Raw genomic sequence first — 57,671 nt, forward strand, 5'->3', positions numbered from 1 at the left:
GAGGGTACATGGATGTACCCGGCTTTGAGGAGCGAGGAAGGCAGACTGGCTGTCTGTCGAGACGACGGGCCGCACGCGGGGAGAGTGCATGGATGCACTCGGCTTTGAGGAGCGAGGAAGGGATGCGGACAGACAGAGCTGGCCCCAACATGTTGAATTTAAAGCGATGGGGTGATGACCAGAAGGCTCGCAGAGTGCGCCGCGCGACTTGGCAAGACGGCCAGTCTTCCCGGCGCCGCACAACACACTCTGCGAGCCTTCTGGACATCATGCCGCCTGCGTAGCATTGATCAGAGCATCCCTAGGTGCTGGCCGCATGCGGTCTAGATAACGGCGTGCGTGCGGCGACGAGCGCAGGCCACGGGCGGCGGGCAGCGTTATCCGGCTGGCCGAGTTCGGCAGTCCGCGGAACGCGAGCATCGCCATCATCAGCGGAACACCCAGGCAATCCATGCAGACAGAGCAACCGCGCATGGTCAACGCGCTGCGTTCGCCTTTCGGCGAGCCCGCCACCGTTCTCCATCGCGCCAGCGGCCCGGCGTGCCGAATACGATGGCCACATCCCGTTGCATCCAGGTAAAGCCGGAATTGCCGCCCTGGTGATCCGTGCCATGCACGACGGGTTCAGTGCTGGCCCAGGCCCTGCGTGCGATGGCTAAAGCCGATGGCACGGCAAAACGGACATTTCGTTGCTCGACGAACATCGATAGGCCGCGTCGCGTATAAGAAAGCCCCTGGCGATAGCATCGCCAGGGGCAAGATGAAACACCCGTGCCAAAAAGCTTATGGTGCGTTTACGAACGATTTCCACGCGGCGTACAAGTTCTTCGCGTTCACCGTGCCCAATCCATTGGCGAAGCTCCAGCCCGCCTGTGCGGCATAGGCGGCGGTGTTGCTGTTGTACTTGGTAGTGCTGGTGGCGGTGAGGCCGACCTTGGTCGGCCCATAGGTTTGCAGATAGTTCTGGATGGTTCCGTAGAAATAGCAATCCGGCGTCGTCTGCGACAGCTCGGCAACCTGGATGCACTGGGTGGAATTGCCGCCTTCGGTGATGTTGTAGAACACGCAATTGCTGGTGCCCTTGGTGCCGTTGTTCGAATCGCATTGCGAGAGCGTGGCAGGGGTCGAACCGGTCGGGCCGCCGTACTCGCTTCTGGCCAGCTCATACAAGGTCGGTGCGGCGTTGCCCTGGTTCGGCGACAGACCCGCCTTGGACAGGCCCTGGTCGATCAAGGCCTGGATGCCGGCGAACATCGGCGATGACAGTGACGTACCAGCCACGAGTTCCACTGGCGTGGCGAAGTTCGCCGTACACGGATACGAACCGGTGCACAGGATCACCCACGAGTAGCCGCCATACGATCCGCCGAACAGCGATACATCCGGCAAATCGCGCGACTGGTCTTTCGCCGCGCCATGCACGATCCGTTGCCAGGATGGCTTGATATCCACCGACGAAGGACCGCCGCTGCCGCTTTCCGAGGTGACGTAGAAGCCGTAGGGATCGTAGATCAGCGCGTTCTTGCAGAATTGCAGCGCCGACAGGTTGACCAGTTTCTGCGCCGCGACAGTATTGCCGCAAGACGTATTCCAGGTAATTTCCGGCACATACGACTTTGCCGTGCCGTACACCGCATTGAACTTGCTGTTGAAATACTTGCTGGTGGTGCCGTCAAGGATATCGGCCGTATCCGAACCACCCACGCCGGTATCGTTGGGCGAGGTGGCGAATGAATTGGCGTCCACGCCCACATCGTTGATCACGCCGCCGTTGAAGCTGGGATTGGAGCCGGAATCGCCGCTGGATACGAATACCGAAATACCTTCGGCATCGGCCTGCGCCCACATCAGATCGATCGCGCTCTTGCTGGCTGCATCGGTGAAGCCTTCACCATAGCCATAGCTGGCACTGATGACGTTCGGGCGGTCGGCGGCTTTGCTGTTGTTGATCAGGTTGTCCGCGGCCGTGTACACGCCACCGAAGAAATTGGCCGTATCCGAATCCGCGCAAGTCGCCACCCAGATATGGGCGCCCGGGGCGATCGCGGTGCTGTATTCCGAATCCAGCACCGTCTCGATGCTTTCCCCAGCGGCATTGGCGCCGCCTGGATCGGTGCAATTGCCGGTGGATGGCGTCAGCTGCGGCTGGTACTGCTTGAAGGTACCGCCGTATTGGCCCAGGCCAAATTGCTTGACGAAGTTGGGCCAGTCCGACGGATCCATGTCCTGGTCCTCGACCACCGCGATACTGATGCCCGCGCCGGTCAGGCTCTTGCCATACAGCGGACTGACGTTATAGATCGTCTGCATGTCGTAAGGTACGAAACCGCGCACGCCGCCGCTGAAATTCACCATTGGATTGCCGGGCTTGCCTGCCGTGGAGGCGTTAGCCTGCTTGAGCGTGAAGTTGTTCTTGGATTTGTCGAACTGCGCCACCTGCGGCGGCACGTGCAACGGTTGCGGCCGGAAGTCGTTGAGGCCGGCCACGCCCACCACCACGTTGCGCAGCGCCGTCGGCACGCTGATATCGCTCGCGTTGGCGATGTGCGTGACGTTGTTGACGACGTAGCGGTTTTCCTGCGTGCGGAACGCCTGGCGAACCAGCCCCGCGTTGCCGCTGAAATCGATCTGCATCTTGTTCGGATACACGCCGTTGACGGTGAAGCCCTGTGTTGCCAACCAGGATTTCACCGCCTGGATGTCCGCGTCGGCGACGCCGAAAGTGGCGCCAAAATCATCCGGACTGAGCCACTGGTGGAATTTGGGCGACGAAGGATCGTGCTGTGCGTTGATCAACGATTGCAGCGCCGACGAACGCAGTGCACTGCGTTGCAGGATCAGCTGCATATGGTTCATTGGCAGGGAATCCTCGACCTGGCCGGCGGGTGCGGCATTGGTGAGGAACGCCAGGTGCGTATTGTTCAAGGTCGACACCACGCTGCTGTTCACAGCCTGGGTAACACGGGGCGCCTCGGCCGTATTAAGGTCGGCAAGCGCGGCATTCGAAGTCGAAGCCAGGGCGATCGAAGGCAGCGTTGCGAGGGCTGCAGCGATCGATATGCTTATCATCACATGCTCGGTTTTCACGTCTTTTCTCCCCAACGGATAAAAAAGCGAGTCCCCCTGTGATGGATCTGCCAGTCAAAGCATGATTCGTCGTTATGACCTCCCTTGTGTAGGGGTGGACGAAGTCATCGGACCGCTGCGTGGGCCGACGCAGCCCGTCAGGCTGCGGTCGCGTCGACTTGCTTGATTTCCCATTGCCAAGCCGGCACGTGTGCCGGACTGTCGATGGTGCGCCCCGCTTTTGGGATCGTCCAGTGCTTGGCGAAATTTAGGTGTTACATCTGATTTACAGTTTGGCTGCTTTACAGTTCATCCGAACCGCAGCCCTCGATTCGGCGCGTTGCAGCGGGTGCGTATCCGCTGCGTGCCAAGCATTCAAAGGCACGCCTGAGTGCTTTGGTGGATGTTCTCGTTCGATGTCGATGCATATGTGCCGGAATGATCGCGGCGCGGATGCGGTGCCGCCTGTCCAGGACAGGATGGCCGTCACGAAGCCGATCTTTCCCGTGCCGGATCGGCGGCAGCCACCAGCTGGTTCCTGCCCTGCGCCTTGGCCCGGTAAAGCGCCGCGTCGGCCGCATTGAGCAGGTCCAGCCAGGTCAGTACGTCGGCATTGCCCTTGGCTACGCCGAAGCTGGCGGTCACGGTGAACTTCGAAATGCCTGGCACGACCACTTCATCGCACCAGATCGCATGGCGGATCGCTTCGGCAAACTGGCACAGCGCATCCATCGACAAGCCATTGGTAAGCACGGCGAATTCTTCGCCGCCATAACGAAACGCCATATGCGGCTCGCTGACCAGGTGCCGGATGCGCCCGGCCACTTCGCGCAGCACCAGATCGCCGACGATATGGCCATGCTCATCGTTGATGGACTTGAAGTAATCCACGTCGATCAATATCAGGCCGCGTCCTTTGGACAGGCGCACGGGATCGGCCGACAGGTCGCCGGTGATTTCCTCCAGCGCATGGCGGTTGAGCAGGCTCGTCAGCGCATCGGTGTGAGCCTGGCGGCGCAACGCCTTGCTCAATTCGTCGCGCTCGATCGCCAGCTGCATGCTATGGATATGCTGCCGGCGCAGGGTGTCGATGGCATCGTGCAGCGCGCGTACTTCCGCGCTGCTGCCGGCGCGCTGTGAGCGGCGCAGATCGCCGTTGGCCAGATCGATGATTTCCTTGCGCGCCAGCCACAGCGGCCGGATCACCAGCCGTTCGGCCGCGCGCAATACGGCGAGCAGGAAAAAGAAAAACGTCAGCAGATAAGCGCCGATCAGCAGCATGTGCCGGCGGTCGTCCCGTTGCACTTGCGTCACTTCGGCCACGGCGCGTTGCATGAACAGGTTTTCCAGGCTTTCCAGGCTCATCAGGTCGGGCGTTACCGCGTTGGTAAAGGCCGCGGCGCGCATCGGATAATTCGCGCCGGAGCAGGCGACCAAGGTATCGATGAGTGACAGCGTGTGATCGAAAAAGTCACGTTCCGCGCGCGTGCGCAAATTATCGATAGCATCGCCATGCGCATCATCCGGCCCGCTGGCGTTGGGCATCAGGCGATGAAGCTGGTCGATATGTCCGCGCAAGGTCGCGATCACCAGGCGGCGGGCGGGACTGATCGGTTGCGGCGTCGACAGCGGCACGACCAGCATCGCACCGATCCGTCCGCCGTATTCGTGCAGGTCGCTGAGGATGCGCGCCATCTGCATGATGCCGGCCTGGTCCGGCGCATCTTTCACGGCCTTGCTGTAGAAGTCGTTGATCAGCGGATCGAGCTTCACGCGCGCGGCCACCATCTGGTCGATGGCCTGTTGCAGGTCTTGCGGTGAACGACTCGCCGGCGGGCGTGCGGCCAGCATGTCGATGTCGGCCCGGCCCCGCGCCAGCCAAGCCTGCGTCTGCGCCAGTCCGGTTCGTCGCGCAGATCCTTGCGCTTGTTCCCGCACCAGCTGGTCGAGCTGGTCGAGCGCCAGGTCCGTGCGGTGGCGCGCCTGGGCAACCTCAGCCCGGGTGGATTCGTAGGCCTGCCCGGCATCCTGGTCCAGGCTGAGCAGGATGTTGGCCGGCGCGCGCTCGGCGGAGACCGCGTCCCCCGCCTTCAGCACCAACTCGTAGGAGGTCAACGTGCGCAGGTTGCGGATACTTTGCCGATAGGCCTGTGCGTAGCCCAGCAACACATACGTAGATATGCCCGCGGCCACGCCCAGCAAAAGTGCCGCTCCCACTCTAAGCTGTGCCTGAAGCTGCATCGATATCCGTTCCATACCACGGTTGATGGCCTGACCGTTCATCGGTCAAGGCGGGCGCCGCCGCCGGGACGGCGCCCGCAGGGAACCGATCTGACCGGAGACCGGCTGAGAAATCACTGAACTCTTCCGCCCCGCGCCAAATGGCTCGCGGGCAGGACGGCTATATCGGCAGGTATTGAAAAAGCCAAAGGTGACGTGCAAGGGCGCCCGGCAGCCGCACGCGGGAACACTGGTGGCGTACTGCCGCTGGCTGAACGCCGTCGGACGCGCCGTGTCCGCGCAGCACCAGCGTCGGTGGGCACGCTACCTTCCCGGCCCGCCCTGGCAGGTCGCATGCGCGATAAGCACGGCGTGCCGCCGCACTTCAATTATTGCTGTCGTCCCCGCTGAGCGCGTCGATCTCGGCCTCGTGCCTGCGGTACAGGGCGATGTTGGCCGGATTTGCCATGCTGGCGTCGAAGCCAGGCTGGCCGGCGTATTTCACCGCGAATTCCGCGCCAAGCAACGCATATTCGCCAAGCAGGAAGTCGCGCGCGGTGAGTCCATGCCGGTCCAGCAGCGCATGCACGCCCGGGTCGGCATTCAGATGCGCAGCGGTTTCGTCCAGCGAATGCGCGCCGGGATCGAGAATATCGATTTTCACCTTATTCGCCTTCGCATCCCTGGCCGTGTCCAGCAACTTGCGGTATGCAGCGTCGGTAAGCGTGTAGTCGTGCACGGCGGCGCGGTCCGCGGGCGTCAATGCATGCTGGACAGTGCTTTGCTGCGCATGCATGCCAGAGGCGGCAATGGCGCAAGCGAGCCCAAGGGCAAGGCTCTTTCCACGATGCGGCTGATTCGAACCCATATTTATGAATACCTCCTTTCAGGTTGCGGCACGGTCGCGCGGGAACATGCAAGGGCGGCGCCGTCCTGGCACATCCACGAGCTCGCGATCGAACCAGTCGCGCGATATCCCGCCGGCAGCTGACGCAGCGTGATTGCCTGCATTCGCGGAGCCGCCTGCTTCACCGATCAGGCGATACCGCGCCATCGCGCCGCCATGCCGACCGAGGCAATCAGTGCCCGCGACAGCATGCGCATGTCCGCTGGCATGTGATGCCGGCGCACATCCAGCAGCAGGGCGATACGCACCTCGTCACTGCGATTCCACACTTCATGCGGATACGTGTCGTCCCACAACAAACATTCGCCATTGCCGATGCGGTGTTCCTGGTGGTCCAGCGACAACACCGCGGCAGGTCGCCCTTCGGCATCGACCGGTACCGAAATGCCGAGCTGGAAACGCAACACGCCGCGAAACGGACCGCGATGACGCGGGATGTGCTTGTGCGGTGCCAGAAACGACAGCGTGGCCGAGAGCACGTCCGGCGCCGACGATACGATCCGCGCGAGCGTCGGACAAGCCGCCATGTTTTCTTCGACGTTCACGCCATAAACCTTCAACACGAACAGGCGCCAATCCTTGCCGTCATTCGCCGAGATCGGGGCCTGCGCCGGCATGATCTCGTGGAAGCGCGGTATGTGTTGCATGCGCGCGGCCACGGCAAGCGCCTCGTCGCGCAGTTGTGGCCAGGCATCGACGAAGGTGCGGGCGTCCGGGAAATAGGCATCGGCATCCAGCACGGGAGGCGTATCGATGCGCGCGTCATACAGGCGGCGCATCGCATTGGCTGAAAGATCGTACAAAAAACTCATGCGTGACTGGCCTTGTCGCGATGGTTCGAAGAGTTCGACTGCCTTTCCATGCAGGGTAGCTCGCAGGCACATGACGTGGATCAGGTTGCCCGGATGCCGAAAAAGACCTTGTGAAGACCTTCATCACCATCTGCGTGCCGCCCCCCGTCAGCTCGCCATGGCCCGCAGGCAGGAATGCGGCAACGCGCTGTGCCTGCTGATGCAGCAGGCCTGGGTACCGCGCTCGGACAAGCCGGGTCAGGACGCCGAAATCATCACGCAGTTGCGTCCGGCCCGCTTCGCTTCATAGAGCGCGGTATCGGCGCGGCGCCGCGCCGCCATCATGTCCGGTTCGCTGGCGTCGGCAATGGCGGCACCGATCGATACGGTCAGGGCGTAGGTTTCGCCTGCCACCGGGAAGCTGGAACCTTCGATCGCCGCACGGATGCGTTCGGCAAGCGCAAGCAGATCCGCTTCCTGCACCGATGGCGACAGCACCAGGAACTCTTCGCCGCCGACGCGCCCGACCAGATCGCCGGTACGCAGCATACGCCGGATGTTGGCAACCAGTTCCAGCAGCACCTGGTCGCCATGGTCGTGGCCGAAGCGATCGTTGATGCTCTTGAAATGATCGGCGTCGATCAGCAGCACGCCGATCGATTCACGCTTCGAACGCGCCCTGGCAAGCAGGGTTTCCGACGCTTCCAGCAAGCCGAGCCGATTGGTGACGCCGGTAAGTGGATCGATGCGCGCCAGGTTGTACAGTTCGCGCTGCAGGATTTCGTTGTACAACAGCAGGAAGCCCACGCTCGCCAGCAGCGGCTGCATGCCCAGCAGGAAGACATAGATGACATTGATGGGCGAGGGCGAGCCGATGCCCTGCAGTGGCGTGGGCAGTGTCCACAGGGAAATGTTGCGCCATGCCAGCAAGGCGATAGCCAGCATGTACGCCCATATCAATACGCATTGCGCGCGCGTTTCGCGCTTGCGGCAGCCGCCCCATAGCGCCGCGATATTGAGCGATGCATTGCAGACCAGAATGATCGAGCCCCATAGCACCCGCAACAGGTAATTGGGGTCCACCGTGCTCAGGTAGGTCACGCCCAGCCAGCCGGCAATGCCCAGCAGCACGGCCTCGCGCCAGCGCCGCTGCCGTCCCAGCACCATGCGCAACGCAACGATGGTCAGCGCCTGCGCGGTAAGGTTGAACGTATTGCCGACCAACAACAGCGTCAGCTGCGAAAACTTGAAATCGAACGCCAGCATGAAGTCGCCGCACGCTTCCAGCAGCAAGGCGCCAGCGCGCAGGCGCAGCCCGTTCAGCGCATGGTTGCTACCGCCGTGCGTGCCGAACCAAAGCATCAACGCCAGTACCAGAGCCTGGCCGCCGTTGATCAGCGATAGTGTCTCGACATTCAAGTGCATCGTGAGGTCCCGTCACCGAATGCCCCATCGCGCTTGCCCGGGAACCGCAAGCCGCCGTGGAGACCTCGGGCGAAATGGACTAGCGCCAATCGGTTCTTATCGCCGTCATCATCATAGTTCGCTGCCTCCGACAGACGCTTGTTCACATAATCGGCATGGTCAAGTGAACGCTGAAGTTCAGGATGCCGCGCCGGGCTTGGGAAACCTTAGGCAAGGAGCGTGCCACGGAGCGTGAATGTCACACGGTCCGCCGCGCCCTGGCGTGGCCGGATAGGTGCGTGCCGGACAGGTTCCCGGCGCGTGTACAGCTACGCCTGCTGGCATCGCCCTGGTCTGGACGCAGTCGAGTGCAAGGAATCGGTTGCCTGTCATGCGTCGCTGACCTATGGTCACAAAGCTCGACGTTCCGGATCCCGCCATCCCACCGCAGCTAGAGGAATCGCCATGGCCAAAGCAGACAAAGCCAGTAAAGCCAACAAAGCCAAGCAACAGCGCAAGGCGCCGCTGAGAACGCCCAGTGCGCTGGGCGAGGATGCCCGTCGCGATATCTCTGCCGAAATGAACGCCTTGCTGGCGGATACGTTCGCGCTATACCTGAAAACCAAGAATTTCCATTGGCACATGTCCGGCGCGCATTTTCGCGATTACCACCTGCTGCTCGACGAGCACGCGGACCAGATCTATGCCACCACCGATCCGATTGCCGAGCGCGTGCGCAAGCTCGGCGGTACCACCTTGCGCTCCATCGGCGATATCGCCAGGCACCAGCGGTTGGCCGACAACGATGCGGAATTTGTCGCCCCGGCGGACATGCTGGCCGAACTGCGCGACGATAACGAACGGCTGGCCGACGCCATGCGGCGCACGCATGAGCTGTGCGACGAATACAAAGATGTCGCCACGGCGAGCCTGTTGGAAAACTGGATCGACGAGGCGGAGCGGCGCGTGTGGTTCCTGTTCGAGATCAGCCGGTCGGTTTGAACTCGCCGACTTCGCTGGCGCCGTGGCTTGATCGGCGTTGCAGCCGGCCATGCCTCGCATGGGTCGTCATGTCCCGCGTTCGCGGGAATGGCGATGCGCGCATCAGTCCGTGCTCGTTCCAAGTGGAGAAGAGACCGGTTGCCAGGAAGCCTCGCGATACGACTCCGCCACGATCCAGGCCGCCGCGGTGAGCGCCGCTGAAATCAGCAAGCCGGTCCAGGCGAAACGCTGCATTGGCGCGGCGACCACGGAGGGAATCCACACCAGCACGGTGAAGGTGCCCATCATCCACGCCTCGAGCGCCGCGGCCAGGCGCGGCAGTACGGCCACTCCAATCGCGAGGCCGGCGGCGATGTGCGCCATGCCGGTGAGATAAGCCCAATCGATGCGATCGGGCAACCAGGCCGGCACCATGGCGGCGGTCGGCTGGGCATAGATGAGATGTTCCAGGCCGAGCAGCGGCAATGCCGCCGCGAACAGCAGCTGCGCCATGCGCAGTGCCTTGCTGCCAGTCAGCGCGGCGCAGTACGGCTTATCCGGTGGCGTTACCGCCGATGCATGCAGCATCCAGCTTGCAGCGACCAGGATCGCGATCTCCGCGCAGGCGCCCCAGCTCGCTTCCTGGCCAGGCGCGGCGATGACGCGGGGCGCCTGCAGCACCAGCAGCCACACGAGCGTGTAAGCCGTCAGCACGCACGCTGCCGTTGCCAGCGTGCGCCGGAACAGCAGTCCCGCACCGGCCAGCGCCATCAATGTGCCGGAACCACAGGCCAGGTAAGTCCGTCCGGGCATGTCCGCGGGAACGGGTTGCCACACCGAGGCGAAGTCGCCCGAGAACAGGCATAGCAGGCCCAGCGCGAGCATAGCCAGGGCGAAGGTCACGCGGCCGTCAGGGAGGATGCGCATGTACGACTCCGGTGGGTGATCGAAGGGGTCCGTCAACGTACTCAAGCACGGTTTGGCACGTGCGGTTCGGCTGCGACATTCAGATCTTCTTGCGCAGTCGCCCGCAAGAGCCAATCGCGTCGCCAACGGCCATGCCAAAAGCAAACGCAGGGCGAACCGTGTGCGATCTGCTGTTGGTACGTCACCGGCTTGCGCATCCTCGTCATGCGCGCGCTTCGCACCGTCGTGTCTGGCGCCTGCCTTTGTTTCGCCCCGGCTTCCGCCCTCAAACGTCCGAGCGGATCGTTAGCATGGTCCGATCGCGCAGCAGCGCATCGTCTGAAGGTGACATATGGATCGTCGGCATCTTTTGAAAAACGCCATGATCGGTGCGGTCGCGCTGGCCCTGCGTCCCACATTCCTGCTTGCCGCCGATAGCAAGGAAACCATGGCCAAGCTCGCCGCGCTGGAACGACAGCACGGTGGACGGCTGGGCGTCGCCATGCTGGATACCGGCGACGGACGCCGTGTCGGCTATCGTGCGGACGAACGCTTCCTGCTATGCAGTACCTTCAAGTTACTGCTGGTGGCGGCGGTGCTGGCGCGGGTCGATCGGGGCGTGGCGCGGCTGGACCAGCGGTTCGTATTCAACCAGGACGCGGTACTGGAATACGCGCCGATCACCCGCCTGCGCGTCGGAGCCCCGGGCATGACCATCGCCGAGCTATGCGCCGCGGCGATCACCGTCAGCGACAACACCGCCGCCAATGTGCTGATGGCGAACCTGGGCGGGCCTGCCATGGTCACCGCCTATGCGCGGCAGCTCGGCGATCCCATTACCCGGCTCGACCGGATCGAGCCCGCGCTGAACCGGCCCAGCCCCGATCACGTCAGCGACACCACGACGCCCGACGCGATGCTGGGTGACATGCGCGCGCTGCTGCTTGGCCATGCCCTGTCCGAGGGTTCGCGCGCGCAGCTGCTCGCCTGGTTGCGCGGCACCACCACCGGCAAAAAACTCCTGCGCGCCGGCCTGCCGGCGGCGTGGCGCATCGGCGAGAAAACCGGCAGCGGCGATACGCAGACCAACGATGTCGCGATCGTGTGGCCGCCCCGGCGCAAGCCATGGCTGGTGACGGCGTACTACGAAAATGCGACGACGGACTACGACGGCCGCAGTGCGGTGCTGGCGCAGGTCGGTCGTCTCATCGCCGCATGGTAAAACCATGCGGCAGGCAGCGGCTTGCTCAACGCACCGTTTCGGCGTCGGCGGGCTGCTTGCCCAGCAGGTAATACAGGCGGCCCATGTAGAACAGGGCAAGGCTGCGCCAGACGATGTGCACGAGCAACGCCTTGTCCGCAGCACCGGCCAGGTCCGCGTGCGCGAACGTGTAGACGTTGTAGGGCAGCGACAGTACCTGGTAAATCGCCAGGAACCACAGCGGCGCCCTGCCGGGTTTGGCCAGCAACCACGCCAGCCCGATCGTGTACCACGCAACATCGATCGCCGCCGGCGCCAGCTGCCGGGTGATCAACATACCCGCGGCAAACCAGATCAGGTGTCCGCCCTGCACGCAGAACGCGCCGAGTATGTTTCTTCTTTGCGCATCGAAAAGCCGCTTGCCGAGCGCCCATACCACCGCGGTCGCCAGCAGCGGTATCAGCAGGTTGGCGCCGGCATACATGCCAAGGGCCCAGCCGCCGATGGCAGCCAGGCCGCCGCCGACTTTCACGGCGATACTGGCGGACTCGTCGCGCGGCTGGTCTGTCGGCGCGGACGGCTTGGTGCGCGCGAATTCTTCAGGACTCATGGGCTTCCCCCTGGAAGCGCAGCGTTACCAAACCGGACGGTGCGGGATCGTGCGCAACTATGAAGGCGAAAGCTTAATGCCATGGGCTGCTAAATAGCCATCCAGGCCCTGTGGCGAGGCGGAGGCATCCACCAGGGCGATATAGGTATCGGGCCGCAGCAGATAAAGGGCATCGCGCGTGAGGCCGGCGGCGCCGCAAGGGGCTTGCCAGTCGAAGACGTGCAGCGCCAGCCCCCGCCCGGCGCAGTATTCCACCAGTTCCGCGCTGGCGTTGCCGTAGATATGCGCCTGCCAATTCACGGATGTGAAGACCGCGAAATTGTCCGTCTCGCCCATTCGCACCCAGGGCAGGCGATCGCCGCCATGCAGCTTTCCGGCCGAACCTGCGCTCAGCGGGCCCTCGCGGTAATCCAGGGTAATCTGCGAAACCGTGCGGAACAGGAACTCGCGCGCCGCTTCGAAATGGGTAAGCGCCGGGATCAGGATCGGCGCCAGGCGCGTGCGCACGATGTCGGCCAAGTGCCCATCCATGGTGGCAAACGTGAAGACACGATCGGTAGTGGCAACCAGCCGGCGTGCAAAGCCGATGCGCTCGGCTTCGTAGCTGTCGAGCAAGCGCTCGGGCGCCCGTCCGGCGAGTACGGCGGCAAGCTTCCAGGCCAGGTTGATGGCGTCGCCGATGCCCGTGTTCATGCCTTGCCCGCCAGCGGGGCTATGGATATGCGCGGCATCGCCCAGCAGGAATGCCCGGCCATGTCGGAAATGCTCGGTCACCCGATGGTGCACGTGGTAAGTGGAAAACCAGTGCACCGCCCTGACGGTCAATTGCAGATGCTGGATGGCACGATCGCTCACGTCTTCGAACTTGAGCGTTTCGGCATGCTCCGCGCGCTCGTCACGCACGGTGCCGATGAAGCGTGCGCAGTGGGCGCCGGCCAGCGGAAACACGGCGAGGAAGTCGGCCTCGTCCAGGTCGATATGCAACTGGCCGTCGATCGATGGGCCCTCGGCTTCCACGTCGGCCACATAGAACACTTGCTTGTAGGTGCCGCCCGGAAAGTCGGCGCCAATCGTTTCGCGCACCAGCGAACGAGCGCCATCGCAGCCAGCGATATAGCTCGCCTGCCAGGGCTGCTCACTGCCATCGGGACCGCGCAGGTAACCGGTGACATGATCGCCTTCGTCGCAGAAACGCAGCAGTTCGGTATCGCGCTGGACGAAAACGCCGGCAGCTTCGAGCCGCTCGATCAACAGGCGCTCGTGCTGGCCTTGCGGAAAGACATGCAGGAACGGATACGGCGTCAGGCCAACGCCGACGGTATCGAACTCGACTTGCGCCGCGCGCTCGCCTTTTACCCACAGGTTGACGGCAGGAACCTTATGGCCGCGTTCGACCACCGCGTCGGCCAGGTCCAGCTGCCGATAAAACTCGAGCGTGCGCGCCTGCACGGCCAGCGCGCGCGAAGTAGTGCCCGGTGCGGACGTTTTGTCGATGATGCGCACGCCCACGCCCAGCCGCGTCAACCACAAGGCCAGCACCAAGCCAGTAGGGCCCGCACCCACGATCAGCACTTCGCTACGCATGACGCCTACCTCGCGATGAGAACGGCGGATTCGCCGGATGCCGGGTCCGATGCGGAATAACGCACGTGCCATCGACAAGGGATGAAGGAAAGATGGCGCGGTCGACATCGCGCTATCCATCAGGGCCGCAGTGGTCGGTACTCGCTCCGTGCCCGCAGCGCCTGGTCGATGCGGGTCAAAGAAAAGGCCCGGTGCAACCGCGAATCGCACCGGGCCAGCCATGTCACGGGTTTTCCGGTTCGCCTGGTGCTCAGCTTGCGTGGATGGCAACCGCCGCGCCGGCCGGGTTGCCGAACGACGGCGGCCGGTCTTCCTGGGCGGCGCCGAATTGCAGGTTCGGCGTGTCCGACATATGGAACTCCAGCGTACCGCCTGCCACCAGCTCGGCATGGCTGATCCAGCTGCGCGTCCATGGTTTGCCGTTCCATTGCACGGACTGGATATAGGGACGCTCCGGTCCGTTGCCGATTGTGCGGACGATCAAGGTACGCCCGCCGGCAAGCGCTATCTCGGCGTGGTCGAGCAGCGGGCTGCCGAACACATAGTGGGTACTGACCGGATCGACCGCATACAGGCCAAGCGCACTCATCACGTACCACGCGCTCATCTGGCCGCAATCCTCATTGCCGGCCAGGCCGTCGGGCTCCGGCGGATACATCGTGTCCATCAGCATGCGCACGCGGGCCTGCGTCTTGTGATGCGCGCCGGTATACGCATACAGGTAAGCCACGTGATGGCTGGGTTCGTTGCCGTGCGCGTATTGGCCGATCATGCCGGCGATATCCGGCGGTGCGTCGGGCGGCAGTTTGGAGCTGATGGTGAATAGGGCATCGAGCTTGCGCTCGAACACATCCTGGCCGCCGAACAGGCTCATGTAGGCGTACAGATCGTGCTGGTTGAGGAACGTGGCCTGCCAGGCGTTGGATTCGGTGAAGTCGCGCCACCGCTCGGAATGGCCCATGCCGCGCGGATCGAACGGCTCCAGCCATTTGCCATCCTCGCCGCGCGGGCGCACGAAATTCAGCGAGGTATCGAACACATGGCGGTAATTGCGCGAGCGCTGGCGCAGCGTTTCGGCCAGCTGCTGCTCGCCGGCAGCATCGGCCATATGCGCGACGGCCCAGTCGTCATAGGCGTACTCCAAGGTCTTGCTGACGGCTTCGCCTTCCTTGTCGCTGGGGATATAGCCGAGCTTGCGGTAGTAGGGCAGGCCGCGGTAATCGTCTTGCATCGCGCGCTTGCGGTAGATCGGCCACGCGCGTTCGTAATCGATGCCGGTGAAACCCTTTGCTTGCGCCTCGGCGATCAATACCGCCGAGTGGTAGCCGATCATGCAGCCGGTTTCCACGCCTTGCAGCGGCCATACCGGCGGGCCTTCGGGACTTTCTTCCGCCATGCGGACCAGGCCGTTGACGAAATCGGGAACGCGGTCGGCCTGGTACAGCGTCAACAACGGCGCCTGCGCGCGATAGATATCCCACAACGAATAGGTGCTGTAGTTGTGCTGGCCTTGCGGCAATTGATGCACCTTCAGATCCATGCCGCGATAGCGGCCGTCCACGTCGCTGAACAGGGTCGGTGCGAGCAGGGTGTGATACAGCGAGCTGTAGAACACCCGCAGGGTACGTTCGGACGAGGTCTGTACACGGATGCGGCTTAACTCACGTTCCCAGGCTTCGGCGGCGGCCTGTCGCAGCAGGTCGAAATCCCAAGCGGGAATATCCGCTTCCAGGTTGCGCAACGCGCCATCGATATCCACCGCGGAAATGCCGACTTTCACCAGCACCGGCGCGCGGGCCGCGTCATCGATATGCAGCGCCGCCTTCAGGTGCGTGCCCTTGATCTCGCTGGTGCCGGCGGGCGCGGCCACGTCTTCGGCATACAGCGTGGCCTGCGAGAACGGGCGCGACACCTTCATCGCGAAATAGATGTGCCGCCCATTTGCCCATTGATGCACACGCCGCGCACCGACCAGCGTGTCATGGCCGACCAGGCGCAACTGCGCATCCGTGACGGCGCAAGGCACCTTGTAGTCGTCGTGGTAGCCGTGGGCGAGATCGACCAACAGATGCCCGCTGCCAGGACCGTGGAACGTATAGCGATGCAGTCCCGTGCGCAGGCCCGCGGTAAGCTCGGCGCGGATGTCGTGATCGGTCAGGTGCACGCTGTAATAACCCGGCCGCGCCTGTTCCGAGGCACGGTCGTAACGCGAGCGATAACCCTTGCCCGGATGCGCCTTGGTATCCGCCGTCAGCTGCGGCCCGGGGCCGGCCGCGCCATCAAAGCGCGAGTGATAGTTGACCTCGGGCAGGCCGCGCTCGCCCGGCTGCAACAACACCGGGCCCTGCGCCGGCATGACCAGCACATCGAGCATGTCCGCCGCGCCGGTGCCGCTGAGATGCGTGTGCGAGAAGCCCATGATCGAGCCGTCGCCCTGGTGATAGCCGGACGACGCATCCCATCCCGCATCATTGGTATCAGGACTGAGCTGCACCATGCCGAACGGCATCGACGCACCGGGAAACGTGTGGCCATGGCCGCCCGTACCGACGAACACATCCACATACTGCGAAACGCCGTTCGCGTTGCGCATGTCCGCGGCGGACGCTTCAGCTGCGCCGCTCTGGCCCATCCGGGCGAGCGCCGGCAACGGGCTACCAAGTACCGCAAGTGCACCCATGCCTTGCAGGAACTGTCGACGTGACACCATGCGGGCTCTCCCCTGTTTGGCTGGTCGTGATGAAGTTGGAAGCGTCCGCGACAGGCCGGGGCGATCCCGCTGCTATGCAAACGCACTCAACGACGGAGAAGGAACACCGGCCAAACATTTGCGCCTGGTGTCCATGCTGCGACTGTAAACGAAAAATTTGTCTCGATCCAAATTTTTCTGCGTCAGAGTTAATTGTTTGATATAAAGCGCTTTTATGCGATTTTTGCTGCGAAGCAAAATGCGCGTTGGCGCCTCTGCTTGCCGGTGTTGCTTAAAACCGTGTCGCGTTTTCCGTAACTTTGTCGCGAATACTTGATGGTGTCGCGGAACGCGAGTACCGGAGGATCCAGGAAGAGGAATTGCGGCAGCTTCGCGCTGAGATCAGCATGGCGCGGCGATGACCGGCATCGCCATCGATAAGCGCGTGACCGCTTTGCTTTTGGCCAAGTCCAAAGCGCCTGCGTCGATTCGCTCTGAAAGCTGCTCGCCTGAATCCAGGCGCGGCAATGGATGCATCTAAGTGGTCGATACCGCCATGTCGGCGGGTGACCAAAGAGTGTGTCCCATGATTGATCGCCTCCCTATCGCCCGGGCCACGGCCTTCGCGCTCCGGCTCGCCCCGTTATGCGCAGCCCTCTCGCTGCTTTGCGGTGCATCGCCGTCAATGGCCGCTGCATCAATGCATTCGCAGCTACCCGATACACCGGTGGGCCAGCTCGCCGGCGAGCTGATCCGCCATATCAATAAGGACGGCGCCACCAGGATCCGGCAATGGGCGCCTGCCATCATGTCGGCGTCCATCGCCCCCGACGACAAGGCGGACTTCATGGCCGGCCTGGTTTCGGCCGTGCGCGACGAAGGCGGCGTGGACGTGTTCGACGTGCGTACCGACCCGCACCAGCCAGGGCTGCTCGAAGTCGCGGTCAAGGGACGACGCAACGCGCAAGCCGGCCTGTTCTGGCTGGTCGCCGACCCGGCGCATCCAGGCCAGCTCGCGGATGCGCACCTGGTCCAGATGGACAATCCGCTTTATGCCGACTGGCCCCAGGGGCCGGTGTCGCATGCGGAGCTGGGAAAACAGATACACGCCGTATTGGACAAACTGGTGCGTGTGTACGATTTCTCCGGCTGCGTGACCGTTTCCGATGGCGGCGAGACCGTGTTCGACGAATGCCGTGGCCTGGCCGAACGCAGTTTCAACGTACCGGTCGATCACCAGACGAAGTTCCACGTCGGTTCGATCGGCAAGATGTTCACGGCGGTCGCCATCGCGCAACTGGTCGAGGCCGGCAAGCTGTCGTGGAACGACACGCTGGCGAAGCTGGTTCCGGAATATCCCGACCAGGCGATGGCGAAGAAGGTCACCGTGTGGGAACTACTGCACCATACCGCCGGCCTGGGCGATTTCATGGTGCCGGACTATTTCGAGCACGCCGAACGCTTCGTCAATCCGGTGGACTATCTGGGATTGATCGCCCGCCAGCCCAAGGTGGGCGAGCCGGGCAACGGGTTGAGCTACAGCAATGCCGGCTACGTTCTGCTCGGCCGCATCATCGAGAATGTCTCCGGCGAAAATTACTTCGACTATATCCAGCACCACGTCTTCGAACCCGCGCAGATGACATCCAGCGGCTTCGACAGCGAGGACCAGATCGTGCCCGGGCTTGCGGTCGGCTACTACCACGACGACGGCGCGTTCTCCCGCACGTGGAAGGCAAACTGGGTGCAGGGCGTCTACAAGGGCAGTCCCGCAGGAGGCGGTTATTCCACCAATGCCGATCTGCTGCGGTTCGCAAAGGCCCTGCACGGAGGCAAGCTGGTGAAGTCCACAACGCTGGCGAAGATGTTCGACGGCGAAGTGCCGAACGACGGCCCCGGTGCCATTGGAGCCGGAATCGACGAACGGCTCTCGCACGGCCGCCACATCCGTGGCCACCAGGGAGGCATCGAAGGCACGACGGCAAACCTGGAGATGGTTTGGGAAACCGGTGCGGCCGTGGCCCTGACCAGCAACGAAGGACCGTCGCAACACTGGTTGCTGGCCGAGCAGATTGCCGACTTGCTTGCCGCCGAAGGCGCCAAAAACTGAATTCCGGCAGGCGCGTTGCATCATCTTCTGTTACCAAAGCCTTCCGGCTCACATCTTCTGGAGCAAGACCATGGAATACCTTTTCATCCCCTTCGTAGTGATGTCGGCCCCGGTGCTCATCGTCCTGATCGTGCTGCGCTACCGCAACCAGCAGACCCAGGCACGCTACCGCACCTTGTTGCAACTGGCAGACAAAGGCGTGGAACTGCCGCCGCAACTGTTGCTGGAACCGCAGGTGGCTTATTGCGAGCGGCGACGGGCGCTGGTGCTGATCGGTGGCGGCCTGGGACTGATGGCGATGTTCCTGGCATTGCCAGGCCAGCTCGATAGCGGTCTGGGCGTAAACCGCCTGTGGGGTATCGGTCTGCTGCCGCTCATGACTGGCTTGGGTTATCTCGCCAGCTGGTGGTTGAACCAGCGCGGGAACGTGCGTGGCTGACAGCGCTGCCGAGGCACGCATCGACCAGGCCCTGGTGACACGCATACAACTGGGCGGCGATCGTCGAGCATTCGAACAACTGGTACGCAGGCACCAAGGCATGGTGCGTGCCCAATTGCGCCGCTTGTCGCGCGGTGACGAGGCTGCCGCGGACGATCTGGCGCAGGAAACCTTTATGCTGGCCTGGCGGAACCTGGACAAGTTCCGCGGCGAGGCGCGCTTTTCCAGTTGGCTCTATCGCATTGCGTATACCTGCTTCTTGCAGGCAAACCGAACGCCCATGCGACACGACCCCCTCAACGACGAAACGATGGAGCAGTTGCAAGCCCCCATTCACGCGGCAGACCTGCAACTCGACCTCGAGCGCGCCATGCGGCAATTATCCGAAGCCGAGCAAGTAGTGCTGCTGCATTGCGCGCAAATGGGCCTCAGCCACGAGGAGGCCGCTTATGTGCTGGGCATGCCGCTCGGCACCGTGAAGACGCATGCGACGCGCGGCAAGGCAAAATTGAAGGCATGGCTCTCCGATTGGCGTGACGCGAGCATGAAGGAAATATCATGAACGAATCGCACGACGACCCCATCGACGCACTGCTGCGCCGGCAATTCGAAGGCCCCGTCGCCAACGACGGTTTTACCGAGCGACTGATGCAGCATTTGCCATCGCGTCGCCGCGGCACCGCGTGGCCGCTTTGGGGGGGTGTGCTGACAGGAGCGGCGGCGTGCTGGATCTGCCTGGATAGCGTGCCGCTGTTGCATCTCGGCTGGCGGGATTGGCTCGCCGGAGACCTATCGACGTCTGCCATCGGCATGGCGCTGCTAATGGTCGCCATATCGTTGCTGTCGTGTTTGTGGGGTTTGTTGGAGAATCGGGGTTCCTGAAGAGCGTCCTTGCATAACGATCCGAACCAGCATGGACCGTTCGTCAGTGGGGCAAGCTCGCATGGAAGATGGGTGAGAGGTAGAAGCCTTGAAAATATCAGCGGTCCGCTTTCGACGGCGCCGTCAACCAGTGAACGCTACGGCTAATTGGCGTTTCTGAGAATGGCGCGCCTTGCGCGCCATTCAAAGGGGGAAACATGAAATACATTTCAATGGAAAAGGCTTACCCATGGTATCGAAGGCTGATTCCATGGCAGTCATTTTCGCAACTTATGTCTTATCTGGCGACGGTTATTCCCGTAATGGTTCTTGCGTGTCTTGTGCTGCGCAAAAACGGACAGGCAGATTATTCGGCTATCGCTATAACCTTTTTAGGTTCAATGCCGGCAGTGATGGGGTGCTTGCCCATGAAAATTACTTGCAAGCTGAATCGAGTCGATGAATACGAAGATCTTGCTAAAAAGATTTGCCAAATTGGATATGTGAGAGATCGTTCTTTAGATGACATTGACGCATTTAAATATCCATGGCCTCGTTGGGTGACATGGAAGGAAAGCGACATGAGGCTATCAAGAGATGACCATGTTGCCACCATAATAGGCCCATCATTCTCCATGAGAATGCTTTATAAAAAGCTGGCGGAGTGGTAATTCTACTGTGTTAACAGAAGAAGTCCCCTGTCGCCAGGTGTTTGCGTTATCCCATTCGATAAACCCCTCGGCCCGACTGATCGATGTGACCAAAGGAGGCTCGGCTGTTGTGCTGGAAGAGCGCCAGGTCCGGTCCCGGAACTTACTCACGTTCGAATTGAACGATCTCAAGCAATGCCGCTTCGGCACGTTTTACGGATTTACCCGCAAAACTGTCCTCCAGCCGTCGGCGCCAACCGAGCTTGATCAAAGCCCCATAGACGATCACAACAGCCGCAAGCGACATCACGCCATCCAGGCCGAGCCAAAACAACGAACCTGGTAGCGAATGCCAAAGGTTTATCCCGGAACGATCCATTTCATATTGAGCCAGCATCAATAGGGCGGGAATCCAAATGACCGTTCCCAATACACCGAAGACAGGTGCTTCGACCTTTACGCGCCACATGCGCAATCGTGCGATACGACGCTGGATCTCGACAACGGGCGCGGCGTAGTCCAGGCCATACACGAAGACCAGCACCCTGGCAGGGAAAATAATCGACAAAATGCCAAATACCTGCATAGCCATGCCACAAGCCACGGCCTGCCAAATGTGCAGATGCATGAACCAGAAATGGCCTCCCCACAAGGCAAGGGCGACGCCCAGGGCGATGAGCGCCAATTGTCCCGATACGAGCGGCCGGAACCGGCTGCGCAACCGACCCAGCTGCATATCCCGCAGGATCTGCCTTTCCAGGCTGCCTTGCTGCTCCACCCGGTGGCCGAGCTTTTGCCAGGCCTGTTTCATATCGTCGAGTTCCATGTTCATGCCTCCTCGATGGTGACGTTCGTCATTTGTTCGCGCAGCAAGCGTTTGATACGGCCGATCTTGGTCGCGACGTTGGTTTCCGACAGGCCAAGGATCTGCGCCATGTCGGCATAAGACTTGTCTTCCAGGTAAAGCAAGATCAGCGCACGGTTGAGCGCATCCAGTTGCCTGATGAAGCTGTGAAGGGCAACCAGTCTTTCGTCGGGCTCGGACGGTGAGTCGATGGCGAGATAGTCCAGATGATGCTCTCCGAGCGATTCAAGCCTGCTCTCCCATGCGCCGCTGGACTTGCGTAATAGCGAAATCGAGACATTGAGGGCGATCCGATACAGCCACGTAGAAAACTTTGCCCGTTGCGGATCGAATCGCCCGAACGAGCGCCACGCCTGCAGCCCTATCTCTTGCACCAGGTCACGCCGATCCTCGGCATGACGCGCGTACAGGGCGGCTACCTTGAGCACTATGGCTTCGTGCTCGCGCAGCAATGCTTGGAACTGCTCTGGGTCTGGGGTGCTGCTCATGCTCGCTCACGCAGTTGCCGTTCCCTTCCATGATTCGCAAACGGCTGGAAAAAGTCACAGCACCCCCGGCTGCGGCGGGCCGTTCGGGGATCGATGGCACTACGCCGCCCGTTGGCGGTATTACGGGCGATCGAGGGACGATACCGCTTCGCCGAAGCGGCTCGCCGACCTCCTGCGCGATCGGGCTGTTCCGTCGGCCGCCACATGGGCGGGCGCAAAAGCGCCCGTGTTCGCAAGGCGGATTCAGTTGCCCATGGCCCGTCGACGACGGCGACGATGGCGCACGAATCGCCAGATCATGACGACGACTCCCGCAACGATCAATAGCAGTGCTGCCAACTGCGCTGCCAGAACGCGGTATTGATTCATCATGACGTACATGCCGCGCTGGTTATAGAAACCGTTGAACTGGCCGACGATGGCGGGCAAGCCCATCAAATCTTGCTTGTCGAGCTGCAGCACATGCTCGTTGGGGTGATAAGTCGAACCGAAGTCGAAGGTATCGCCGTTGGCATCCACTTCGATATGGCCGCCTAGCACGTAAGTAACCGGCCGATTCCTGATGAATTCGGCGACCCGCTTGGCGCTCGCGATGTCTTCGGCGGTATTGTCGATGATCAGGCGAGCCGGCATAAAAAAGTCGCCGGAGAAAAATAGCGCCGTGTTCCGGTCGTAGTAGGAAACATGCGAAGGGTAATGACCGGGCGTGGGAATGACGTCGACGACGCGATGGCCCAGGTCGATATGGTCCACGCCATCGGGCCAATGGTTGAAGCCGAAATATTGCTTCACGTGTTGCAGGTCGGTGCCCACCACTTGCACGTTGGGAAGCGCCTGGAACTGCGGGTCGCCGGCGCGGTGGTCCAGGTGTCCATGTGTGTGCACCACCAACAAAGGAAGTTTCGCGGCGCCCTGGCCAGGCAGCAAGCCCATCACGGTGCGCGCCAAGGGCATCAATGTGGGATCGGCCACATCGCCCGTATCGATCATAAGCGCCCGGTCGGTACCGATAAGCACATACATGAACGGCGCCTCGAAGGTGGCGCACGGACTTTCGCGCAAGATATAGGTCTGCGGGTCGTACTGGAATACCTGCAAAGGCGGCTGGGGCGTTTTGCGGCAATCGGCGGCCCCCTGGTTCCAGTGGATATCGATCGGCCGTGGCACGGGATCGGCTATTGCTGGCACGCAAAAGGTACTCAATGCAGCCATGACCCACAGCGAGCGAATCAGGTTCATGGAATTCCTTCGAAGTAGGGTGAACGAGGCGGAATGTCGCTGTCTTGGACGGGATGCCGCGAGTTTGCGATGTACATGGCCCGGTTTGATGCCTAGCTTAGTGTGCAGCCTGCCGATGAACCACAATGAGTGCTTCAAGTCATAGGCTATCGGGGACATGGCGGCGCTCGCATCGAGCGCAGGTGCGGCGCGGCGCCTATAAGCTTGGAGCTTGACCAAACGAGGCGAACGCGCGTCCCTGGGTTGCCCGCAACCAATCAGGATGCTCGCGATGGATATCAACGATCCATTCGCCGAACAAGGTGTTGGCCCAGGCGAACCATGGACGGGTGAAGTGCGTGGGATCGTCCTGGTCGAACGCTTCGTGCATGAAGCCGGTACCGGCGTCGGTGTCGCGCAGCCAGGCCAGGCATTGGCGAATCTGCACGGGATCATCGGTGGTTTGCGCGTACATGATGATCGACATCGGCCAGATCATGCGCAGGCCTTCGTGCGGACCGCCAATGCCTTTCGCGGCGCGGCCCTCGAAAAAGTAGGGATTGCGCCTGCTCCAGACACGTTCGCGCGTGGCCTGATACAGCGGATCGCTACGTGCGCAGCAGCCCAGATACGGCAAACCGAGCAGGCTCGGAACGTTGGCGTCATCCATGAATAGCTGGTTGCCGAAGCCGTCGATCTCGTAGGCCCAGAACTCGCGGCCTTCGTCATCGCGCATGCGGCCATCCCGATGCACGGCCTGTTCGACTTCGTCCGCCAGCGCCTCGCAATCCTCGGCAAACACGGCGTCGCCGTGCAGGGCACGGCTCATCTGCGCCAGCTGGCGCAGGCTGAGCACCGCGAACAGATTCGAGGGCACGGACAGGGGGTAGACGCAGGCGTCGTCCGAAGGACGGAACATTGCATGGATCATGCCGTTCGGCCGGGTCGGATGGCCGTAGCCGTTGAGCATCAGCGTTTCGGTGGGAACATCGGAGGTGCGCTGATAATGGTATGGCCCGGAGCCGTGCTTGCGCTGTTGCTCGCGAAACGTCTTGAGCACCAGGTGCATGGCGGCGCGCCAGTCGTCATCGAAAGGCGCGGTGTCCGCCGTGGCCTGCCAATAGCCATGCGCGAGCCGGATCGGGTAGCACAGCGAATCGATCTCCCATTTGCGTTCGCCGACCCCTGGCTTCATCTCGGTCATGTCATGGCGCGCCCAGGCCAGCGGTGGTGCCTGCGGATCGGGCATGAAGGCGTTGGCATAGGGGTCGATGCGGATACAGCGTGCCTGCCGCTGGATCAGGCCGCGGAACAGGCGTCGCAGCGCCGGGTCGTTGTTCGCCAGCGGAAGATAGGGCACTACCTGCGCGGAAGAATCACGCAGCCACATTGCGTCGATATCGCCGGTGATCACGAAGGTGTCCGGCTTGCCGTCGAGCGTGCCGAGCTCGACTGTGGTGTCGAGCGTGTTCGGATAGCAGTTCTCGAACATCCATGCGAGCTTGGGGTCGGCGATGCCCGCTTTCACGTGTGCAAGCTGGTGCTCGACGGCTTCGCTGACGAACTTGCGCTTGCCGATCGGTGGACGCTTGCCGGGAAAGGAGCCTGCACGGTTCGCGCCGATGGCGGGCAAGGCCACGCCGGCAAGACCGGTGGCAACGCTGGCAATGGACCATTTCAGGAAATCGCGGCGATTAGGCATGGTGCGGAATGTCTGTCTCACAGGAATGCGTCATGAGACGCTGGTGAAGGGGAGATCAAATCCTTCGCCAGGCGTCAGGATCCGTGCTCGGCATCGGCCATCACGTCCGCCAGGTTCTGCACTCGCAGCGCACGGCGCAAATCGTCCAGCGAACGCCTGCTGTGCACCGTGAGCGTCAGAGATTGACCGGGCAGCAGGTCGAATCCGTTGTCGGACAGCTCCGCATCAAGCTCGCCGAAGGAAATCCACACATCGCGCGCCAGCTTGGCGGCATTCAGCGTCAAGGTGTAGCCATCCGCGCTCGGTGCAAGCGTTGTCTGGATTTGTGGTGAAGGCAGTTGCAGGTTCTTGGCTTCGTCGAAGAACACCAGGTTTCGCGAGACGACGTTGTCGCCATCCAGCAATTCGAATACGGCGAAGGTGGTGCGCGGGTTGGCGTCTCCCAGCAATTCGGAATCCGTGTAGCTCGCCACCTGGGTACTGGCCAGCGCCGGCACGGTGACCGCCTGTCGCTGGTCGCGGATGACCTGGCCCGAGACATCCAGCAGGCGCAGGCGCCATGCCATGGCGGAAGTCGAGGTGCGATCGGAAACCAGCGATACCGTCGTGCGGCCGTGGCTGCGCAACGCGGCGATCAACAGCGGCGCATAGAAGCGGCGTGCATGGAACTGCAAGGCTTTCCAGCGGCCGTAGTAGTCGATACTGGACCACGATGCGCCAGGCCACACGTCGTTGAGTTGCCAATACAGCGAACCCATCGCCTGCGGCCGCGATGCGCGCAGGTGCTCGGCGGCCAGCTGGATGCCTTCAGCCTGCATCACCTGGCTGAGGTAGACGAAGGAAGCAAAATCCCTGGGTGCGCCGTAGCTGCGCGTGATGTACAGCAGCAGTCGCTGGTTGCCGTTGCCGCTGTCGTATTTCTGGTGCGCGCGCATCACTGGCGACTCCGGCTGCAAATCGCCCGGATCGGCGAAGGCGCGGACGGTGCGCATTTCGGGGAACGACTGCAAGCCATATTCGGATTGGAAGCGCGGCGTGACATGCAAGTACTCGGTGACCGGCTTGGCTTCACCGGACCACACGTTCCAATAGTGATAATCGCCGTCATCCAGCATGTTCGCCGCGCCATCGTAATCCGTGCCCGGCGAACTGGCCCAGTAAGGCACGCTGCCGTCGTACTCGGTGACCACGTTGCGCAAGGTGTTGCTGAACAGGTTGACCATGCCGGTCACGATCGCCTCGCGCTGGTCCGGCGGCAGGCTGGCTTTGAACGCCTGCCGGTCCGACCAGCTTTCCCAGCCGGCCTGCACTTCGTTGTTGCCGCACCACAGGACGATGCTTGGATGATCGCGCAACCGCTTGACCTGCTCGATCGCTTCCTCGCGCGTGTTGTCGACGAAAGCAACGTCGCGCGGCGGTATCGCGCCGCCGAACATGAAGTCCTGCCACACCATCAACCCGAGCCGATCGGCCAATTCGTAGAAGCGATCGGGCAGGTAGTAGCCGCCACCCCAGACACGCAGCATGTTCATGTTGGCGTCGTGGGCCGATTGCAGCACGCGCTCCATCCGGGCATCGCCGACCCGCGTGGGAAAGCTGTCGAACGGGATCATGTCCGCGCCCTTGGCGAACACCGCAATGCCGTTGATCACGAAGGCGAAGCTGCGGCCCCAGGCATCCTGGTCCCGGCGCAGCTCGACCGTGCGCAGCCCCACGGCGTGCTGTGCCCGATACAGTTCGGCCTGGCCGTCGCGGATGCTGGCCTTGAAGGTATACATGTCTGGCGCGCCGTAGCCGGCGGGATACCAGCGTTTCGGGTCGGCGATGCGCAGCGGCACGCTTAGCGTGTTATTGCCAGGGTCGACCATCACGTCCCGCTCGACATGCGCTGCCGTCTGCCCGTCCGGACCGATCGCGTCGACGCTGACGTGCAACGCCTTGCCGACGTCGGCGTCGATATCGAATTGCGCGGTCACCTGCGCCGCTTTGCCGCTCAGATAGTTTTGCGCGATATGGAAATCGTCCACGCGCGCGGTGTTCCAGCTCTCCAGGCGCACCGGTTGCCAGATGCCCTCGGTAACGATGCGCGGACCCCAGTCCCAACCGTACTGATAGGCCGCCTTGCGGACATAGTTGGCGGTCTGCTTGCCCTTGGGTTCATCGCCGAACGCCGAATCGAACTCGCCGGGCAGGGCGTAGGGTTGCTTCAGCAGCCACGGCTGCACGCGCGCGATGGGCGAATACAGGCGTACTTCCAGTGTGTTCTCGCCTTCGTGCAACATCGCCTTCGCCGGGATCCGCCAGCGGCGGAACATATTGTCGGCGGCGATCAGCTTATGGCCGTTGAGATAGACATCGGCGAACGTGTCCAGCCCATCGAACACCAGCTCGACGTGATCGCGTTCGAGCGTGTTTTTGTCGACCGTAAAACGGGTGCGGTATTGCCAATCGGCCAGGCCGACCCATTGCACCCGCGCTTCATTGTCGCGATAGAACGGATCGGGCAGCAGCTTGGCGGCAAGCAGGTCGGTCTGCACCGTACCCGGCACGGTTGCGGCATGCCAGCGCGCGGCATCGCGATGGGCTTGGGCATGGCCGTCACCGGCGGCAAGGCGGAACTGCCAGCCGCTGTCCAGCGATTGCATGGTCTGCGCCCAGGCACTCGCCGGCGGCAACAGAAGCAGGCAGGACAAGGCGACTAGCGCGTAACCTGCGGCGCGTGCCGAAGGCCATCCCATTCGTTCAAGCATGCTGCGCAGTCCATGCGGCGGTTGGAAATTCGATCGTATTGCGGTTCCGCCAAGCATGTTTATCCCCTGGGCCGGCATGCGGCCATTTAGATCGATCCATATCGCGGCGACACTAGCAGTTGCGAAGGCGCCCGTGCATGCCGCAACGCAATAGCGGACTGGGTTCCTGATCAACTTATAGTCGGCAGCAGCTTGCCATGCGCCAGCATCTACCTATTGCGCAGGCCCGGCGTGGCGCTGTATTTGCACTGATGCCGTGGAACCTGTCGCTCTGGCGGCAGCAACCGGCCTTGCCGTGCCATGGAAGTGGATGGCGCGTGTCCTGCGCAGCGGCGGTGACAGGGGGAGTACTGTGAACCTTGATCGAGGTAGGACAGAACGGTCCAGCTACGTCGGCGTCGTGGCGGCGATGTCGGAATCCAAATCGTTTCTTGAACAGAGGATCAGGATCATGATGCTGAAACCCAGGCGGTGGGCGCGCATATCGGCCGCGGCAATGGCTTGTCTGGCGCTGGGGACGGCGGCCTTTGCCGCGCAGGTCAATCCGCCCAATGCCGGCGGCGTGGCTGCAAATGCATCCCTCGCCGTCAATCCTGCGCTGCTGGTGCACTACGTCGGCAACTATCAGTTCGGCCCGTATGCGCTGCTTTCGGTCGCATTCGATGGCACGCAACTGACCATGCAGCTGACCGGCCAGCCGCCCGTGGCTATCTTCCCGCGTAACACGACGACGTTCTTCGCGAAGGAGGTCGATGCGCAAGTCAGTTTTGTGCAGGATGCGCAAGGCCATACCACCGCCCTGGTGCTGCACCAGCATGGCCGTGACATGACGGCTCCGCGGATCGATGACGCTGCCGCGCAGGACATCAACAACGCCTTGGCGGCGCGCGTCAACCACCAGCAGCCTTTTCCCGGCAGCGAAGCGGCCTTGCAGATCCTGTTGAGCGGAAACGACCGTTCGCCACGGCTGAGCCCGTCACTCGCCCAGGCCATGCGCGAGCAGAAGCCGCAGCTGGAAGCGTTCCTGGCGCGGCTTGGTCCGGTCCTGTCGCATGAGTTCGCCGGCGTGACGCCCCAGGGTTGGGACAAATATCTGGTTCGCCACGCTTCCGGCACGGAAGAAGTACTGTTCCTGCTCGATGCGCATGGAACCATCGTGGGTGCATTGCGCCGTCCGTAACCTCATCGGCGCCAAGCGCTGCCTGCGGCAATCTCTCTGATGGTGAGGCATTCCTCACATATCTATACTGGCCGTCCATTGCCAGTGATTGGAGATCCACGCCATGCCCCGCACCGACGTCACCATCAAGACCCGCGACGGTAACTGTCCGGCTTCGCTGTTTACGCCACACGGTGGAACCGGGCCGTGGCCTGGCGTGGTCTTCTTCATGGATGGCCTGGGCATTCGTCCCACGCTCTGGGAGATGGGCCAGCACCTGGCCGACCGCGGCTATACGGTACTGTTGCCGGATCTCTATTACCGCGCCGGCCACTACGAACCGATGGTGCCTGCGCAGGTATTTGCCGATCCGGCGGCAAGGGAAGCACTGATGAAGTTCATCGGCAGCCTGGATCGCGACCGCAAGGTGTCCGATGCGGGCGCATGCATCGACTTCCTGTCCGATTGCCCGCAGGTGAAAGGCGACCGCTTCGGAGCGGTGGGTTACTGCATGGGCGGCAATGTGGCCCTGGTCGCTGCCGGTGCCTATCCGCATCGTTTCGCGGCGATTGCGTCGTTCCATGGCGGCGGCCTTGCCACGGATCAGCCGGACAGCCCGCATCGCACGCTGCAAGGTGTGACCGGCCGCGTGTACGTCGCAGGCGCGGACGAGGACGCACATTTCACGGAGCAGGAGAAAGTGCTGCTCGAAAAATCCCTGGCCGCGGCAGGCGTGCCGCATCAGGTCGAAACCTATGCCGGCGCGCATCACGGTTATGCCGTGCCGGATCATCCCGCCTTCAACCCGCAAGCTGCCGAGCGGCATTGGCAGGCACTGTTCCAGCTGTTAGGCGATACGCTCGCCTGATTGTTGCGCCGCCGTGCAGGATGCACGTTGCGCTATATAAGGCAGCCAGGACAGTGCCGTTCCATGTGCTCGCAGATCACGGCGATGGCGCCTCACCACGCCATCGCATGAAAGGCGCAAGGTTCGGTGGCTGAGCGTGAGGCCTGCGATCAGCGGATCACTCGTTATCGTCGGGCCGACGCCGGCCTGCGCGGCCGGACATCCACGGCAAGCGAGTGGCGTGGTTGAGAAAGCTCTGCTGTTCAGGGGTTTGCGGTACCTGGACTCATGGGCTGTCGGCGCGGAGCGGTGTTTCGTCCACGCTCCGTCATGAAAAGGTGTGGCGCGCTTTCACATGGACGCGATATTCGCGCGAGTAAATAGTGAACGACACGGAGGCTGCTCTATGAGCGAGCGCGTAGGTCCCCAAAGCGAAGGGCTGGGAGCCATCTCCCCTTTATCCCGATCCGTCGATATCGCCACGATGGCCAAGGCCATCGAAGCGAGCGGTATCGGCATGATCATTACCGATACGGCTGGCGATCGGCCCATCTTGTACGCCAACGCCGCATTCCTGCGCATGACCGGCTATGAGCGCGACGAGGTGCTTGGACGCAACTGCCGTTTCCTGCAGGGGCCGGAAACCAGCAAGGAAACTATCCGGGAAATCGGCGACGCCTTGCAGCAGCAGCGCGAGGTATCGGTAGAGCTGATCAATTATCGCAAGGACGGCAGCGCCTTCTGGAACCTGCTGCATGTCTGCCCCATCCACGACGATGATGGCAAGCCGGCTTTTTTCTTCGGCTACCAGCGCGATATTTCGCTGCGCAAGGAGACCGCCGAAGCATTGCAGCAGGCGTTGCGGCTGGAGGCGCTCGGCAAGCTCACCGGCGGTGTCGCGCACGATTACAACAACCTGCTGCAGGTCATCCAGACGTCGCTGGAAGTGATCGAGTTGAGCGTGGCTTCGCATCAGGATATTGCCCGCCGCACCGCCGGGACCCTCGTCAATTGTCGCCGCGCCATCGATCGCGCCAGCATGCTCACCCGGCAACTGATGGTCTTTGCCAGGCGGCAAAAATTTTCCTCCACGCCCATCGACATCAACCAGCTGTTCGAGCGGCTGCGTAGCGTGCTCACGCAGGCACTGGGCGAGGAAGTGCAAGTACAGCTGCACCTGGAGCCGGCGTTGTGGCATTGCAGCGCCGATCCGGCGCAAGTCGAGCCGATCATCGTCAACATCGCGATCAACTCGCGCGATGCAATGAAAGGCGCCGCGGACCAGCGCCTGGAGATCAGTACGTTCAACCGCGAGCTGTCCAAGGAGGAGGCGGCATTGCGCAGCGTGGAGGCGGGTCGTTATGTGGAGATAGTGATCGCCGATAACGGCCCGGGCATACCGCAAGGCATCCTCAATCGCGTGCTCGATCCGTTCTTCACCACCAAGACCGAAGGCAAGGGCGTCGGCTTGGGCCTGTCGGTGGCCTACGGCTTTGCCCGCCAATCCGGCGGCACGCTCTACATCGGCAGCAAGGAAGGCATGGGCACGTCGATCCACATCCTGTTGCCTTACACGGATGCTCCGCTCGGCATGTCGTCGCCGCCGGCATCGGAACAAAAAGTCACGCTGCCCGCATCCCAGCCGCATATTCTGCTGGTGGAGGATCGCGTGGACGTGGCGTCCACGACCCGGCACATGCTCGAACTGCTGGGCTACGACGTAACCGTAGCCAACGATGCCGATTCGGCGTTGCAGGTGCTGGCGCAAGTCCCGGCTTTCGACCTGTTGCTTTCCGACGTGGTCATGCCCGGGGCCATGGATGGCATCGCGCTGGCGCGCAAGGCCGCCGGGCAATATCCGCACCTGCAGGTGCTGCTGGTGACCGGCTATGCCGATATTGGAGAGCAGGGCGACCTGGAATTTCCCGTGCTTTCCAAGCCTTATCAGCAGGCGGACCTTTCGCGCGCGCTGCGCGATATCCTGTTCCGCAACGCCGGCGCGCGATCCGTGTCCTGAGTTCGGCGCGCAATAATCCTTGCGAAGATCGCCTTGGCAGCGCGCCGTACACAAAAAAAAGAGCCTGCCTAACGCCGAGTAAACCGCCATGCGGGCGGTCACAGCGGTTTCAGGCGGCACGGTAGACGATGAACTCCCCTTCGTTGAGGGTTCATCGCATGAAAACTGTCGCAAGTTTCGCCATGGTCGCGGTCGCTACGGTCGCTTTCGCCATGTCATCGCCGCGCGCCGAAGCTCAGGTCGCGGTGGGCGTGAACATCGGACCGGCACCGGTCTGTCCCTACGGCTATTACGACTATGCTCCGTACTCCTGTGCGCCATACGGCTATTACGGACCGGAATGGTTCAATGGCGGCGTCTTCATCGGCGCCGGTCCCTGGTACCGTGGCCCGGCGCATTTCCGCGGTCATGTCGATAATCGTTTCGATGTGCGTGGCGGCTACCACGGGCCGATGCCGCAACATGGCGAACGTCCGGCACCCCATCCGGGTGGTGGTTTCCATGGCAACGAAATGCGCGATGGACGCGGCCATGTCGTGCATTGATGCACGGATGTAGACGTCCAGACCCGATTGCATCGCGCCCGCGCAAGCGGGCGCTGCTCTTCAGGCGTAATAGGCCAGGAACATGTCCACCGCCGATTCGGTAACCCGTTTTTGCGCAGCCGCATCCAGCGGTGGTTGCGCCAGGGTGATCTGCGGCCAGAACGCAAAGCCTTTGATCATCCCTTGCAACTGGTGCGACGCGAAGGCCGGATCCTCGATTTTCAGCCGCCCGGCGGCGGCGGCGGCGCGCAGCCACATCGTCAAGCCTTCTTCGCGTTCGCTCATGCGCGCCACCATGTCCCTGGCACGCTCGGGCGAGTGGATGCCTGCGGCAATCGCCATGCGCGCCAGCGAAACAAACGCTTCGTCAGCGAGCAGGCGGAATTTTTGCGCAAGCAGATCCAGCAACTGGTCGCGTAGCGGGCGGTCGCCGTGAAAAGCGAGGTCTTCGCCGGCAATGCTGGCATCCCACAACTGCTGCAGGATTTCGGCGAACAACGCTTCCTTGCTGGGGAAATGGTTGTACACGGTGCGCTTGGAAGCGCCGGCCCGTGCAGCGATACGGTCCATGCTGGTGGATTCGTAGCCAGAGGCCCTGAATTCATCGATCGCCGCCTCGATGATGGCGCGGCGCTTGCGGTCGGTAAGGCGTGGGACGGAGTCGGCGGCATTCGGCATGCACGGATTTTACACCGACAAGTTTACTTTTGTAAGAAATAAACTACACTGTTTAGTGTATTTATCTTCCATCTGGGAGTGCTACGCCCATGTCCAAGCCGTTCCGATCGAGCGTTTCCCTGTATCGGCATTCGCCGCAACACCATGGTGGCCGCTTCCGCAATCCGAAGCCGCGTGCTCCGCAAAGCCTGAGCAAGGCACTGCGCATCATCTGGAACGCGCTTTTCAACAAGCCGGCGGGCACGACGCCGGCCGTCCCGCTGCCGGTGCAGGCATTGAGCCGCGCGCAGCTGGCGGCAGCGCCCGATCGCAGCCTGTTCCGGCTCGGACACTCCACCGTGTTGTTGAAGCTGCGCGGCGGCTATTGGCTCACCGACCCGGTATTCGGCGAGCGCGCTTCGCCATTCCGGTGGGTAGGGCCGAAACGTTTCCACCAGCCGCCGATAGCGCTGGAGGAGCTGCCGTCGATCCGCGGCGTCATCGTGTCCCACGATCATTACGATCACCTCGATCGAACCACCATCCAGCGGCTGGCCGACACAACAGGCATATTCCTGACGCCTTTGGGCGTAGGCGACCGGTTGCTCGATTGGGGCGTGGACCCCGCCAAGGTGCACCAGCTGGACTGGTGGGAAAGCATCGAGGTCGACGGACTGTCCATGACGGCCACGCCGGCGCAGCATTTTTCCGGCCGGGGCCTGTTCGACGGCAACCGCACCTTATGGGCGTCCTGGGTCATCGTCGATGACGCGCTGCGCATGTTTTTCAGCGGCGATACGGGCTACTTCGACGGGTTCAAGATCATCGGCGAACGGCTCGGCCCATTCGATCTCACGTTGATGGAAACCGGAGCCTACGACGCGCAATGGCCGCACGTGCACATGCAGCCGGAGCACATGGTGCAGGCCCATCTGGACCTGCGCGGTCGCTGGCTGTTGCCGATACACAACGGCACGTTCGACCTGGCCTTTCATCCCTGGCAGGAACCGTTCGAACGTGTCACCGCATTGGCCGCCCAGCATGGCATCGCCCTGGCGACACCGCGCATGGGCGAGCGCCTGGACCTGGCCTCGCCGCACACGGGAGAGCGCTGGTGGCGGCAAGCGGCCAAGCTCGCCGATGATCGATGGAAAGATCCGCTACTGGCTAAGCAGGAAAGCGCGCGCCGCTGAGGGTGTCGCGCTCCCATCCCGGCGCTTAAGGATGCTCTGATCCATGCTACGTAGGCGTCACCGGCTCTGTCTGTTCGCAGACCGAAGGGATGCGGACAGACAGAGCTGGCCCCAACATGTTGAATTTAAAGTGATGGGGTGATGTCCAGAAGGCTCGCAGAGTGCGCCGCGCGGCTTGGCAAGACGGCCAGTCTTCCCGGCGCTGCACCACACACTCTGCGAGCCTTCTGGTCATCATGCCGCCTGCGTAGCATGGATCAGAGCATCCTTAAGTTTGGCGACAGTCGTGCTTCATGTAGCTTGGCAGGACTCTTGCATCGGTTCTGACTGGTGGGCTCGCCCCGTACAGCCCGATGCAGGACGACACGATGCTTTTCCGGCGTTTTCCGGAAGCGATATGGCAGGGTCTGGGCGCGCTTGTGCTGACAGGCGCGCTGTCGTTTTATGCCATCGTGCTGGCCCGGTCCACGCATAGCCCGCCCTCGCTCTGGCTTGCCAATGGCGCCCTGATCGGTTGGCTGGTGCGCAAGCCGCTGGCCGACAGCTGGCCGTTGCTGCTGGCCGGATCGCTCGGTGTCGTGGGCGCCAAGCAACTGCTTGGTGATCCGCTCGGCAGCAGCCTGTTTATCGGGCTATGCGACGCCGTAGAAATGCTGCTGGTAAGCACGGCGATCCGTCGTCGTTTTCCGGCGATCACCACCGAAACCCGCTTCCTGGAACTTGCGCGGGTCGGCTTGCTCAGCGCCCTGGCCGGTTGCGGCCTATGCACCTTCGGGATCGTATCCATCCAGCACTTCTGGCCGAATATGGCTTTCTGGGCCAGCTTCAGCACGGTATTCCGCGCGCATTTCCTGGGGATGGTCATCGCCGCAAGCACGTCGCTGGTAGTGGCGAGCAAGGGGTGGCGGTGGTCGGAACCGGTCGGCAAGCCCTGGACGCTGGTGCGCGACCTGTCATTGCTGGCAGTGATGACCGCCGCAGTCTTTGCCCAATTGCGGTTTCCGCTGTTGTTCCTGATCTATCCACCGCTGCTGCTGGTGGTGTTTCGCCATCGCTTCGCCGGCATGGTCATCGGCATGGCGATTATCGCGTTGATCACCACGGTCGCCACCACGCTGAACCTCGGGCCATTCAACCTGGTGACCGGTGACACGGTCGCGTTGCGCGTGGTGATGTCGCAAGTGTTCATCGGCGCCTCCTGCCTGGTCGCACTTCCGGTGGTCTTCGCGCTGGCCGAACACGACCGCCTGCAGCTGGGCGTTCGCGAAAGCAAGCTGCGCTATCGGATGCTGGCGGACAACAGCGGCGACCTGGTGATGCGGATCCGGCCCAATGGCGACCGACAATATGTCTCACCCTCGGTCAAGGAGCTGCTGGGTTGGGAAGTGGATGATTTCCTCAAGCCGCGGCCGGACCTGATCCATCCCGAAGATCGCGAGCGCATCGCGGACGTGGTGCGCACGCTGCATGCCGAGGGCGGCACGACCACGGCCACTTACCGCCTGCGGCACAAGGATGGGCACTATCTCTGGATCGAAGCGTTCGCGCGGCTGGTCGCCAGCCCGGACGACGATGGCACGATGGAAATCATCTACACCGGACGTGACGTCACCGAGCGCGTGCGCGTGGAGCAGGCGCTGATGGAGAGCCAGGCGCAACTGCGCACCATCACCGACAATGTACCGGCGGTGATCGCAAGGCTGGACATGCAACAGCGCTATACCTACATCAATCGTTTCGTCGAAGAGATATCGGGCGAATCGCCGGCAAGCATGATCGGCCGCACCATCCGGGAAGTACGCGGCGAGGTGGTCTATGGCCAGTTGCAGGACCACCTGCGGCGGGCCTATGCGGGCGAATCCGTCTTGTTTGAATATGAGGCCACGTACCTGGGCAAGCTGCATCAGTTCCAGGCCCATTACGTGCCGGACCGCGACGGTGACGGCGTGGTGCGCGGCCTCTATGCGCTGACCACCGAAATCACCCACATCAAGAATGTGGAGCGCGAACTGCTGCGCCTCGCGCACCAGGATTCGCTCACGGGCCTGGCCAATCGCCGCTATTTCAGCGAGCACGCCTCGTATAAATTGCGGCAGGCAAGCCAGCGCGGCACGCCGATTTTGCTGGCGCTGGTGGACATCGACAACTTCAAGTCCATCAACGATACCTATGGCCATGCCACGGGCGACGCCGTACTTGCCGAAGTAGGCACGTGCCTGCGGCGGCTGATGGGGAAAGGCGAGGTGGTCGCGCGCATCGGCGGCGACGAATTCGTCGTGCTATGCGACGACGTGGTCAACGAAAAAAGTGCCAGGGCCTTCGTGCATGCCTTGTGGGAGCGATTGCACATGACGGTCACGGTAGGCGGAGCGTGCGTGGACGTGCGCATGAGCATCGGGGCGGCGATCTGCACCGGTGAGTTAACCGATGACGTGCTGATGAAGCTTGCCGACGATGCCTTGTACATGGCCAAGGATGGCGGCCGCAATACCTACCGGTTCCTTACCCGCGGCCTTGAATCGGAGGAGGCGCGATGAAGGCCGGTCATGTCCGCCATCGTCCCTTTCCACGCGCCATCACCATGGCGTTCCAGCCGATCGTCGATATCGCCGCAAAGAAAATATTTGCCCACGAAGCCCTGGTGCGCGGTCAGGATGGCGCGCCGGCGCACGACATCCTGGCCAGCGTCAATGCCGGCAACCAATATGCGTTCGACCGGCTCTGCCGCGCCACCGCGCTCGAATGGGGTTCGCGCTTGACGCTGCCCGGCTTGCTGTCGATCAATTTCCTGCCCAATGCGGTCCATGATCCACACGAATGCATGCAGGCGACGGCGGCTGCCGCGCAGCAAGCCGGCTGGCCGCTGACGCGGCTGATGTTCGAGGTCAACGAACAGGAAGCGGTGGCGGAGCCGGAACGCTTGCTGGTGATACTGCAGGCCTATCGCGCGCACGGCATCCTCGTTGCCATCGACGACTTCGGCGCGGCGTATTCGGGCCTCAATTTGTTGGCGGACTTCCAGCCGGATCTGCTCAAGCTGGATCTCGCGCTCGCCCGCGGCGTCTCGCTGGATCGTCCGCGCCAGGCGATCATCCGCCACACGGTAGGCATGTGCGAGGAGCTTGGCGTGCAGGTAGTGGCCGAAGGGATCGAGAAACCGGACGACTGCCGCGCGCTCTATGACCTGGGCATTTCCTTGCAACAGGGATATCTGTTTTCCAGGCCGGTCATCGAAGGCGCTCCCAAGGTGCGATTCGCATGAGGTGATCGTCCGGCCCGCCGGCAGTACGCGGCTGCCCAGGGATGCTCTGATCCATGCTACGCACAACACACGCTGCGAGCCTTCTGGACATCATGCCGCCTACGTAGCATGGATCAGATCATCCCCAGGCAGCGACTCGATCGGAGGTGACTCCCTAAGGCCTGGCGATCCGGTGTTTACGCCACCATGCCAGCGTCTCGGGCAGACTCTGCGCATGCCATCCATGAGCATCGGCCAGCTCGTCCTGCTCGCCGCCATCGGCGTCGTGGTGGGGATCATCAACGCGATTGCTGGCGCGGGATCGCTGATTACCTTTCCGGCGCTGATCGCCTTCGGCTTGAACCCATTGGTCGCCAACGTCACCAATTGCGTCGGCGTTACCGCCGGCAACTTTTCCGCTACGGCGGCTTTCCGCCATGAGCTTCGCGGCCAGTGGCCCGCGCTTCGACGCATGCTGCTGGCCACGGCGCTGGGCTCGCTGGCCGGTGGCATCCTCCTGCTCACGCTGCCCAGCAAGATCTTCAATTTCATCGCGCCGTTATTGGTCGCGATCGGCTCCGTGATGACGCTGTTGCAGCCGTGGCTGGTGAAACGGATCCAGGCACGCCGTGCGCAAGCGAATGCGCACGCCCATGGCGCGAGCTTCCAGGTTTTCATTTTCCTGATCGCACTGTATGGCGGCTATTTCGGCAGCGGCATCGGGCTGCTGTTTTTCGCAGTACTCAGCATCTGGTTCGCCGATCGCGGCGCGCACCAGATCGATGGCATGAAGTCCGTGCTGCAGGGATTGTCGAACGGTTGCGCCGGCCTGCTGTTCTGCTTTATCGCGCCCGTGCATTGGCCGGCGGCCATCGTGCTCAGCTTGAGCGGGCTGCTGGGCGGCCCGCTCGGCGTCGTGCTGGCGCGCCGTGTGCCGGCCAAGCCGCTGCGCATGGGCATCGGTATCACCGGATTGGCGGCAGCCGTCCTCATCGCCATCCGCATCGCCTGAACCGCGCCCATGCCGAGGCGGATGGACCTGCGAGCTGGCAAGCCATTCATGTGGCCTGCGTAGACTTCCAGCGGAATGACGCAGCACCTGCGCATGTGTGGAGATTATCGTCACGCGCTTGCTTGGCGCGTCACGGCACTGTGATCACCAGAGGAGCACGACATGTCGAATCGAAACAGATATGGCACGCTGGCAGGCGCTTGGCTGCTTGCTGTGGCAAGCGCCGGCTTGGTGCAGGCAGGAACCGCCGCGCCGGGCGATGGCAAGCTTGGCGATGAGGACAGCAGCTTCCTGCGGCAGGCCGCGCAAGATGGCATGGCCATGGCACAGCTCGGGCAGCTTGCGTTGCAGCGATCTTCCGATCCGAAAGTGAAGCAGCTGGCGCAGCAACTGGTGGATGACCAGGGCAAGAACAGCGAGCAATTCAAAACGCTGGCGCAACGCAAGCACGTGACGCTACCCACCACCCTGGGCGCTGATGCGCAGAAGCAGGACAAGTCGCTGCAGGCCAAGCAAGGCAGTGCCTTTGATGAGGCCTGGTCCAAGGCCGTGGCCGATGATCAAAAGAAAACAGTGAAAGCGTTCACCCAGGAAAGCAAGCAAGCCAAGGATGCGGACGTCAAGCAGTTCGCCCAAGATAACGTGGCCGCGCTCAACCGTCGCATGCAAACCGCGCAGCAACTGGCGGAAATACCCCAGGCGCGCGATCAGGCCATGGATGATGCCATGAAGGCCGCTTCCAGCCCGATGAGTACGCCGACCGCCGGCATGTCGGGCGCAAGTGCCACGACCACGCCAGCCGAAGCGGGCGCAACGTCCGCGCTCAGACATTGAGCGCAAGGGTTTCCAACCGTTGCATGAATTGTTATGACGCGCTCAGCAACGTCGCGAAGGCTTTCACCGAATTTGCACCCTGGCGTGCCGCGCACGTGAGCATTCTGGACTCAACCGCAATGGTGCGGCGAGGAGGAAAGTGATGGACAAGAATCGCACTGAAGGCACGAAACACGAGATCAAGGGTGGCCTGAAAGAAGCCGCCGGCAAAGTAACCGGTAACCACGCCCGCGAGGCAGCCGGCAACATAGAGAAGAATGCCGGCAAGGTGCAGAAGGAAATCGGCAAGGCCAACGACGAAGCGAAGAAGCACCAGCATTGAAGCAACGGTACGCCAGGCACCAGCAAACGCCTGATGAATTAATTTTTTCGAAGGATTGATCGATGGAAGTCACGGCGACTTCGCAAGGGACTGAACAAAGAAAGGGCGCCAACCTCGGGTTGTGTCAAAACTGCCTTGGCGACCCAGAAAGCACGCTCCGCGAGGAGCGTGCTTTTTTATGGATGCGTTGATCTCAGGCGGCTTGCAGGTCTCCGATCAACGGCGCGGTGCTATAGATCATGACGACAATGCCCTCGATCTGCGAGGGCATTGTCTTCCAACGAGCGAAGCTACAGCCAGGTCGATTTACGAGTTTTGACACAGGCTGAAGTTGGCGCCCTTTCTTTTCATCTGGCGTACCAGCAGCTCAAGTCAATGCAGGCCGGTGCGTACAGTATTCCCGTTGTACGCACGCAGGTGATAGACGCGATGTACATGGCCTGCGCCCAGGTGGCCGCCAATCACCGCGGCGATCAGGCCCAGGAACACGCTCAGGAACAAGATCCACAGGGCGCATGCGGCGTAGTGGGCCGCACGATCGGCGCGGCTCTTCGCATCCATGCGCGCGGCCTGCACGTCGGGTGCGATCGTAGCCAGGATGCGCGCGCCATCGGCCGAGCTGGTGCCGTTGTTGGCAGCGAAAAGATTGGCGGCGACATCGTCGCGGCCGGCCAGCAGCGCCGCCACGATGCTGCCGCTGGCGGCCCGATCATGGGCGTTGAGGTGGGCGGTCACATCCGCCTGCAATACCGCCAGCGACCCATTGCCAAGCAAGGCCTGCGGTCCGGACGCCATGGGTGCTTCCGCGGAGGGCGGCGGCGGCGGCGCGTTGCCGCCTGAAGGGCCTCGTCCGTGCGCGGCAAGACCCAATGCGAGCCACAATGCGGCGGCGGTGACCGACAGGCCCCACACCGTTGCGCCATGCAACGTACCTACCGTGCGGTCGTCATGCGCGGCGGTCCAGCTGGCGAACATGCCACCCAGCCACAAAGCGACGATCCACGAGAGAACCAGCCAGATCGCGGTACCGGCGCCGATACCCTTCGCGCTCGCCGACAGGTCCCACGCATTGAAGAAAGAAAATCCCAGTGCCAGACCACCCAGGTACAACAAAGCGACGATGCCTGTGGCGACCAGCCATCCAGCAAAAACCGCGCGGAAGCTAACGGATGCGAATCGGCTCTCCGAGGTGTTCATCTGAGCCACTACCACGTCTGCCATGGCCGTTCTCCTTGCCTATGCGGAAAAATGGTGTCGTGCGTCAGGCGCAACCGCGCAACAGCGCGATCAGGATCAGTACGGGGATCGGCACGCCCAGCAACCAGAGCAATACATAGCCGATACCGCCGCGCTGGCGCCGGGGAGCGTTCGATGATGATTCGTCTTGCCGGTTGGTCGGATCCACGGGCTTGCTCCTGTCGGCCTGGAATAATGGGATTGCAACGTTTTCCTCGCCGTACAAAGACGCCGCCAGGCAGTGCCCATGTACGTGCGCAGCACCCTAACTACGCTGGCCACGGTGAGAGGTACGTGCAAGTGGCGTGGCGCCCGCCGTCATGCCACCCACGGGCGTGACGACGCCACGCCCAGGTCATCGATCGCCCAGCCCATACACCTGCCCGCCTTCGCCCGCGCGATATAACGTGCCGCGTGGCGCCTCGGCGCGGCGATCCTTTTGCTGCTTGTCGGCAAGCTTGGCGGAAAACTTGTCCGCCAGCGCCGGCAGTACTTTGGAGGTCAGGGTATTGATCGAGGCCATGGCGCCCACGGTGACATGGCGACCGCCCTCTTCGGCTGCCTTGAGGATCGCCTCGGCCACCTTCTGCGGATCGATGCGCGGGGAAGGCAGCTTGGGTTCTTGCTGCATGTAGTTGCGCGCGTGCTGCGGATAGGGCGTATTCACGGCCGTGGGCTGGATAAGCGTGATGGACACGTCGCTCTTTTCCACTTCCTCCACTTCCACGCGCAGCGCATCGGTAAAGCCCTTCACCGCATGCTTTGATGCCGAATACATGCCCTGGTACGGCACCACGGCATCGGATACCTCGCTGCCCACATTGATCAGCGCGCCGCCCTGGGTACGCAAATACGGCAAGGCGGCGAGCGAACCGTTCACCACGCCCCAGAAGTTGATATCAAAAAGCTTGCGGCTGTCCTGTTCGCTGACCTCGGACAATTTTCCGTAAATCGCCACGCCGGCATTATTTACCCAGGTATGGATGCCGCCGAACGCGGCGACAGCTTCGTCCGCCAGCATTTTCAGCTGGTCCGGATCGCTGACGTCAGTGGGAATGGCCCTGGCGATACCGCCGTGCTGGTGGATATGGGCAGCGATATCGTGCAGTGTGTCCTCGCTGCGGGCCGCGACGATAACCTTGGCGCCACGTTCGGCAGCGAGCAAGGCCGTGCACAGGCCGATGCCGCTGGAAGCACCGGTAATAACGATGACTTGTTCATTGAGCGGACGATGTCTGCGCGCCATGGGAGATCTCCTGCTTTTAATGCGCGCCTTTCTCCCGACAATGGAAGATGACGCGCTACTTCGTTATAGATGACTCATCATGGGCGGAACGTGGTGAATCGCGCAGCTAGCCTCCGTGATAGTGCGGTGAGCAGCGATCGAGCGCGAGCGTGGCGCCATGACATGCGCACGACGATGCTGAAAGCCAGGCCGTCGTTACACTGCGCCATAACCCACTATTGCCGCATGGCTCACGTGCTCGCGGTTAGCGTGTATCTACCTACTGTTTTCAGGAGTGGAACACCATGCGTGCAACTCAGGCAACACTCTCAGCGCTGGCGCTTTGCGGCGCGCTTGCAGCCGGCCAGGCTTTCGCCCAAACCTCGGGCAGCGCGGGCGGCACGTCCGCTGGCGGCCAGGCAGGCGGTGCCCAGCAAGGCACCATGCAAGGCAACCCTGCGCAAACCACGCCGCAGCAGCAGACCTCGCCACAGCAAGGTGCCACGCAAAACGGTGGCATGAACAATGGCGGCATGTCGGGAAGCGGCAGCGGGACCAATGGCAATAGCAACGGCAGCTACAACAGCAACGGCAGCCGCTCTTCCAGTCACAGCCATTCGCACAGAAGCAACTCGAGCAGCAACGGCTCCAGTACCAGTCCCTCCAATGGCGGAACAAACAACGGTGGCGTCAGCAACGGTGGCATGGATTCCAGCAACGGAAGCAGTTCGCCGACATCGGGCGGTTCCGGCCACTGATTTTTCCGATCGTTGAGCGTGCGCCGGCATCGCGAGCAGGATGCCGGCGTACTTTTGTGCTTAGACCGATCGGGTGGCGGACTGCAGCTTGCGTCCGCCGCCTGCCGCCGGAACGGCAACCCAGCTGTGCAACAAGGTGCGTGTCTGCGCCAGTATCACGTCCTTGATCAGGGCGCCCTTGGTGGCATCGATTTCCCTCCAGCCAAGCACCTCCAGACAGGCGCCAGGCGGATAGTGGAACGACAGGATTTGCCCCTTCAGCGTAAGCAGCCGGATGCGCGTGACCGGATCATCCGGCGCCAGGCCGCTGATGCGTGCCAGCAAACCGAGGGTAACCCTGTTCAAGGGCTGGCGCAGATGCTTGCGCAATAGCTTGGATGCCACGTCCGGCGCTTCACCCGCCAGTTCCCGGCCAATGAGCTGGCCTTTCGACGCATGCGAGGGCGTCAGCATGCTGTCCACCATCGCTGCCTGGATTCCGATGAACGCTTCGATCAGCGTTTCCGTATCGCTGTCGGCTTTTTTCAGCGCAGCGCTGGCGTAGCGCATGGCGGGCGCGAAGCGCGCCTTCAGTTCATGGGTGATGTATTCGGCGCAGGCCTGGTAAAGGCCTTCCTTGCTCTGGAAGTAGTACTGCAGCGCCGGAGCATTCACGCCGGCGGCGGCGGCGATGTCGCGCGTGGAAGCGCCGGCGAAGCCATGCTCGCCGAATAACTCCAGCGCCGCGGCGATGATGCGTTGGCGTGTTTCATCGCCACGCGCATAGCCTCCGGCAGAAGGACGGCGAGGGCGCTTGGTCTGGCTCATGCGGGTTTTCTCCTGCTCACCCCTGCGAAGGTACCCTTTGACAAATTTATTCCAATCGGAATAAATATTCCACCTGGAATAATTTTGGACGACAGCGCATGCCCGCTCCCACCGGTCCCACACCTGGCGACGTGTCGAACGCGGCTGCCGCTCCTTCCGCGCGCCGGTCGAAAGTGCGGCGGATTCTTCTACCCGTAGGCCTGGTGCTGGCTATCGTGGCGGTGATTGCGCTGGCCTATTGGTGGATCGTCGGCCGTTTCATGCAAAGCACCGACGATGCGTATTTGCAGGCAGACAGCGTCACCGTGGCGCCGAAAGTCAGCGGCTACGTCACCGATGTCTACGTGGGCGACAACGCCACGGTAAAGGCGGGCGATCCGTTGGTGCGCCTCGATAGCCGGCAGTATCGGGCCGCCTTGAACCAGGCCCGGGCAACGGTCGACGCGCGCAAGGCGGATATTCAGCGGGCGCAGGCGGGCATGGTGCAGCAACGCGCCGCCATCGAGCAGGCCAGGGCCCAGTGGCAGGCAGCCCAGGTCAGCAGTCGCCATGCGGAAGACGAGGTGCGCCGCTACGGTCCGCTGGCCAAAAGCGGCGCGGAAAGCGGCGATCAGCTGTCGGTGCTGGTCAGCAATCGCGATCAGGCGCGCGCCAACCTGGCGGCCGACATCGCCGCCGTCGACCAGGCCCAGGCGAGAATGGCCGATCTGACCGCGCAGATCGCCCAGGCGCGCGCGCAGCTGGAGGCCGCGCAGGCATCCGCACAGCAATCACAACTGGATTTGCAGGACACGCTGGTTCGCAGTTCGCTGGCTGGCCGCGTGGGTGACCGCAGTGTGCGCGTCGGGCAGTACGCGCAGCCGGGTACGCGCATGATGACGGTGGTGCCGGTGCAGAACGTCTACCTCACCGCCAACTTCAAGGAAACGCAGATCGGCCGCATGCGCGCGGGCCAGTCGGCAACCATCCACGTGGATGCCTTGCCGGACGCGAAACTGCATGGCGTGGTCGAAAGCTTCGCGCCGGGCACCGGTTCGGAATTTGCGCTGCTGCCGCCGGAAAACGCCACCGGCAACTTCACCAAGATCGTGCAGCGCGTGCCGGTGCGCATTCGCCTGGACGCGGATGAGCAAACGCGCAAGTTGCTGATGCCGGGACTGTCGGTCACGGTGGACGTGGATACGCGCCCGGGGCGGGACGACCCGGCAGGCGACCATCATGGCTGAAGCGGCCGCCGCGCCGGCCAGCCATCCCGAGCGCGCCACGGTAGCGGACTGGATCGCCGTGGCGGCCGGCTCGCTTGGCGCATTGATGGCCACGCTCGATATTTCCATCACCAACTCCGCCTTGCCGCAAATCCAGGGCGAGATCGGCGCGACCGGCACCGAAGGCACCTGGATCTCGACCGGCTACCTGATGTCGGAAATCGTGATCATTCCGCTCGCCGCATGGCTGACGCGGGTGTTCGGCCTGCGCAACTTCCTGCTCAGCTGCGCGGTGCTGTTCATCCTGTTCTCGATGATGTGCGGACTGTCGCATACGCTGATGGCGATGATCATCGGGCGTATCGGCCAGGGCCTTACCGGCGGCGCGATGATACCGACCGCGCAGACCATCATCCGCAGCCGCCTGCCGATGTCGCAACTGCCGGTGGGCATGACCGCGTTCGGCCTGATCGTATTGCTCGGACCATTGCTGGGCCCGGTGCTCGGCGGTTGGCTGACGGAAAACATCAGCTGGAGCTGGTGCTTTTTCATCAACCTGCCAGTGTGCATCGGGCTGATCACGCTGCTCATGGCCGGCTTGCCTTCGGATCGGCCCCATTGGGAGGCGCTGCGGCAGGCGGACTGGCTGGGCATCGTGGGTCTGTCGGCCGGACTCAGTTCGTTGACGGTGGTGCTGGAGGAAGGGCAGCGCGAACGCTGGTTCGAGTCGGACCTGATCATCTGGCTCAGCTTGCTATCGCTGTTCGGCATGGTGCTGATCGCCATTTCGCAATTCACCGCCAAGCGGCCCGTGATGCGGCTGAGCTTGCTGCGCAATCCACGCTATGCAAGCGTGATCCTCATCGTGGTGGTGGTCGGCGCGGCACTGTATGGGGTGATCTACCTGATTCCGCAGTTCCTGGGCCTGATCGCCGGCTATAACGCGGAACAGTCCGGCTGGGTGATGCTGGTGTCGGGCGTGCCCGCGTTCCTGATGATGCCGATCCTGCCGCGCCTGCTCGGCAAGGTGGATTTCCGTTTCCTGGTCATTACCGGCCTGCTGTGCTTCGTGAGCAGCTGCATGCTGGATATCCATCTGACCGCGCAGAGCGTCGGCCACGATTTCTTCTGGTCGCAATTGATCCGCGGCGCGGGCCAGATGCTGGCGATGATGCCGCTGAACCAGGCCTCGATGGCCGCGGTGTCGCGCGAGGAATCGGGCGATGCGGCCGGCATCTACAACATGGCGCGCAATCTTGGCGGTTCGATCGGCCTGGCGATCATCGGCACGGTGATCGACCGGCGCAATACGTTCCATGTAGCCACCATCCGCGAATCGCTGACCGCCAATTCCGTACTGGGCCAGGATCGCATTGCCGCCAACGCCGCCAGCTGGTTTGCGCAAACCGGGGACCTGGCGTACTCGCGCATGCGCGCGCTCGGCCAACTGGCCGGACAGATCCAGCAACAGGCGATGGTGATCACCTATTCGGAGGTGTTCTACCTGCTCGGCATCGCGCTGCTGTGCTGCGTTCCGCTTGCCTTGCTGCTGAAGACGCCCAGTTATCACGCGCCGGCAGCCGGTGGCCACTGAGGAAATCCCGACATGTCCGCTTTTCCTTTCCCTTCCTCGCGCGCCCGGTTGCTTGCGCTGCTCGCTTCGCTCACGACATTGACGGGCTGCACGGTCGGCCCCGATTACCGCGGCGCGCCAAGCGTCGCCGGCGGTGGTGCCAATACCTTCGTGCGTGCACCGGACACCGGCATCGTGGCGGCCCACGCGCCGAGCACGTGGTGGATCGCGCTCGGTGACCCCAAATTGGATGCGCTGATCGTGCAGGCCATGGCGCACAACCAGGATTTGCGCGCAGCCCAGGCGCGCTTGCGCGAATCGCGCGCGCAGCTGCAACAGCAGCAGGCCGCCGCGCTGCCGAAGGTGTCGACCGATGCGGCCGCCTTGCGCATGCGCGAGCCGGATCTTTCAGGACTGCAATCCCTGCAATCCGATACCAGCCCTGGCACGCAACCGGGGCAGCCGTCGTCCGGCACGAATGCATCGCAAGGACGCGGGCCGTTGCAGTTCTATTCCGCAGGCTTCGATGCATCGTGGGAGATCGATTTGTTTGGCGGCACGCGCCGCGCCATCGAAGCCGCGTCCGCGCAGGCAGACGCCGTCGACGCTGACCTGGCCGATACGCAGGTTTCCCTGGCGGCCGAGGTGGCCCAGGCATATATCAATTTGCGCGATCAGCAACAGCGGCTTGCGCTTGCCAATCGGTCGGCCGAACTGGAACAGCAGACGCTCGCCTTGATCCGGCAGCGTCGCGCGCGCGGCGTGGTTACCGATGCGGACGTGGAACGGCAGGCCACGCAGGTGGAAAACACCCGGGCCACGCTGATTCCGCTCGACGAGCAGATCACCGAATCGCTCGACCAGCTCGCCGTGCTCACGGGGCAACCTCCCGGTGCACTGGACCAGCAGTTATCCACGCCGGCGCCGTTGCCGGTACTGCCCGTGTCGGTACCCATCGACAATCCGGCCACCCTGTTGCGGCAACGTCCGGACATCCGTGCCGCCGAACGCCGGCTCGCCGCGAGCAATGCGCAAATCGGCGAGCGCACCGCCGATCTGTTTCCCAAGGTGACCATGCTCGGATTCATTGGCTCCAATGCCGCCGATCCGGGACACCTTGCCCGCAAAAGCGCGCTCACCTGGCTGGGCGCGCCGTACCTGCAATGGGACATCCTGGATTTCGGCCGTACCCGCGGCGGCATTCGCCAGGCCGAAGCCAGCCGCGACGAAGCAACCGCGCGCTACACGCAAACCGTGCTCGCCGCGCTGCAGGATGCCAACAGTGCATTGTCCCGCTACGGCCATCAGCGCGAGCGTGTCGCGCGCCTGCAACAAATCCAGGCCTCGGCCGACCGTTCCGCCGCATTGATGCGCCAACGCTACGATGCCGGTGCTTCATCGTTGATCGATCTGCTCGATACGCAACGCGGGCAATTCAGCGCACAGCAGAATCTGGTCGAAGGCAAGGCCGATCTGCTGAAAGATTACGTCTCGTTGCAGAAGAGCCTGGGGCTGGGCTGGGCCAAGTAGCGTAAAAAGCTTCGTTCGCCAAAGGTGCCGGTAGCGGCCCGTCATGCTGCAACCCTGGACCGGAACCACTGGGCCAGCTGCGTGTTTTCTGTCCGCCACCGGCTCGATTCGCTGCGCGTCGGCGAGCGGCCGGCTACGCTCGCAGCCGCGCTGAAAGCATCGGCGATCAACCGATCCGCATGGACAACTCAACGTCTTCGGCAAACGGCGTGGACAAGTAGCCATGGACAGGCGAGCGCACGCGCGCGAGATACTCGGGGCTGTAATCGGCGTTGTCGGCGACGATGAGCGCGCCCGGTCGCAGGCGGCTCTCCACGAGATCCAGGATCTCCGGGTAAAGCGCCTTGGCGCCATCGAGCAACAGCAAATCGATCGTTTCGGGAAGATCGACGCTCAGCGTCTGCAGCGCATCGCCTTGCCGGATTTCCACCAGATCGATGAGGCCCCCTGCGGTGAGGTTATTGCGGGCCCGCACCACCTTGGAGGCTTCGAATTCGCTGGTGATCAGCCGTCCGCCGCCGTTGTCCCTCAGGGCCGCGGCAAGATGCAAGGTCGAGATGCCGAACGAGGTGCCGAATTCGACGATGGTGCGCGCCCTGCAGCTTCGCGCGAGCATGTAGAGCAATATGCCGGTCTCGCGCGAAACAGCGAGCGGAAAATCCTTAAGGCTGCCGTAGAAGTCGAGATAGTCGTGCTTGCTCCGCATCAGGCGCTCCCGTTCTTCGGAAGAGAGCTGCGCCATGGCGGGGCTCATGACGGGCGAAGCCGTATCGGCCTCTTCGAACAAACGGTGCAGCAAGGGAGCAAGGGGAAGGGTGGTCAGGGTGGTCATGCAAGTCTCCGATACAAAAAAGTGCGTGTGTATTTGCGCCGGATTAGAATGCGACCCATTCGTCAGGTTTGCTATTCGCATTGCCGCGCTCTCATGACTGCCCGCCAAAACCCGAAGATTTCCTCGCGAAAACAGCCTAAACAGGCCCGTTCCACGGAGCTTGTCGCCTTCATTCTGGAAGCGGCAGCTCAGGTTTTGGCTGAGGAAGGTGCGCCGCGTTTCACCACGGCGCGGGTGGCCGAGAAGGCCGGGGTCAGTATCGGATCGCTGTATCAGTATTTTCCGAACAAGGCGGCGATCCTGTTTCGGCTGCAAAGCGACGAATGGCGCCAGACATCGACCCTGCTGCACGACATTCTCACGGACACAGGCAAGCGGCCGCCTGAGCGCCTGCGCCTGCTGGTCCATGCCTTCATCCGCTCGGAATGCGAGGAGGCGGCGATGCGCGTGGCGCTCAATGATGCGGCACCTCTTTATCGCGATGCGCCCGAGGCGCGGGAGGCGAGGGCGGCGGGAGATCGCATTGTCCAGGCCTTTATGCGGGAAGCCTTGCCAGAAGCCTCCGCGGCCACTCGTGCCTTGGCCGGCGACCTGATCACCACGACGCTCAGCGCGGTGGGCAAGCAGTTTTCGGAGAGCCCCCGCACGCCAGCGGAGATCGAGACCTACGCCGATGCGATGGCCGATATGCTTTGCGCCTATCTACAGAAGGTCCATGGCGGCTGATGGGCGTTAGCCCTGCAAAAAGAGCCCGCATGGGGTGATCCCGTAGTGAACCGCCGCGGGCACGCGGGCGTGGCTGTTTTATTTCCTGCGGGTGCGCGGGCCAAAGAAAGCCGCCGATTCGCACTATTCGCTTGAGCGGGTAGCATGACTCGGCTGGCGCCGCCCTTGCTGGTAACCATCGTCCAGCGTGTGGAGGAAGGCGATGATGTCCCGGATGTCCTGGGTGGTGAGCGGCGGGGCATCGCCAGCATGGCGATCGAAAGGGGCGTCGGTGGTGTCCACGTTGCCCTGATAAGCCACGGGTATATCGTTGTATAGCTCCAGCTTGCCGTGTGCATCGTGCGGATAGATTTTTTGCGGGGCGACGTTGCGCAAATTGTAGAAATCCAATACCTGCGTCAGTGAATGGTAGATGCCGTTGTGGAAGAACACGGCGCGCTTGTCCACGTTGCGCAAAGTGGGTGTGAGGAACATGCCGCAGTATTGCGTCTGGCGCGCGAGGTCCTTGCGGAAGGGGCCGCAGATACCAAGATCGTAGTAATGCGGATCGCGGTTGAGCATGAGCGTGTCATTGCGCGGTACGCCCAATGCTTCGTATTGAGTGTCGGTGAACAAGGGCGGCAAGCCATCGCGACTCGGCTGGCTGAGATGGCAGCCGGCGCAGTTGCCTCGCTTGGGGTCGTTGAAAGCGCGCAGTCCACGCAGTTCCGCCGGAGTCAGTCGTGCCTGTCCTTGCAGCCATGCGTCGTACTTGCTGGTGAACGGATGAAAAGATGCGTCTTCGATCTGGAAGCGGCCGATGGCAAACATCGCCTCGGAAACCAGTTGCTGCGGATCATGCAGGATGCCAGGCCCGAACAGCTGCGCGAATCTTTGCCGATAGCGGCTTCGCATCAATTTATTCGCCACCTCGTCGATGCTGGCGTTGGCCATTTCCACCGGATTGAGCAGGGGCAGATAAGCCTGCCGTTGCAGCGAATCGGCGCGACCGTCCCAGAACAAACCGCCTTGTGCCACCATCGCGGGCGCCGCTGGCGCCATGCCGGCCTGCTTGGTTGCACGCGGATCGCCGCGCACGGATGCGGCGATCGCATTCAGGTCGGGCGCCACATCGTTGTCGGCGGGATCCGGCCCGATGCTGAAAGGCGGCTGCCGATATAAATAGGCCAGCGAGAGCGGCGGGCGATAACCGGCCTGGTGCAGATCCTTCCCACCTTGCTGCACGGTCAGCGCATTGGGCGGGTTGTAACCGTATGCCGGACTATGGCAGGAAGCGCAGGACTGCCCTCCCGAGCCCGACAACATCGGATCGAAGAACAGCGATTTGCCCAGCAATGCGACCGCGCTCAGCGGGTTCGCCTGCGGCAATTTCAGAGAGACAGGATGTGGGTTGATGCCGCTGTCATCGGCGGCGTCGCCTTGTGGTTTCGTGGCCTGTTCGAGAAACGCATAGCTGGTGAGCCAGCTGCATGCGCACGCCAGGCCAAGCAGGAGTTTGAAAAGCAACAACGGCTGGCGCGGTGCCGGTGCGCGCGTAGGCGGAGATGGTGAAGTCAAAAGCATGTCCAGGGCGATGGCGTACGGGCGCGACAGGGCCGACAGCAACACCGCTGCCGCATGACATGTCATGCGGCAGCGGCGGTTCACTTGCATGGGCAGGACCAAACCCACGGTCCACGTTCGAGCCGGCGATCAGGAATGCCAGGGCGAGCGTTTATCGGCAACCGGCGTACCCAGGCCCGGATCGAGGAACAGCGGCGGGGCCAGCTCAAACGGGCGGCGGCTGAAATCGAACATACCCATGATGCTACCGGTGATGGCATCGTTTGAACCCTGGCCGATGCGCTCGCCGCGGAGCCAATTGTCCTCGATGAAGCGCACCACCGAGGCCTGCGTGATGCGGGTGTCATCCACATAATTGACGCGCGCATAAGGCGAGATCACCAGGAACGGCGTGCGCGTACCGGGACCGCAGCGGCCGTTGACAGTGCCGCCATTCACGCCCACGCCCTGCTTGGCACCCGGCGCGTTGCAGACCCCCGGCGCATTGAGCTGGTCGGCGCCGATCACCGTGCCTTGCGGCGTGGTGGCATCGAACGACGATGTGCTGGGCGGCGCATAACGATGGTCGTACCAGCCATCGGAGTCGTCATAGGTGATGATGACGGCGGTGCTATCCCAATCGGGCTGCTGCTGCAGGAAGTTGAGCACCTTCACCACGAACGATTGCTCATCCAACGGATCGGAATTGCCAGGGTGTGCATCGTCCACCGCGGGCGGCTTGATATAGCTGACCGACGGGAAGTTGCCCGACGATACGGCGTTGAAGAAATCGTTCACATCGTATTCGTGGTGAACGGGTGTGGAGGTGCTGTCCTTCTGGTCCGTGTAACCGACTTCGGAAGTCGAGGTGGGACGTGTGTGCGCCGGATTGGAAGTGCTTGCGTAATACTGGAACCAGTTGTGATGCGGCGTGTAATCGGTCTCGGTGGCATCCAGCACGCTCGAATAGGTGCTGCGCTTGCAACCGGTAGTGCCGTTCTCGTTCACCGCGGCCAGGTCGAAGCCACCCATGAAGCCGCCCCAGGTGATGTGGTGGGCATTGAGCAGGTCGCCGATGTTCCTGGATGTCATCGACACCGTGCTGCTGGTCGACGAGCAGGTGTCATACGCCGGATCGGTATCGCCGATCAGGCTCAGGCCGCCACGGCCGTCGGGAATGGTCGAGGCCGAGCCCAGCACTACCCTGGCGCCGTTATTGGTGCCCGATACCACGGCGATCGCACCCGGCGTCGAGGGACCATAGGTATCGGTATAGGCGTTGTCGTTCATGGCGAAGTTCTGCGCGTAATTCCACATCGCCGTGACGGTGTTGCCGTCGAAGTAGCCCATCACCAGGCCATGCGTACCGAACGCGCCGGTGGTGGTCACCGTGTTGTTACCCGTATAGGCGGGAAAGCGGTCGGCGGCGCCGTCGTCATACGCCAGCTGCTCCGGCGTATAGCTGTGATTCTGGCCTTCGGTATTGGCCTGGGTGCGATCAAGCCGGAAAGGGTTCACCGCGTTGACGCCATTGATCGGGTTGAGCTTGTTCGGATTGTCGTTCAGCAGCGCCGGCGACAGGCCATCGACGTGGGGTGTCCATGGCTTGGCTTTGAATGCCGGTTCGCCGGATGGATTCGCCGCCACGGGATAGGTACCGAAGTAGTGATCGAAAGAACGGTTTTCGTCGAAGATCACCACCAGATGCTTGATCGGCGTGGCGGTGGGGATTTGATCTTGCGGTGACCGTCCGGCGCCATGCCAGGGAGAATGCGCAGAGAAATCGGCGTTCTGATTCGAGCCTGGATCGACCTGGGCATAGGCCAGCGTGAATCCCATCAGGGCGATCGACGCCGGCAGGAATGCCTTGCGAAACCTACGAAGACTAAACATGTGAAAACTCCTGGAGTGAGTACGACGACAAGGGTTGGTACAGCACCCATTTCTGCGGATTCCCCCTTACGACAGGCCATGGGCCGCGTTGGCACCGCGCAGCCTGTGGCATGCTCTGGATTGAACCACTCGGATATGAAAGTTCCGGGACAGCGGCGCGGGCCTGGGGCGGCCTGAGAGGCTTGCCCAACTTTTTCGTGCTGGTTCAAGCATTTCCGGGAGAACTGCGGAGCGCAGCATGTCGGGCCTCGTCCATATCGACGAGCTTCACGCCCAGCTCGGGTGCATGAGCGCGTTCCCGGTCCAGGTGGGTGGCTTGCCGGTCAATGCGAGACGTTCTTCAACCTTTGCCTCAACGCGCGTTGCGCCAGAGGACTCGCTTGGAGATATGCACAGGCCTGCGCCGAACAGCACGGAAAAGTGGACGATGGACGCCGGCAGGATGACCAAGGCGTTCTACGATAAAGCCGACAGGGAAATGCCGGTCGAGCAGGCCGTCTAACGCAAACGTGCAGCACGGAGTGATGCGCCATGCGGGTGGCGGTTCATCAACTCCATCATTCAATCAGGGGAATGGCGTGTCCAAACGTATTGTTGGTGCTGTTGCCGCCAAGGCGCATCTGGCGCCTGGCGCCTACTTGTCCAAGTCGCTGCCCCCGCCACGATGCTTTGCGCTGGCTCCGCTATACGATCACCTCGTTACGCGCCACGTCGAGATCAAATTCTTGAATGATGACGGCACGCTTGGCGACGCCACGCTGCCGGCCTTTTTCGCGGCGGTTGATGTCGAACTTTGGGCACGACAATTCCTTGGCGACCTGGATCATTTCCTGGCCGCTTTGAACCCGGCCGAACGTGAGGGTCAGTCGGAGCGCGCCATGCTTGCCCGTGCCATCGACAGCAAGCAGGCCATCGTGTCGGGCATCGTTGGCCAGCTGCAAAGTGTGTTTGACTGTTCGGCCTGTGAAACCGATCCGGATTACCAGCAAGCCTTGCAAGCGGCGCGCGCTACGCTCGTGCAGCAGCTGCAACTTGGCCTGAGCAAGGGCTACGACCTTCCGGTGATCGTCCAGCACGATGTCGCCAGCACAGCGCGGCCCGGTGAGAGCGAGGTTTGCATGCAGATACCTGCGCCATTGCGCACCTATCCAGCATTGCCTAGCGTCGTCGAACAAACGGCAGTAGCCAGCTTCGATCCGCCGAATGGCTTGCGACAGCTCTCCCTGTGGACCTACAGGCTTGGCCTTGCACACGAGTTCGCGCCGCAGGACACGCTGCGGGTGACCACCGAATTCAATCTGCAGCGCGGGGTGTCCCGGCGACAGATCCCGGCTTCCGGCCCCGACCTGTTCAGCGCCATGGCGCAATACATGGCAGTTGCCGAAAAACTGCGGAAGTTGCTCAGTGTCCCGCCGGAACCTAAATCAGGCGAAAGAGCCTTTTATGTGAACGCAAGCCAGACTTTTGCCGACCTCGTGGCGGCGGTTGCCAAACAGTGGCGCATTCGTCCGCCGCACAAGAGCGCAAGCCTGCCTGAAAATGATTTCGTTGCCGGGATCAGCCATACGTTCGGCCTGCGTGTGGCGTATTCGAAAAGCAGGCAAGCCATCGAAAGCGTATCCCTCACCCGCGAGCCGCCAACGGCTGGAGCGGAGAAAGAGTGGCCTGAGTTAGAAGTGCTGCTTGAAGACGGCCGCCGCGTGCCGTTTCTGGCGCAGACGCCGGATCCGTCGAGCCTTGCCGCCGTTTACGTACCGGCGAATGGTTCGGAGGTTCCTGCGTTCGCCCGGCAAACCTTTCAACTGGCGTGGAGCGGCCTTAACGTATCGACGTTCCAGAATGCACGCTCCCGCATGTCCATCGTGCGCAACGAAAGCCTTCTTTACGATCCGTTGTGCCCGGAAAACGCTACACCGCGCACGAATCCCGTGTTCCTGCTCAGAACCGCAGAAGAGGTGGCAGGCAACAGCGTCGCTCCCTTGATTGAACGAAACGATGCGCAGGACATGGAGGGTGCGAATCTGCACGAGGCACTGGAAAGCGCGTTCCAATCCCTGTTTCCGTCGGACAGCCTGCTGGCAACTGCACCGGTTACATGCCAGCTTGATTACTGCTACGAACTGGCCTTTGGCGATGGCTTGCCCGATGGCAATGCACCGGGCCGCGTCCGGATGCCGGTCGTGTTTTATCCGGATAAGCCGTTGCCCGGAATGGCCCGGGCGCTCGCCAACGCGGGCCAGGAATGGATCGACAGCTATCAGCCCGCTCATGAAGGAGCAGGCTGGATACTTAACATCGTCCTTCATTCGGGCCTTGAGCCAGCGATGCACCCTTTAATCAAGGCAGATGTGTTCTATCGAATCGAAGAACAGCCGCCAAGGACCCATGCCGGGGCGCGGGTTCAGTAGTCGCGAATATCCAGCGCTATAAAGCAATGCGCGCTATAGGCTTGCCCGGTCGACGGCCAAGCCAGCTGGCCCAGCAGGCGATCGCCGCCCGGCCACGGCTGGTTATCCAGTAACGCCTCGGTAACCATCGAGCCGTCATCGGCGCGGCGAAGGAACAGGCGGACCCAATGCAAGTGACCGCCCAGCGATTCGTTGCGCAGGGCATCTTGCAAGCCCGACAACAAACTTTCGGGCGCAGCCAGGTCATCACGGCTGAACGCCAATGGGCCAATGAATACATCCCAGCTGCGCATGCCAAGCTCCCAGCTTTGCAACCGAATGCGCCGGTCATCGGTGACGTACCAGCATGCGGCCAATAGCACGTACAAGACGTTGCGTTCGAATGCGTTCAATGCATCGCGCACGCCGGCGTCTCCACGTCCATGGCCGGCAACGCTTTCCTCGATATGGCGTTCCTCGCTGATCACCACATCCACATCCAGCCGGCCCGGCGCGCCTTCGGCGCCTTCCTGCCAGCTCGCCCGCACGGCGGGAAAGTCGCCGTCAGTCACCAGCCAGTCTTCATCCAATTCCAGTTCCACGCCGTGGCGCTCGAACAGGCGAAGCAAATCAGCTTGCACGGTGTTGCCGTTCATCGGGTAACTCCTGAAAGGTAAGGCGAGGACGGTGCATGATAACGAGCATCCTTAAGTCCTTGGGGCGGGAGGGGCCAGCCCGAAGAAAAAGGTCCGGAAGCTTCTGCGCGCTGGCGGGATTGCATCGCGGCTGATCGACCTGCGATTTCGGTAGCAACGAAGCGTCGCGAACAAGCGGGCTAGCGTTCCAAACAGGAGCAGGGCCACGACCATTCGAAAGCACGTGGGCGGCCAGAGAGCGGTTGAGTCGCCATGTGCTCTGCGTGCTACGGAGAGATATCGAGCCGCCTTGGCAGCAAGCCGAAGGCCATCACTGCCAATACCATGTGAAACCGGCAAGGAAAGCACGCTTTGCAGGCTCGAACAGAGACTGCGACATGGCATTCACATTAGCGCGAGCATCGTCCCACGGATTCGAATGCCCTGACCATAAAGGTGAACCTTCGATGGCGGTCCAATTCAGCGCCACGCTAAATGCCAAGGCCACAGCACTGCCGCATTTCTGGGAACATACGGTTGGCAGCGGCCATGCGACGCTAGCGCTACGCGCGGATTGGCAATCGCAGATCAAGCGCGTGCACGAGGAACTTGGCATCCGGCACGTTCGCTTTCACGGCATTCTTTCCGATGACATGAGCACCCTCACCGTTGAGGGCGAGCATGCGATCTATTCTTTTTTCAACGCCGACCAGATCTTTGATTTTTTGCTTTCGATAGGCATGAAGCCATTCGTGGAGCTGAGCTTCATGCCGTCCGCGCTCGCCTCGGGAGATAAGACCGCTTTCCACTATCGCGCGAATGTTACGGGGCCAAAAGACCTCGCCCGGTGGTCGGTATTGATCCGCAAGCTGGTCAGGCATTGGATCGATCGATACGGCTTGGCCGAAGTCCGGCAGTGGTATTTCGAGGTGTGGAATGAACCCAATCTCACCGTATTCGGCAGCGGCAAGCAAGACGACTATTTTGAGCTGTATCGCTATACGGCCGAAGCTATCAAGGCCATGGACGCTTCTTTGAAGGTGGGCGGGCCGGCAACTGCCGATAACGCATGGATCGCCGATTTCATGGGCTTCTGTGCGCAGCAACAGGTCGCGTATGACTTCATCAGCACGCATCACTATCCGACCGATTCCTTTGGCAAGCCCGACGACGACACCGTCACGCAACTTGCGGACAGCAAGCGCAGTGTCCTTCGCGAAGAAGCGCGCGAGGTCCGCCGCCAGGCAGGAGAGCGGCCGGTGTATTACACGGAATGGTGTACCTCCTCCAATCCGCGCGACGCCATGCATGATGATCCCTATGCCGCGGCGTTTATCGTCAAGACCGTGATGGAGGCGCAGGGCCTGGTCCAGGGCTACAGTTACTGGGCGTTCTCGGACATCTTTGAGGAAAATTACTTTCCATCGCAGCCGTTCCAGGGAGGCTTCGGCTTACTGACGATCCATGGCGTGGCCAAACCTTCCTTTCGTGCTTACGAACTGCTGCATGGGCTTGGCACGGAAACAGTTCCCGTGCATGGCCAGCACGAGACGGTCGATGCATGGCTCATTCGCGGTGCCGATTTCGCCACGGTATTGCTTACTAACTTTGCCCTGCCACGCCACCCCATAGAAAGCCAATCGGTTTCTTTCCTCATCGATCAGCTTCCCGAACACGCGACGGCTACCATTCGGCGGATAGATCACGAGCATGCAAACGCCAAGCGTCGCTGGGAGCAAATGGGCAAGCCCGACTATCTCAGTTCCAGCATGGTGGCCGAGCTGCATGAAGCGTCGCGCATGGAAGAGACCAAGCTGGAAATTGGAAGGCAAGGGGACCGCTGTGAATGGCTGATTGAGATGCCTCCCCAGTCGGTAGCCGCCATCCGCTTGCAATACGGGCGGTGACACGCCTTGCCGGAGCAGGTGCGCTGCATGCACGCAAATCCATGTCCTGATGGCCAGCCCTGCCAAAAAGATGCGAAAATTTATAATTAATGGCCGCCCTCGCAGCGGCGACTGCCCCCAGAGACTCCGTGAAGACCCCTCCAAGC

The 57,671-nt window shown here is 62.3% G+C and carries 49 protein-coding genes (1 of these 49 running past the window's edge); 26 read left to right on the forward strand and 23 right to left on the reverse strand.

What is annotated here, in order from left to right; all coding sequences use genetic code 11:
- Positions 1-783: 783 nt before the first annotated feature.
- The 5 genes from ISP15_RS14585 to ISP15_RS14605 form a co-directional block, all read right to left on the reverse strand.
- Positions 784-3,087: a S53 family peptidase gene (locus tag ISP15_RS14585; RefSeq protein ID WP_404548360.1), complete on the reverse strand. Its 2,304-nt coding sequence runs from the start codon at positions 3,085-3,087 to the stop codon at positions 784-786.
- Between the two features lie 465 nt (positions 3,088-3,552).
- A complete protein-coding gene (locus ISP15_RS14590; protein ID WP_404548361.1) occupies positions 3,553-5,307 on the reverse strand; it encodes a GGDEF domain-containing protein in 1,755 nt (584 codons plus the stop codon).
- 364 nt (positions 5,308-5,671) lie between these two features.
- Entirely contained in the window at positions 5,672-6,154 is a 483-nt protein-coding gene (locus ISP15_RS14595) for a hypothetical protein (RefSeq protein ID WP_404548362.1), read from the reverse strand.
- 167 nt (positions 6,155-6,321) lie between these two features.
- Entirely contained in the window at positions 6,322-7,005 is a 684-nt protein-coding gene (locus ISP15_RS14600; RefSeq protein ID WP_404548363.1) for an aspartyl/asparaginyl beta-hydroxylase domain-containing protein, read from the reverse strand.
- Positions 7,006-7,242: 237 nt separating this feature from the next.
- Positions 7,243-8,409 carry a GGDEF domain-containing protein gene (locus ISP15_RS14605; RefSeq protein WP_404548364.1) on the reverse strand — a complete coding sequence of 389 codons (1,167 nt, stop codon included), beginning with the start codon at positions 8,407-8,409 and terminating at the stop codon, positions 7,243-7,245.
- A 444-nt stretch (positions 8,410-8,853) separates the two neighbouring features.
- Here ISP15_RS14605 and ISP15_RS14610 point away from each other — a divergent pair, with 444 nt between their 5' ends.
- Positions 8,854-9,390 carry a Dps family protein gene (locus ISP15_RS14610; protein WP_404548365.1) on the forward strand — a complete coding sequence of 179 codons (537 nt, stop codon included), beginning with the start codon at positions 8,854-8,856 and terminating at the stop codon, positions 9,388-9,390.
- Between the two features lie 102 nt (positions 9,391-9,492).
- Here ISP15_RS14610 and ISP15_RS14615 read toward each other — a convergent pair whose 3' ends face one another.
- Positions 9,493-10,296, reverse strand: coding sequence for a DoxX family protein (locus tag ISP15_RS14615; RefSeq protein ID WP_404548367.1), 804 nt, complete (start codon positions 10,294-10,296; stop codon positions 9,493-9,495).
- Positions 10,297-10,627: 331 nt separating this feature from the next.
- Between ISP15_RS14615 and bla the strand changes: the two genes are divergently transcribed.
- Positions 10,628-11,497, forward strand: coding sequence for a class A beta-lactamase (gene bla, locus ISP15_RS14620; protein WP_404548368.1), 870 nt, complete (start codon positions 10,628-10,630; stop codon positions 11,495-11,497).
- Between the two features lie 25 nt (positions 11,498-11,522).
- On the opposite strand, the gene ISP15_RS14625 is transcribed toward bla, so the two are convergent.
- The 3 genes from ISP15_RS14625 to ISP15_RS14635 form a co-directional block, all read right to left on the reverse strand.
- Positions 11,523-12,086 (reverse strand): hypothetical protein, encoded by a 564-nt coding sequence (locus ISP15_RS14625; RefSeq protein WP_404548370.1) that lies wholly within the window; start codon positions 12,084-12,086, stop codon positions 11,523-11,525.
- A 57-nt stretch (positions 12,087-12,143) separates the two neighbouring features.
- The gene (locus tag ISP15_RS14630; RefSeq protein ID WP_404548371.1) at positions 12,144-13,670 is read right to left on the reverse strand and encodes an FAD-dependent monooxygenase; all 1,527 of its coding nucleotides are present in this window, start codon (positions 13,668-13,670) and stop codon (positions 12,144-12,146) included.
- Between the two features lie 250 nt (positions 13,671-13,920).
- Positions 13,921-16,380 (reverse strand): GH92 family glycosyl hydrolase, encoded by a 2,460-nt coding sequence (locus tag ISP15_RS14635; protein WP_404548372.1) that lies wholly within the window; start codon positions 16,378-16,380, stop codon positions 13,921-13,923.
- A 679-nt stretch (positions 16,381-17,059) separates the two neighbouring features.
- On the opposite strand from ISP15_RS14635, the gene ISP15_RS14640 reads away from it, so the two are divergent.
- The 5 genes from ISP15_RS14640 (at position 17,060) to ISP15_RS14660 (ending at position 20,440) form a co-directional block, all read left to right on the forward strand.
- The gene (locus ISP15_RS14640; RefSeq protein WP_404548373.1) at positions 17,060-18,469 is read left to right on the forward strand and encodes a serine hydrolase domain-containing protein; all 1,410 of its coding nucleotides are present in this window, start codon (positions 17,060-17,062) and stop codon (positions 18,467-18,469) included.
- Between the two features lie 70 nt (positions 18,470-18,539).
- Positions 18,540-18,908 carry a DUF6249 domain-containing protein gene (locus ISP15_RS14645; protein WP_404548375.1) on the forward strand — a complete coding sequence of 123 codons (369 nt, stop codon included), beginning with the start codon at positions 18,540-18,542 and terminating at the stop codon, positions 18,906-18,908.
- Positions 18,901-19,470, forward strand: a complete 570-nt coding sequence (locus ISP15_RS14650) for an RNA polymerase sigma factor (protein ID WP_404548376.1) — start codon at positions 18,901-18,903, stop codon at positions 19,468-19,470. The genes ISP15_RS14645 and ISP15_RS14650 overlap by 8 nt, the downstream gene beginning before the upstream one ends.
- Positions 19,467-19,790 (forward strand): hypothetical protein, encoded by a 324-nt coding sequence (locus ISP15_RS14655; protein ID WP_404548377.1) that lies wholly within the window; start codon positions 19,467-19,469, stop codon positions 19,788-19,790. Before ISP15_RS14650 ends, ISP15_RS14655 begins: the two co-directional genes overlap by 4 nt.
- 197 nt (positions 19,791-19,987) lie before the next feature.
- On the forward strand, positions 19,988-20,440 hold the full coding sequence (locus ISP15_RS14660; protein WP_404548379.1) for a hypothetical protein: 453 nt from the start codon (positions 19,988-19,990) through the stop codon (positions 20,438-20,440).
- Positions 20,441-20,582: 142 nt separating this feature from the next.
- Here the strand turns inward: ISP15_RS14660 and ISP15_RS14665 are convergent, their stop codons facing one another.
- The 5 genes from ISP15_RS14665 to ISP15_RS14685 form a co-directional block, all read right to left on the reverse strand.
- Complete coding sequence (locus ISP15_RS14665; protein ID WP_404548380.1) at positions 20,583-21,245, reverse strand: hypothetical protein; 663 nt, start codon at positions 21,243-21,245, stop codon at positions 20,583-20,585.
- A gap of 2 nt (positions 21,246-21,247) precedes the next feature.
- Positions 21,248-21,772: an RNA polymerase sigma factor gene (locus tag ISP15_RS14670; RefSeq protein ID WP_404548381.1), complete on the reverse strand. Its 525-nt coding sequence runs from the start codon at positions 21,770-21,772 to the stop codon at positions 21,248-21,250.
- A gap of 243 nt (positions 21,773-22,015) precedes the next feature.
- The gene (locus tag ISP15_RS14675; protein WP_404548382.1) at positions 22,016-23,011 is read right to left on the reverse strand and encodes an MBL fold metallo-hydrolase; all 996 of its coding nucleotides are present in this window, start codon (positions 23,009-23,011) and stop codon (positions 22,016-22,018) included.
- A gap of 196 nt (positions 23,012-23,207) precedes the next feature.
- Positions 23,208-24,692 (reverse strand): glycoside hydrolase family 125 protein, encoded by a 1,485-nt coding sequence (locus tag ISP15_RS14680; protein ID WP_404548383.1) that lies wholly within the window; start codon positions 24,690-24,692, stop codon positions 23,208-23,210.
- A gap of 74 nt (positions 24,693-24,766) precedes the next feature.
- Entirely contained in the window at positions 24,767-27,442 is a 2,676-nt protein-coding gene (locus tag ISP15_RS14685) for a beta-mannosidase (protein ID WP_404548384.1), read from the reverse strand.
- 451 nt (positions 27,443-27,893) lie between these two features.
- Between ISP15_RS14685 and ISP15_RS14690 the strand changes: the two genes are divergently transcribed.
- The 4 genes from ISP15_RS14690 to ISP15_RS14705 all read left to right on the forward strand — a co-directional run bounded on the left by ISP15_RS14690 (position 27,894) and on the right by ISP15_RS14705 (position 32,010).
- Entirely contained in the window at positions 27,894-28,622 is a 729-nt protein-coding gene (locus ISP15_RS14690; protein WP_404548385.1) for a DUF3471 domain-containing protein, read from the forward strand.
- A 103-nt stretch (positions 28,623-28,725) separates the two neighbouring features.
- A complete protein-coding gene (locus tag ISP15_RS14695; protein WP_404548386.1) occupies positions 28,726-29,469 on the forward strand; it encodes a dienelactone hydrolase family protein in 744 nt (247 codons plus the stop codon).
- Between the two features lie 385 nt (positions 29,470-29,854).
- On the forward strand, positions 29,855-31,465 hold the full coding sequence (locus tag ISP15_RS14700) for a PAS domain-containing protein (protein ID WP_404548387.1): 1,611 nt from the start codon (positions 29,855-29,857) through the stop codon (positions 31,463-31,465).
- Between the two features lie 158 nt (positions 31,466-31,623).
- Positions 31,624-32,010, forward strand: coding sequence for a hypothetical protein (locus ISP15_RS14705; protein WP_404548388.1), 387 nt, complete (start codon positions 31,624-31,626; stop codon positions 32,008-32,010).
- A 60-nt stretch (positions 32,011-32,070) separates the two neighbouring features.
- Here ISP15_RS14705 and ISP15_RS14710 read toward each other — a convergent pair whose 3' ends face one another.
- Positions 32,071-32,688: a TetR/AcrR family transcriptional regulator gene (locus ISP15_RS14710; RefSeq protein ID WP_404548389.1), complete on the reverse strand. Its 618-nt coding sequence runs from the start codon at positions 32,686-32,688 to the stop codon at positions 32,071-32,073.
- Positions 32,689-32,777: 89 nt separating this feature from the next.
- Here ISP15_RS14710 and ISP15_RS14715 point away from each other — a divergent pair, with 89 nt between their 5' ends.
- The 6 genes from ISP15_RS14715 (at position 32,778) to ISP15_RS14740 (ending at position 39,269) form a co-directional block, all read left to right on the forward strand.
- Entirely contained in the window at positions 32,778-33,860 is a 1,083-nt protein-coding gene (locus ISP15_RS14715) for an MBL fold metallo-hydrolase (protein WP_404548390.1), read from the forward strand.
- A gap of 368 nt (positions 33,861-34,228) precedes the next feature.
- Entirely contained in the window at positions 34,229-36,397 is a 2,169-nt protein-coding gene (locus ISP15_RS14720) for a sensor domain-containing diguanylate cyclase (protein ID WP_404548391.1), read from the forward strand.
- Positions 36,394-37,122, forward strand: a complete 729-nt coding sequence (locus ISP15_RS14725) for an EAL domain-containing protein (RefSeq protein WP_404548392.1) — start codon at positions 36,394-36,396, stop codon at positions 37,120-37,122. The genes ISP15_RS14720 and ISP15_RS14725 overlap by 4 nt, the downstream gene beginning before the upstream one ends.
- 223 nt (positions 37,123-37,345) lie before the next feature.
- A complete protein-coding gene (locus tag ISP15_RS14730; RefSeq protein WP_404548394.1) occupies positions 37,346-38,113 on the forward strand; it encodes a sulfite exporter TauE/SafE family protein in 768 nt (255 codons plus the stop codon).
- 162 nt (positions 38,114-38,275) lie between these two features.
- Positions 38,276-38,947, forward strand: a complete 672-nt coding sequence (locus tag ISP15_RS14735) for a DUF4142 domain-containing protein (protein ID WP_404548395.1) — start codon at positions 38,276-38,278, stop codon at positions 38,945-38,947.
- A gap of 142 nt (positions 38,948-39,089) precedes the next feature.
- The gene (locus ISP15_RS14740) at positions 39,090-39,269 is read left to right on the forward strand and encodes a CsbD family protein (protein WP_404548396.1); all 180 of its coding nucleotides are present in this window, start codon (positions 39,090-39,092) and stop codon (positions 39,267-39,269) included.
- Between the two features lie 372 nt (positions 39,270-39,641).
- Here the strand turns inward: ISP15_RS14740 and ISP15_RS14745 are convergent, their stop codons facing one another.
- From ISP15_RS14745 to ISP15_RS14755, 3 genes are all read right to left on the reverse strand, one after another.
- Positions 39,642-40,490, reverse strand: coding sequence for a hypothetical protein (locus ISP15_RS14745; protein ID WP_404548397.1), 849 nt, complete (start codon positions 40,488-40,490; stop codon positions 39,642-39,644).
- A 40-nt stretch (positions 40,491-40,530) separates the two neighbouring features.
- Positions 40,531-40,674, reverse strand: a complete 144-nt coding sequence (locus ISP15_RS14750) for a hypothetical protein (RefSeq protein ID WP_404548399.1) — start codon at positions 40,672-40,674, stop codon at positions 40,531-40,533.
- Between the two features lie 186 nt (positions 40,675-40,860).
- Positions 40,861-41,751: an SDR family oxidoreductase gene (locus tag ISP15_RS14755; RefSeq protein ID WP_404548400.1), complete on the reverse strand. Its 891-nt coding sequence runs from the start codon at positions 41,749-41,751 to the stop codon at positions 40,861-40,863.
- A 284-nt stretch (positions 41,752-42,035) separates the two neighbouring features.
- On the opposite strand from ISP15_RS14755, the gene ISP15_RS14760 reads away from it, so the two are divergent.
- Positions 42,036-42,488, forward strand: coding sequence for a hypothetical protein (locus ISP15_RS14760; RefSeq protein ID WP_404548401.1), 453 nt, complete (start codon positions 42,036-42,038; stop codon positions 42,486-42,488).
- Positions 42,489-42,548: 60 nt separating this feature from the next.
- On the opposite strand, the gene ISP15_RS14765 is transcribed toward ISP15_RS14760, so the two are convergent.
- Entirely contained in the window at positions 42,549-43,295 is a 747-nt protein-coding gene (locus ISP15_RS14765; protein ID WP_404548402.1) for a CerR family C-terminal domain-containing protein, read from the reverse strand.
- A gap of 98 nt (positions 43,296-43,393) precedes the next feature.
- Between ISP15_RS14765 and ISP15_RS14770 the strand changes: the two genes are divergently transcribed.
- Genes ISP15_RS14770 through ISP15_RS14780 form a run of 3 tightly spaced genes read left to right on the forward strand, consistent with a single transcriptional unit; the run spans position 43,394 to position 47,603 of the window.
- Positions 43,394-44,521 (forward strand): HlyD family secretion protein, encoded by a 1,128-nt coding sequence (locus ISP15_RS14770; protein WP_404548403.1) that lies wholly within the window; start codon positions 43,394-43,396, stop codon positions 44,519-44,521.
- On the forward strand, positions 44,511-46,094 hold the full coding sequence (locus ISP15_RS14775; protein WP_404548436.1) for an MDR family MFS transporter: 1,584 nt from the start codon (positions 44,511-44,513) through the stop codon (positions 46,092-46,094). Before ISP15_RS14770 ends, ISP15_RS14775 begins: the two co-directional genes overlap by 11 nt.
- Positions 46,095-46,106: 12 nt before the next feature.
- Positions 46,107-47,603, forward strand: a complete 1,497-nt coding sequence (locus ISP15_RS14780; RefSeq protein WP_404548404.1) for an efflux transporter outer membrane subunit — start codon at positions 46,107-46,109, stop codon at positions 47,601-47,603.
- A gap of 166 nt (positions 47,604-47,769) precedes the next feature.
- Here the strand turns inward: ISP15_RS14780 and ISP15_RS14785 are convergent, their stop codons facing one another.
- The gene (locus ISP15_RS14785) at positions 47,770-48,435 is read right to left on the reverse strand and encodes an O-methyltransferase (protein WP_404548405.1); all 666 of its coding nucleotides are present in this window, start codon (positions 48,433-48,435) and stop codon (positions 47,770-47,772) included.
- Positions 48,436-48,528: 93 nt separating this feature from the next.
- On the opposite strand from ISP15_RS14785, the gene ISP15_RS14790 reads away from it, so the two are divergent.
- A complete protein-coding gene (locus tag ISP15_RS14790; RefSeq protein WP_404548406.1) occupies positions 48,529-49,161 on the forward strand; it encodes a TetR family transcriptional regulator in 633 nt (210 codons plus the stop codon).
- Between the two features lie 123 nt (positions 49,162-49,284).
- Here the strand turns inward: ISP15_RS14790 and ISP15_RS14795 are convergent, their stop codons facing one another.
- Both ISP15_RS14795 and ISP15_RS14800 read right to left on the reverse strand, forming a co-directional pair.
- Complete coding sequence (locus tag ISP15_RS14795) at positions 49,285-50,718, reverse strand: cytochrome-c peroxidase (protein WP_404548408.1); 1,434 nt, start codon at positions 50,716-50,718, stop codon at positions 49,285-49,287.
- A 135-nt stretch (positions 50,719-50,853) separates the two neighbouring features.
- Positions 50,854-52,596 carry a phospholipase C gene (locus ISP15_RS14800; protein ID WP_404548409.1) on the reverse strand — a complete coding sequence of 581 codons (1,743 nt, stop codon included), beginning with the start codon at positions 52,594-52,596 and terminating at the stop codon, positions 50,854-50,856.
- 238 nt (positions 52,597-52,834) lie between these two features.
- On the opposite strand from ISP15_RS14800, the gene ISP15_RS14805 reads away from it, so the two are divergent.
- The gene (locus ISP15_RS14805; RefSeq protein ID WP_404548410.1) at positions 52,835-53,098 is read left to right on the forward strand and encodes a hypothetical protein; all 264 of its coding nucleotides are present in this window, start codon (positions 52,835-52,837) and stop codon (positions 53,096-53,098) included.
- 76 nt (positions 53,099-53,174) lie between these two features.
- The gene (locus ISP15_RS14810; protein WP_404548411.1) at positions 53,175-55,004 is read left to right on the forward strand and encodes a hypothetical protein; all 1,830 of its coding nucleotides are present in this window, start codon (positions 53,175-53,177) and stop codon (positions 55,002-55,004) included.
- Here ISP15_RS14810 and ISP15_RS14815 read toward each other — a convergent pair.
- Positions 54,998-55,639, reverse strand: a complete 642-nt coding sequence (locus tag ISP15_RS14815; RefSeq protein WP_404548412.1) for a DUF6348 family protein — start codon at positions 55,637-55,639, stop codon at positions 54,998-55,000. The two genes, ISP15_RS14810 and ISP15_RS14815, sit on opposite strands and share 7 nt — an antisense overlap.
- Positions 55,640-56,085: 446 nt before the next feature.
- Here ISP15_RS14815 and ISP15_RS14820 point away from each other — a divergent pair, with 446 nt between their 5' ends.
- Complete coding sequence (locus ISP15_RS14820) at positions 56,086-57,525, forward strand: GH39 family glycosyl hydrolase (RefSeq protein ID WP_404548413.1); 1,440 nt, start codon at positions 56,086-56,088, stop codon at positions 57,523-57,525.
- A 128-nt stretch (positions 57,526-57,653) separates the two neighbouring features.
- Positions 57,654-57,671 carry the start of a PA4780 family RIO1-like protein kinase gene (locus ISP15_RS14825; RefSeq protein ID WP_404548414.1) on the forward strand. 837 nt of this gene lie beyond the right edge of the window, so 18 of the gene's 855 nt are visible here — the first part of the coding sequence; it begins with the start codon at positions 57,654-57,656; its stop codon lies off the right edge, out of view.

The sequence above is a fragment of the Dyella jejuensis genome (assembly GCF_044904675.1).
GTDB classification, from domain to species: Bacteria; Pseudomonadota; Gammaproteobacteria; order Xanthomonadales; family Rhodanobacteraceae; genus Dyella_B; species Dyella_B jejuensis.

Coding starts and splice junctions, on each gene's coding strand:
- ISP15_RS14710 (WP_404548389.1), bottom strand. CDS start 32,688: ATGCCGAATGCCGCCGACTCCGTCCCACGCCTTACCGACCGCAAGCGC.
- ISP15_RS14660 (WP_404548379.1), top strand. CDS start 19,988: ATGAAATACATTTCAATGGAAAAGGCTTACCCATGGTATCGAAGGCTG.
- ISP15_RS14765 (WP_404548402.1), bottom strand. CDS start 43,295: ATGAGCCAGACCAAGCGCCCTCGCCGTCCTTCTGCCGGAGGCTATGCG.
- ISP15_RS14805 (WP_404548410.1), top strand. CDS start 52,835: ATGTCGGGCCTCGTCCATATCGACGAGCTTCACGCCCAGCTCGGGTGC.
- ISP15_RS14740 (WP_404548396.1), top strand. CDS start 39,090: ATGGACAAGAATCGCACTGAAGGCACGAAACACGAGATCAAGGGTGGC.
- ISP15_RS14615 (WP_404548367.1), bottom strand. CDS start 10,296: ATGCGCATCCTCCCTGACGGCCGCGTGACCTTCGCCCTGGCTATGCTC.
- ISP15_RS14655 (WP_404548377.1), top strand. CDS start 19,467: ATGAACGAATCGCACGACGACCCCATCGACGCACTGCTGCGCCGGCAA.
- ISP15_RS14760 (WP_404548401.1), top strand. CDS start 42,036: ATGCGTGCAACTCAGGCAACACTCTCAGCGCTGGCGCTTTGCGGCGCG.
- ISP15_RS14695 (WP_404548386.1), top strand. CDS start 28,726: ATGCCCCGCACCGACGTCACCATCAAGACCCGCGACGGTAACTGTCCG.
- ISP15_RS14610 (WP_404548365.1), top strand. CDS start 8,854: ATGGCCAAAGCAGACAAAGCCAGTAAAGCCAACAAAGCCAAGCAACAG.
- ISP15_RS14780 (WP_404548404.1), top strand. CDS start 46,107: ATGTCCGCTTTTCCTTTCCCTTCCTCGCGCGCCCGGTTGCTTGCGCTG.
- ISP15_RS14635 (WP_404548372.1), bottom strand. CDS start 16,380: ATGGTGTCACGTCGACAGTTCCTGCAAGGCATGGGTGCACTTGCGGTA.
- ISP15_RS14800 (WP_404548409.1), bottom strand. CDS start 52,596: ATGTTTAGTCTTCGTAGGTTTCGCAAGGCATTCCTGCCGGCGTCGATC.
- ISP15_RS14670 (WP_404548381.1), bottom strand. CDS start 21,772: ATGAGCAGCACCCCAGACCCAGAGCAGTTCCAAGCATTGCTGCGCGAG.
- ISP15_RS14680 (WP_404548383.1), bottom strand. CDS start 24,692: ATGCCTAATCGCCGCGATTTCCTGAAATGGTCCATTGCCAGCGTTGCC.
- ISP15_RS14730 (WP_404548394.1), top strand. CDS start 37,346: ATGAGCATCGGCCAGCTCGTCCTGCTCGCCGCCATCGGCGTCGTGGTG.
- ISP15_RS14625 (WP_404548370.1), bottom strand. CDS start 12,086: ATGAGTCCTGAAGAATTCGCGCGCACCAAGCCGTCCGCGCCGACAGAC.
- ISP15_RS14755 (WP_404548400.1), bottom strand. CDS start 41,751: ATGGCGCGCAGACATCGTCCGCTCAATGAACAAGTCATCGTTATTACC.
- ISP15_RS14675 (WP_404548382.1), bottom strand. CDS start 23,011: ATGAACCTGATTCGCTCGCTGTGGGTCATGGCTGCATTGAGTACCTTT.
- ISP15_RS14715 (WP_404548390.1), top strand. CDS start 32,778: ATGTCCAAGCCGTTCCGATCGAGCGTTTCCCTGTATCGGCATTCGCCG.
- ISP15_RS14700 (WP_404548387.1), top strand. CDS start 29,855: ATGAGCGAGCGCGTAGGTCCCCAAAGCGAAGGGCTGGGAGCCATCTCC.
- ISP15_RS14640 (WP_404548373.1), top strand. CDS start 17,060: ATGCATTCGCAGCTACCCGATACACCGGTGGGCCAGCTCGCCGGCGAG.
- ISP15_RS14735 (WP_404548395.1), top strand. CDS start 38,276: ATGTCGAATCGAAACAGATATGGCACGCTGGCAGGCGCTTGGCTGCTT.
- ISP15_RS14630 (WP_404548371.1), bottom strand. CDS start 13,670: ATGCGTAGCGAAGTGCTGATCGTGGGTGCGGGCCCTACTGGCTTGGTG.
- ISP15_RS14705 (WP_404548388.1), top strand. CDS start 31,624: ATGAAAACTGTCGCAAGTTTCGCCATGGTCGCGGTCGCTACGGTCGCT.
- ISP15_RS14725 (WP_404548392.1), top strand. CDS start 36,394: ATGAAGGCCGGTCATGTCCGCCATCGTCCCTTTCCACGCGCCATCACC.
- ISP15_RS14770 (WP_404548403.1), top strand. CDS start 43,394: ATGCCCGCTCCCACCGGTCCCACACCTGGCGACGTGTCGAACGCGGCT.
- ISP15_RS14815 (WP_404548412.1), bottom strand. CDS start 55,639: ATGAACGGCAACACCGTGCAAGCTGATTTGCTTCGCCTGTTCGAGCGC.
- ISP15_RS14665 (WP_404548380.1), bottom strand. CDS start 21,245: ATGGAACTCGACGATATGAAACAGGCCTGGCAAAAGCTCGGCCACCGG.
- ISP15_RS14785 (WP_404548405.1), bottom strand. CDS start 48,435: ATGACCACCCTGACCACCCTTCCCCTTGCTCCCTTGCTGCACCGTTTG.
- ISP15_RS14600 (WP_404548363.1), bottom strand. CDS start 7,005: ATGAGTTTTTTGTACGATCTTTCAGCCAATGCGATGCGCCGCCTGTAT.
- ISP15_RS14595 (WP_404548362.1), bottom strand. CDS start 6,154: ATGGGTTCGAATCAGCCGCATCGTGGAAAGAGCCTTGCCCTTGGGCTC.
- ISP15_RS14745 (WP_404548397.1), bottom strand. CDS start 40,490: ATGGCAGACGTGGTAGTGGCTCAGATGAACACCTCGGAGAGCCGATTC.
- ISP15_RS14820 (WP_404548413.1), top strand. CDS start 56,086: ATGGCGGTCCAATTCAGCGCCACGCTAAATGCCAAGGCCACAGCACTG.
- ISP15_RS14690 (WP_404548385.1), top strand. CDS start 27,894: ATGATGCTGAAACCCAGGCGGTGGGCGCGCATATCGGCCGCGGCAATG.
- ISP15_RS14685 (WP_404548384.1), bottom strand. CDS start 27,442: ATGCTTGAACGAATGGGATGGCCTTCGGCACGCGCCGCAGGTTACGCG.
- ISP15_RS14720 (WP_404548391.1), top strand. CDS start 34,229: ATGCTTTTCCGGCGTTTTCCGGAAGCGATATGGCAGGGTCTGGGCGCG.
- ISP15_RS14590 (WP_404548361.1), bottom strand. CDS start 5,307: ATGCAGCTTCAGGCACAGCTTAGAGTGGGAGCGGCACTTTTGCTGGGC.
- ISP15_RS14645 (WP_404548375.1), top strand. CDS start 18,540: ATGGAATACCTTTTCATCCCCTTCGTAGTGATGTCGGCCCCGGTGCTC.
- bla (WP_404548368.1), top strand. CDS start 10,628: ATGGATCGTCGGCATCTTTTGAAAAACGCCATGATCGGTGCGGTCGCG.
- ISP15_RS14605 (WP_404548364.1), bottom strand. CDS start 8,409: ATGCACTTGAATGTCGAGACACTATCGCTGATCAACGGCGGCCAGGCT.
- ISP15_RS14790 (WP_404548406.1), top strand. CDS start 48,529: ATGACTGCCCGCCAAAACCCGAAGATTTCCTCGCGAAAACAGCCTAAA.